Here is a 45519-nt window from a genome sequence, read left to right as displayed (position 1 = left end):
GGGTGGGGGTGGGGGGGGGCCCGGGCCCCCCCCCCCCCCCCGCCGGCCCCCCCGCCGCCGCCGCCGCCGCCGCCGAGATCGCCCGCCGCGGCCGCTTCCGCGCCGCCGCCGCCGTCATCAAGGGCGAGCCCGCCCTGCCGGCGGTGCTCGCCGCCCTGCCGCCCGGCCGGCGGGTGGTGCTGGTGCCCCACCTGGCCGGCGACGGCCGCTTCGCCGCCGACCTCATCCCCGCCCTCGCCGCCGCCCACGGCGGCCACCTGGGCGAGGTGCGGGTGCTGCCGGCGCTGGGCGGATCGGCGGTGATCCCCGCCCATGTGGAGGCGTTGCTCGGCCATGTCGCCGAGACGGTCGACGCCCCGCCCGACCTGCTGGTGGTCGCCCACGGCGCCGCCAGCGCCACCGCCGGCGACCGGGCGGCGGAGCATCTGGCCCATGCGGTCGGTGGCAGCGCCGTCTGCCGCTCCGCCCACACGGTGTTCCTGGAGCACGCGCCGCGCCTGACCGACTGGCGGCGCCTGCCGCTCGGCCGCGACGTGGTCGCCTGCGTCATGCTGGCGGCCCGCGGCCGTCATGCCCGCCTGGACGTGCCGCCCGCCTTCGGCCTGCCCGCCGGCACGCCGCTGGTGACGCCGGCCGGCGAGGCCGTCGGCCCCTTCGTCGTCGACGGCCGCCGGCTGTGGCTGCACGCCCCGCTCGCCGACCCGCGCCTGATGGCCGATGCGGCGGAACTGGCCGCCGTCGGCGCCCTCGGCACGCCCGCCACGACAGAGACTCACCTCGCAGGTCGGACACTTGACCACAGTCAAGGTGCTCTTGCCGCCACGGCCTAATGTGGCCCCATGACCCAGGGGCCGCTGCGGCACGGGGTCGACCGGGACCTGATCCTTACTTGGGGGACCGCAATGTCCGAACGCCTTACCAAATCGGCGGCCCGCAACATCTTCTACGGGGGCACGCTGTTCTTCATGGCGATCTTCATCGCCCTGACGGCACACAGCCATGTGTACATCGTCAATACATCAAGCAATTCCGAGAACCTGACGGATGCCGTCGTGCGCGGCAAGCACGTGTGGGAGAAGCACTCCTGCATCAACTGCCACACGATCATGGGCGAAGGCGCCTACTTCGCGCCGGAACTGGCCAACGTGTGGGACCGCTACGGCGGCCCCGATGACGCCGAAGGCGCCCGCGAGACGCTGAAGGCGTGGTTCGCCGCCCAGCCGACCGGCGTGCCCGGCCGCCGTCAGATGCCGCAGTTCAACCTCTCCGACCAGGAGCTGGATGACCTGATCGACTTCCTGAAGTGGACCAGCGAGATCGACGACCAGAACTGGCCGCCGAACGAAGCCGGCTGATCGACCGCACCGGAAAGCGGAGACAATCGTCATGAAATACCAATCGCAAAAGGTCGCGCTCTATTACTTCGGCGGTGCGCTGACCCTCTTCCTGGTGCAGGTGCTTGTCGGCGTGCTGGCCGGTACCGTGTACGTGCTGCCGAACGTGCTGTCCGAACTGCTGCCCTTCAACGTCATCCGCATGATCCACACCAACGCGCTGATCGTGTGGCTGCTGATGGGCTTCATGGGCGCCACCTACTACCTGCTGCCCGAAGAGACGGAAAGCGAGCTGCACAGCACCAAGCTGGCCCTGGTCCAGTTCTGGCTGTTCTTCGTCGCCGCCCTGCTGGCCGTGGTCGGCTACGTCTTCGGCATCCACGAGGGACGCGAGTTCCTGGAACAGCCGCTGCCCATCAAGGTCGGCATCGTCGTCGTCGCGCTGATGTTCCTCTACAACTGCACGCTGACGCTGCTGAAGGGCCGCAAGACCGCCGTCGCCAACGTGCTGATGCTCGGCCTGTGGTTCGTGGCGATCTTCTTCCTGTTCGCCTTCTACAATCCGGGCAACCTGGCGCTCGACAAGATGTACTGGTGGTGGGTCGTCCACCTGTGGGTCGAAGGCGTGTGGGAGCTGATCATGGCCTCCATCCTGGCCTTCCTGATGATCAAGCTGACCGGCGTCGACCGTGAAGTGGTCGAGAAGTGGCTCTACATCATCGTCGCCCTGTCGCTGTTCACCGGCATCCTGGGCACCGGCCACCACTACTACTGGATCGGCACCCCGGCGTACTGGCAGTGGATCGGTTCCGTCTTCTCGACGCTGGAAGTCATTCCGTTCTTCGCCATGGTGGTCTTCGCCTTCGTCATGGTGTGGAAGGGCGGCCGTCAGCATCCGAACAAGGCCGCGCTGCTGTGGTCGCTCGGGTGCGCCGTCATCGCCTTCATCGGCGCCGGCGTGTGGGGCTTCCTGCACACCCTCGCCCCGATCAACTACTACACCCACGGCACCCAGGTCACCGCGGCCCACGGCCACCTCGCCTTCTACGGCGCCTACGTGATGCTGAACATCGCCGTGTTCACCTATGCCATGCCCTACCTGATCAAGCGCGAGCCCTACAACCAGGCCCTGAACCAGGCCGGCTTCTGGATCACCACCGGCGGCATGCTGTTCATGACCTTCGCCCTGACCTTTGCCGGTGTGGTGCAGACCCATCTGCAGCGTGTCGTCGGCGACGACTACATGTCGGTGCAGGACTCGCTGTCCATGTTCTTCTGGATGCGCCTCGGCTCCGGCGTGGCGGTCCTGATCGGGACCATCCTGATCGTGGTGTCGCTGGCGGTGCCCATGGGCTCCCGCCGGACCATCCCGCAGGCCCCGCACGCGGCCCCGGCCGAGTGACACCATAAGGCCTTTACCTCGACCGGCGCCGTTCCCTGCCCTGAACTCCCGAACGGCGCCGGTTCTTCTTTTTCACGCCCACACCCTCGACCCTTAGCGCGGAGGCCGTCATGCGTGACGCCACCCTGGCCGCCCAGGCCATCACCCAGCCCGCCAACGACGTGCCCTTCTACCTGCCCGCCGGCAGCGAGTGCGAGCTGTTCAGCCAGGCCCACCGTCACCGCCTGCCGCTGCTGCTGAAGGGCCCGACCGGCTGCGGCAAGACCCGCTTCGTCGCCCACATGGCGGCGCGCCTCGGCCTGCCGCTCTATACCGTGTCCTGCCACGACGACCTGACCGCCGCCGACCTCACCGGCCGCTACCTGCTGAAGGGCGGCGAGACGGTGTGGGTGGACGGGCCGCTGACCCGCGCCGTCCGCGAAGGCGGCATCTGCTACCTGGACGAGGTGGTGGAGGCGCGCAAGGACGTCACCGTCGTCATGCACCCGCTGACCGACGACCGCCGCATCCTGCCGCTCGACCGCACCGGCGAGCTGATCGAGGCGCCGGCCAACTTCATGCTGGTGGTGTCCTACAACCCCGGCTACCAGAACGTCCTGAAAAGCCTGAAGCCCTCCACCCGCCAGCGCTTCCTGGCGCTCGACTTCGGCTATCCCAAGCCGGAGCTGGAGGCCCAGGTGGTGGCCTCGGAAACCGGGGTCGACCACGACACCGCCGCCATGCTGGTGGGCCTTGCCGGCCGCATCCGCAGCCTGAAGGGCGTCGACCTGGAAGAAGCCGTCTCCACCCGCCTGCTGGTCTACTGCGCCACCCTGCTGAAGGCCGGCCGGCCGCTGAACGAATGCGTGCGCGCCGCCATCATCGAGCCCCTGTCCGACGAGGCCGACGTCAAGGACGGTCTGGCCGAGGCAGTGGCGGCCATCCTGGGCTGAGGGCAGGCGGCTCCGCCCCTCCCCTCCCCACCGCCGCGAGCAAGAGGAACGTGCCATGTTCGAGTGGCTGGAATTCGAGGAACAGGTCGGCAAGATCTGGCACCGCATGGTCGGCGACGTCGCCACCTATCCCCGCCACGCCGATGCCGCGGTGACGCTGGCCGAGGTGAAGCCCATGCTGGCGGTGCTGTTCCGCAGCCTGGGCGGCGACCGCGCCATCGAACTGGGCGCCGCCGGGCAGGAGGAAAGCGGCCACCGCCTGTCGCTGCGCCAGCGCCTGGGTATGGATGCGGAACGCCTGCCGGTCGCCAGCCTGGGCGACGCCACCCTGCGCCTGCCGGAGCGCATCGACCTCTTCCCCGACCCCGCTGCCAACCGCGACCTTTATCTGTGGCTGGCCGCCTTCTTCGCCGCCGCCGTGCCGCCGGCGCCCGATGCCGATGCCGACCCGCTGCGCCGCGACCTGCGCTTCCTGCGCGCCGCCCACGAGTCGGTCAGCCGGGCGCTGGCCGCCTTCCCCGGCATGCGCCGCCGCTATGACCGCCTGTGCCGCGACCTGCTGGAGGCCCGCCCGCGCCGCCCGGCGGCAGAGATCGAGACGCTGGTCGAGCAGGTGGTGATCGCCCTGCTGAACGGCTCCACCCCCACCGCCGCCGCCGATCATCTGTGGCAGGCGGTCGCCGGCCCCGATGCCGAGGCCATCGCCGCCTTCGCCGCGCCGCGCCGCTACCGCCCGTTCCTGCCGGTGCCGCTGTGGGGCGAGATCCGCTCCGTCGCGCCCGAACTGCGCCATACCGACGACGAGGACGACGACGATCCCCACGCCGGCCAGGGCGAGGAAGACGACCGCAAGCGCAAGGCCCGCCGCAAGGCGCTCGATCAGGCGGAACGCGACGACCCGCTCATCCTCAACCGCTTCGAAAAGATCCTGGCGCTGGCCGAGATGGTCAACGTCAACCGCGGCAAGGAGGACGACGACGAGGAAGACGCCCGCAAGGCCGCCGACGAGATGGACGAGATCGTCGTCTCGCAGACCACCAAGAAGGCCTCCACCCGCCTGCGCCTGGACCTCGACCTGCCGCCCGATGCGGTGGTCGGCGGGGCGCTGACCGGCCGCCACACCTACCCGGAATGGGATTACCGCCGCGAGACCCTGCTGCCCGATCACTGCCAGGTGCTGACCGGCATCGCCGACGAGGAAGGCGAGGACTGGCAGCCGGACGAGGAAACCCGCCGCCTGATCCGCCGCGTCCGCCGCCAGTTCGAGGCCCTGCGGCCGCGCATGATGACCTTCCACCGTCAGGCCGACGGCGACGAGCTGGACCTGGAAGCGCTGGTGCGCGCCCAGGTGGACCAGCGCGCCGACGGCACCCTGTCGGACCGCGTCTATCAGAAGACCCGGCCGTTCACCCGCGACCTTTCCGTCGCCGTGCTGGCCGACGTGTCGCTCTCCACCGACGCCTGGATCGACAACCGCCGGGTGCTCGACGTGGAGAAGGAGGCGCTGTCGGTGTTCCTGTCCGGCCTCAACGCCTGCGGCGACGAGAACGCCGTCTACACCTTCACCAGCCGCAAGCGCGACTTCGTGCGCGTGCAGACGGTGAAGGACTTCGAGGAACCCTTCGGCCCCAAGGTGCTGCGCCGCATCGCCGCCCTGAAGCCGGGCTACTACACCCGCATCGGCGCCGCCGTCCGCCACGTGACGGCGCAGCTGGAGAAACGGCCGCACCGCAACCGGCTGATCCTCATCCTCACCGACGGCAAGCCCAACGACGTCGACCACTACGAAGGCCGCTTCGGCATCGAGGACAGCCGCAAGGCGATCCTGGAAGCCCGCCGCAAGGGGCTGTCGGTGTTCGGCGTCACCATCGACCGCAAGGCGCAGGACTACTTCCCGGCCCTGTTCGGCCGCGGCCGCTACGCCATCGTCGGCGACGTCGCCAAGCTGTCGCGGGCGCTGCCGCGCATCTACCAGTCCTTGTCCAGTTGAGGGAGCCATGACCGCCCACAGCCGCATCGGCGACTACCAGACCCCCAACATTACCCCAGCCAACCCGCTCGCCACCCCCGACGACACCCCCGCCGACTGGGGCGCGCTGTCGGCGCTGCCGGGCAATCCGCTGATGTGGATCCTGATCCTGTCGGAGCTGGCGGTGTTCGGGGCCTTTCTCGCCGGGTTCGCCGGCGCCCGGCTGATGCAGCCGGAGCTGTTCGCCGAAAGCCAGGCCCAGCTCAACCGCCTGTACGGCGGGCTCAATACCCTGGTGCTGGTCACCAGCGGCTGGTTCGCCGCCCTGGCGGTGCGCAACCGCGCCGAGGGCGCCGTCGGCCGCGCCCGCCTGTGGCTGCTGGCGGCGGGTGTGCTCGGCCTCGTGTTCCTGGTGGTGAAGGTGGTCGAGTACGGCGCCAAGATCGACGCCGGCATCGGCATGGATACCAACACCTTCTGGACCCTCTACTGGCTGATGACCGGCTTCCACGCCCTGCATGTGGTCATGGGCCTCGCCATCCTGGCCATCGTCGCCTGGAAGGCCAGCCTGGAGAACCTGGAGACGGGCGCCGCCTTCTGGCACATGGTCGACCTGATCTGGGTGCTGCTCTACCCGGTCATCTACCTCATCCGCTGACCCTGCCCGCCCCGCCGGAGACCCGCCATGAGCGACCTGTCCCGCCAGCCGACCCGCCCTGCCCTGGCCATCACCTGGCTGCTGCTCGCCGGCCTGACGGTCGGCAGCATGGTCACCGCCTTCACCGACGGCAATGCCGCCTCCACCGCCGCCCTGACGGCGCTGCAGGTGACGGTCATTCTGGTGCTGACGGCGGTGAAGGCGCGGCAGATCCTCAGCGTCTACCTGAACCTGCGCAGTTCCACCGCCGGCTGGCGGGCCCTGTTCGCCGCCTTCGTCATCGCCATCCTGGCGGTGATCCTGGGCGGCCACATGGTGATCGGGGTGGTGTGACACCACCCCGCCGGATCATCTTCGGAAGTCTTGTGGGGGACCAGCCTCAGTGGCTGGTCCCTTCTTCGTAGCGGATCTTGTTGGCGACGTTGTACTTGCCCACCGGCCGCCGCATGGGCAGGCGCTTGACCTCCTCCAGCGTCGCGGCATCAAGGATGATGAGGGCGCCGTCGTCCTCCATCAGCGACAGCAGCACATGGCGGCCGTCCTGGGTGAACTCGGCATGGGCGACGGTGCGGCCGGGTTCCGGGCGCAGGGTGCGGACGATCTCCAGCGTCTGCTTGTCGATCACATGCACCGCATCCTTGTTGGGGCCGAAGAACACGTCGGCGAAGGCATAGGGCGCGTTCTCGTGGCTGCGCATGAAGAAGCCGGGGCCGAGGGTCTCCAGTTCCTTCACCGTCTGCCACGTCGCCATGTCGAGGACGGTGATCTTGTTTTCCTTCAGGTTGGGCGAGGCCATGACCCGGCCGCCGTTCCAGTCGAAGGTGATGCCCGAGCCCAGGTGCGGCATGCCCGACAGCGGGATGTCCGCCACCTTCTGCCCGGCGGTCAGGCTGACCACCTGGCCGTTCTTCGCGTTGCGGGCGGCCCCCATCAGGTGCTCGTACCCCTGGTCGAAGAAGAAGTCGTCTAGGTAGTCGTCCAGCCGGATGTGGCGGACGCTGAAGGCGGCGGCGGAGGTATAGGGGATCTCCCACACCTCGGGCATGTCCTTCAGGGCGACGATGAAGCTGCCGCGCGGCGGCGCGGTGTAGACGGCCGACACCCGGCTCTCGGCGCCGGCATCGTCCACCACCGGAATGACCGAGTGCGGCGTCAGGTCGCGGGCGTTGAGGATCACCACGCTCGCCGGCACCATGTTGCCCACCGCCACCCACTGGCCGTCCGAGGAAACGGCGATGTTGCGGGTGTTGATGCCGGCCCGCACCTCCGCCACCATTTGCAGCGTCCACATGTCGTAGACCGACACCCAGCCGTCGCGGCTGGCCATGTAGGCAAACCGGCCGTCGGGCGAATACTTGATGCCGCCGTGCAGGGCGAAGCGGCTCTCGAAGCGGTCGATGGGGGTGAAGGTGTCGCCGTCCAGGATGGTGACGTGGTGATCGCCGCTTTCCACCACCGCGAACAGGTTCATCAGGTCGCTGCCATGGCTCGGCGCCTTGGGCAGCGCCAGCGGATCGGCGTGGATGAGGTGGCTGGCGGTGATCTCCGCCATGTCCCACGCCGGCATCACCGCCGGCGGCTGGAAGATGTAGGCGGCGAGCGCGTCGGCATCGGCGTCGCTCAGTTGCTCGGCGAAGGCCGGCATCTGGGTGGCGGCGCGGCCGTGCAGGATGATCTCCTTCGCCTCCGCCGGCTTCAGGCGGCCGAGGTTCTGCGGCAGCAGCGCCGGTCCGATGGCGCCCAGGCGGTCGCCGCCATGGCAGGCGGCGCAGACCTCGGTATAGAGGCGGGCCGGATCGGGCTCGGCGGCGCCGGCCGGCAGCGCCAGCAGGGCGGCGGCGGCGGAGGCCAGCAGGACACTACGTATACGCATGATATTACCCCTCCGCCACGGCGAGCGGCCGCCGGCCGGCGCCGAAGGATGTCAGTTCCACCCGCGGGCCGCCGCCGCTGACGCCGATCTCGTCGTCGTCGAGGTAGCAGCCGGGGTCTTCCGCCCAGGCATCGCCGGTCAGCTGGAAGGCGCGGGTGCGGGTGTTGCCGTTGCAGATGGCGCGATGGACGCAAGGACCGCAGCGCCCGCCCACCGGCCGCGGCCGCTGCTTGAGTCCGGCCATGAGCGGGTCGGACACGTCCATCCAGATGTCGGAAAACGGCCGCGAGCGCACGTTGCCGAGGGTGTGGGTCCACCACATGGTGTCGGGGTGGACGTTGCCCAGGTTGTCGATATTGGCGACGTTGACGCCCGAGGCATTGCCGCCCCAGGCCTCCAGCCGCCGGCGCAGCATGGCCGCCTGGGCGGGAAAGCGGCGCTCCGCCCATTGCAGCAGATAGACGCCGTCGGCATCGTTGTTGCCGGTGACGTATTCCCGCTGCCGCCCGGCCCGCACGTCGGCGAGGCAGCGTTCGAACAGCAGGTCCATGACCTCGCGGGTCAGCGCGTGGTGGGCATCGCTGCGGCGGTTATGGTTGCCGCGTCCGGCATAGTTGAGGTGGGTGACGTAGACCTTGTCGATCCCCTCCGCATCCGCCAGGTCGAGCAGCGCCGGCAGATCCTGCGCCGTGTCCTTGGTGGGGCAGAAGCGGATGCCGACCTTGATGCCGTGTTCCCGGCACAGGCGGATGGCCCGCAGCGAGGCATTGAACGCCCCCTGCTTGCGGCGGAAATGGTCGTGGGTGTTGCGCAGGCCGTCCAGGCTGATGCCGACGTAATCGAACCCCACCGTCTCGATGCGGTGGATGTTGTCGTCGTCGATCAGGGTGCCGTTGGTGGACAGGCCGACGTAGAACCCCATCACCTTGGCGCGGGTGGCGATGCGGTAGATGTCCGGCCGCATGAGCGGCTCGCCGCCCGACAGGATCAGCACCGGCACGCGGAAGGCCTTCAGGTCGTCCATGACGCCGAACACCTCGTCGGTGGTCAGCTCGCCGGCGAAGTCGGTGTCGGCGGACAGGGCATAGCAGTGCTTGCACGTCAGGTTGCAGCGGCGGATGAGGTTCCAGATCACCACCGGCCCGGTGGCGGAGCCGTCGCCGGCGCCGGGACCGGGGGCGACCCGGCGCGGCGGAGCGGCGGCGGTGCGCCCTTCCTCCGCCGCCACCAGGGCCGAGATGTAGCGGGACAGGCGGAACATGGGTCAGCCTCCTTGCCCGGCGCTGGCGCGCAGGCGCAGGCCGGTCTTCTTGAGGATGCGGGTGGAATAGAGGATCTCGCCGCCGCGGCAGGCCTCGCCCAGCAGGGCGCGGATCTGGCCCGCCTGCGACTCCGCCTCGGCGCGGTCGTGGCCGTGGACCATGGCGAACAGGTTGTAGGACCACAGGCCGGCGACGCGCGGCCGCAGGTAGCAGTGGCTGACGAACGGCAGGTCGCCCACCGCCTGCCCCAGCGCCATCACTCGGTCGTCGTCCACGTCCCACACGGTCATGCCGTTGGCGCGGAAGCCGAGGCGGTAGTGGTTGGGCACGGCGCCGATGCGGCGGATGACGCCGGCCGCCAGCATGCGCTCCAGCCGGCCGATCACCTCCGCCCGCGCGATGCCCACCGCCTCCGCCACCGCGCCGTAGGGGTCGGGCAGCAGCGGCAGGCCGTCCTGCGTGGCGGTGACCAGGGCGCGGTCGGTGGCGTCGAGCAGGATCGGCTGGGTCATGCGACGAGCCTCAGGTCGAGGTGGAACTCATGCAGCTTGGGCAGCGGCAGCACCGGCAGGCCGGCGGCGGCGGCAATGGCCTCGCACACCGCCTGCGCCCGTTCCGGCGACTCGGCGGCGACCACGAACCACATGTTCAGGGCATGGTCGCGGGCGTAGTTGTGGGCGACCTCGGGGAAGGCGTTGACCAGCGCCGCCACCTCCTCGAAGCGCGACTCCGGCACCGCCATGGCCGCCAGCACCGCCTCGCCGCCCAGCGCCTCCGGCTTCCACAGCGGCCCGAAACGGGTGAGCACGCCGCGCGCCCGCAGCGACACCAGCCGCTCGATCAGTTCCGCCTCGGTCAGGCCGAGCGGCGCGGCGGCGGCGGCGAAGGGGCGGTCGCACAGGGGGAAGCCGCCCTGCAGGGCATTGACGATGGCGCGGTCGACGGCATCAAGGTCGGGGCTCATGGACGCACCTCCGGCGCCGGTCGGCCGTAGCGGCCGCCGGTCTGCTTGTAGCGGCGGGTGGAGAACAGCACCGCATGGGGCCAGGCCTTCAGCCCCTGGCGGGCGAGCATGGAGTCGATGGTGGCGGTGACCACGGCCCGGTCGCGGCCATGGACCATGGCATAGAGGTTGTACGGCCAGTGCGGCAGCGCCCGCAGGCGGCGGTAGCACAGGGTCACCATGTCCTCCGCCGCCAGCCGGTGGCCGACACGGGCCACCTCGGCATCGGGAATATCGAGCACCACCATGGCGTTGGCGGTATAGCCGGCCTCGTGGTGGCGGACGATGGCGCCGAAGCGGCGGATGACGCCGGCCTCCACCAGCGCCCGCAGGCGGCTGATGACCTCCGCCTCCGACATGGCGAGGCGGCTGCCGAGGTCGGCATAGGGGCGCGGGGTCAGCGGCAGGCCGTCGCGCAGGGCCGCCACCAGCGAGAGGTCGCGGCCGTCGGCCAGCAGCAGGGGATCGGCGGCGGCGCTCATGACAGGGGGAATCCCAGGTCGAGGTGATAGTCCTCCACCATCGGCAGGCGCAGGACCGGCAGGCCGGCTTCCTCCTCGATCAGCAGCAGCACCGCGTCGCGGCGGGCGACGCTGTGGGCGGTGACCACGAACCACAGGTTCCAGGCATGGTCGCGGCGGTAGTTGTGGTTGACCTCGGAAAAGCCGGAAACCAGCGCTGCCACCGCCTCCAGCCGGTCTTCCGGCACCCGCATGGCGGCCAGGCAGGCGGCGCCGACGGTGCCCGGCTTGTAGACGGCGCCGATGCGCGACAGCAGGCCGTCGTCCTTCATGGCGCGGAAGGCGTCGATCACCTCCCGCTCCGTGCAGCCGAGGCGGCGGCCGAGGTCGGCGTAGGGGCGCGCGGTCAGCGGGAAGTCGCGCTGGGCGAGGTTGAGCAGGCGGGTTTCGAAGTCGGATGCGCGCTGCATGATCTACAGTCCGATGCGGTGGGCGCGGCTGGTGAAGAAGATGCCCGACGGCTTGTCGGCCGGCAGCACCGCCAGCGTCTCGCGGCTTTCGGTGTCGATGACGTGGACCTCGTCGCGGTCGCGCACCGACAGCCACACGCGGTCGCCGCGCGGCGTGAACTCCATGTGCAGCACGCCGGGGCCGGGGGTGAGGGTATCGGCCACCGCCAGGGCCTCGGTGTCGATCACCTGCACGGTGCCGTTGTCGGGCAGCGCGAAGTTGACCCACACATGCCGCCCGCCGGGCCGTGCCATGACGAACACCGGCTGGCCGTGAACGGGGATCTCCGCCACCTGCTGCCACGTCGCCAGGTCCACCACCAGCACCGAATGACGGCCGATGGCCGGCAGCCACGCCTTGCCGGCGGCCACCGCCCAGCCTTCCAGGTGCGGCATCTTGTAGACCGGCAGCGGCTCCGCCCCGCGGCCGTAGCCGTCGAGCACCCGCCGCACGCCGCGTTCCGGGTACCACAGGTCGAGCATGGCGAGGCCGTCCTCGCCGAACAGGCCGGCGATGTACCAGCGGCCGTCTTCCGACACCAAGGCGTCGTAAGGCTGGCGGCCGATGCCGGCGAACTGGGTCAGCACCGGGGCGCGCGGGTCGGCGGAGAAGTCGGCGATCCAGATTTCGTCGGTGTCGTAGAGGCTGAAGACGAAGCGGTTGCCCGGCGCGTCCTCCAGCCCCACCACCTTGGACCGCTTGCCGTCGCCGATGGCGGTGGCGGGAATGTCGGCCAGCAGTTCCAGCGTGTCGGCGTCGAACACCTTGACGCCGCCGGGCTCGTAATTGGCGACGGCGACCAGCCGGCCGTCTTCCGAGATGGCGCCGCCGATGGAATTGCCGGACTGCACCACGCGGCGGTCGATGGTGCCGGTCAGCATGTCCACCTTGGTCAGCCCGCCATCACGGCCGAAGACATAGGCGTAGCGCTCGCTCGGGCCGAACACGACGGAGGCGTGGGACAGGTCGCCCAGGCCCTTGACGGTGGCGAGGCGGCTGTTCTGCAGGCGGTCGACCACCGCCACCTGGCCGATGGCGCGCTCGATCACCAGGCCGAGGTCGCCGGTGCCGCGCAGGTCGGCGGCGGCAGCGGTGCCGACGGTGCCGGCGGCGAGCGCCAGGGCGGCGGCGGAGGCGAGGATGAGGGTGCGGAAGCTCATTGGACATCTCCCTGCCGCAGCATCTCGACCAGGGCCGAGACCTCGGCATCGCTCAGAAGCGGCGCCCACGGCGGCATGGGGGTGCCGGGCACGCCGTGGCGGATGGTCAGCGCCAGATCGTCGTCGCTGCGCCCGGCCAGCGCCTCAGGCGTGAGCGGCGAGCCAAGGCCGCCCTTGCGGGTCAGGCCGTGGCAGGAGCCGCAATCCTGCTCCAGCAGCACGCGCAGTTCGGCCTCGCGGGCCGGGCTGAGGGGGTCGGAGGATGCCGCGGCCGGCGCCGCCGTCGCCAGCGCCAGAAGGACGGTCGCGGCAAGTACCTCACGCATGGGCGGCGACGGCGAGCGGCCGGAGGGCGCGCGGCTCGGCCCGCACCCCCTCCGCCGCCGGCACCTCGGCCAGGGCGGCGACGCGGCCGATCACCAGCAGGGTCGGCGGCCGGAAGGCGGCCTGCACCAGCGCCTCGGGCGCCGCGTCCAGGTGGGTGAGCAGGCGGCGTTCCTGCGCCGTGGTGCCGTTCTGCACCGCCAGCACCGGCGTGTCCGCCGGCATCCCGTGGGCGATGAGCTGGCGGCTGATCTGCGGCAGGGTGGCAAGGCCCATGTAGACCACCAGGGTGGTGTCGGGGTCGGCGAGGCTCGCCCAGTTGAGGTCGAGCGGCGCGTCGCCCTTGGCATGGCCGGTGACGAAGCGCACGCCCGTCGCCAGCCCCCGGTGGGTGAGCGGCACGCCGCAGGCGGCCCCGCAGGCGGCGGCGGAGGTGATGCCGGGCACCACATGCACCGGCACGCCGTGGGCGGTCAGGTGCTCCGCCTCCTCGCCGCCGCGGCCGAACACGAACGGGTCGCCGCCCTTCAGCCGCACCACCGTGCGATGGCGGCGGGCGAGGCCGAGGAGGATGTCGTTGATGCGGTCCTGCGTGCAGTGGTGGCAGCCGCTTTCCTTGCCGACGAACACCCGCGTCGCCGTCGGCGGCACCAGGGCCATCACCGCGTCCGACACCAGCCGGTCGTAGGCCACCGCGTCGGCGCAGGCGATCAGCCGTGCCGCCTTGAGCGTCAGCAGGTCCGGGTCTCCCGGCCCGGCGCCGACCAGATGGACGCTTCCCAATGCCGTCATGGCGCCACTCCTCCCTTTGCGGAAATACCCGCACGATTGCTGCGACCAAGGATGCGGAGGGGGCGGCGGAGCGGCTTTGACTTTGGTCAACATTGGCGGGGCCGGCGGCCGTGGCCGTCTTGTGCGGCGCAGAAACGGCGCTGCATCAATGCTTCACATGACTTCATGCTGATATGAAATCTGGAACCATTCCTGGAAAATGGAAGGAAATGACTTGCGGTAAATCCACGCGCATTTCGTGGATAATTTTCCACCCTTGATGAAAGTCAAGGGGCGGTGCCCCCACCCCGAGGAAGGTTTAATCCGCTGCAGCAGGAAAAGGGACTGCAGCCACACTGTCTTCGTCTCGGAGGGGACCAAAGATGAGAACGTACCTTGCTTCCACTGCGGCTGCTGCCACCCTCACCGCACTGCTGACCCTTGGCGGCGGCGCTGCGGCGCTGGCGGCTGAGCCGACTCTGACCAAGGAAGAATTCGAACATTCCAAGCTGGTTTACTTCCAGCGCTGCGCCGGCTGCCATGGCGTGCTGCGCATGGGCGCCACCGGCAAGCCGCTGCTGCCGGAAGCCATGCAGAAGCTCGGCCAGCAGCGCATCGAGCGCATCCTGACGCTGGGCACCGAAGGCGGCATGAACAACTTCGACAACGAGCTGTCGAAGGACGAGATCCGCATGCTGTCCACCTACGTCCAGATGGAACCGCCGGTCCCGCCCGAGATGTCGCTCGACGACATGAAGAAGACCCGCAAGGTTCTGATCGAGCCCAAGGACTACCCCAAGGAACCGCAGCACTCCCTCAACTGGGAAAACTTCGTGCTGGTCATCCTGCGTGACGAAGGCAAGGTCGGCATCATCGACGGCGACACCAAGGAAGTGGTCGCCAAGGTGAACACCGGCTACGCCGTCCACGTCATGAAGGAAACCACCGACGGCCGGTTCTGGTACACCATGGGCCGCGACGGCAAGATGACCAAGATCGACCTGTGGATGAACCCGCCGCAGGTGGTTGCCGAGGTCCAGGTCGCCTATGACGCCCGCGACGTCGCCGTGTCCCACTACGGCGAGTGGAAGGACAAGTACATCATCGGCGGGTCGTACTGGCCGCCGCACTTCGCCATCGTCGACGCCGAGACCATGGAACCGCTGAAGGTCGTCTCCACCCGCGGCGTGGACATCGACGGCAACTACGTCAACGAGGCGCGCGTCGCCGCCCTCTACAACACGCCGCTGGCGCCGACCTGGATCGTCGCGGTGAAGGAACTGGGCCAGCTGTGGCAGGTCGACTACTCCGACCTCGACAACCTGCGCATCGAGAAGGTGGACAACGCCAAGTTCCTGCACGACGGCTTCTTCACCGCCGATCACCGCTACTTCCAGATCGCGGCCAACGCCTCCAACACCATGGTGTTCCTGGATACGGTCGACCGCAAGCTGGCCGGCATGCTGGAAACCGGCAACCGGCCGCACCCCGGCCCGGGCGCCAACTGGATCGACCCGAAGTGCGGCCCGGTGGCGGGCACCGTCCACCTGGGTGAAGGCAAGCTGGCGGTCTGGGGCAACGACCCGGCCAAGCACGCCGACCAGGCCTGGAAGATGTGCTACACGGTGGCGACGGACGGCCCCGGCCTGTTCCTGCGCACCCACCCCAGCTCGCAGCACGTCTGGATGGACCAGACCATGCACCCCGAGCCGGAAATCGCCCAGAGCGTGAAGGTGCTGTCGAAGGAAACCCGCGAAATCGTCAAGACCCTGCGGGTCACCGAGCATCCGGGCGCCGTCGCCACCCACATCGAGTTCAACAAGAACGGCGACGAGGCGTGGGTGTCGGTGTGGGCCAAGGCCGCCGGCGACCGCGCCAAGGGTGAAATCGTCGTCTACGACGACAAGACCCTGGAAGAAAAGGCCCGCATCAAGGGCCTGGAGACGCCGACCGGCAAGTTCAACGTCTACAACCGCATCAAGCACGTGACCTGAGCCGCCGAAGCGACGGGGCGGGCGCTTCGGCGCCTGCCCCGGTCCGCTGCCGGCCCATCCTATCCGCGGTCATTGTGAAGGTAGAGAGACCATGCCCAAGGAGTCGCTCTTCAAACGGATCGGGCGCCTGAAAATTCTCGGGGCTTCGATTGTGGGCGCTGCCGTGCTCTTCGTCGGCGGCATCGTGTTCTGGGGCGGCTTCAACACCGCCATGGAAGCGACCAACAAGATGGAGTTCTGCATCTCGTGCCACGAGATGAAGGACAACGTCTATGCCGAGTACAAGGAAACCATCCATTTCGCCAACCGGACCGGGGTGCAGGCCACCTGTCCGGACTGTCACGTTCCCGATCCCTGGATCCACAAGATGATCCGCAAGGTGCAGGCCTCGCGCGAGCTGTGGCACTGGGCCTGGGGCGACGTCGACACGCCCGAGAAATTCGACGCCAAGCGCCTGGAGCTGGCGAAGCGCGTGTGGGCCAGCATGGAGTCCAACGACTCCCGCGAGTGCCGCAACTGCCACAGCTTCACCTCCATGGACGCGGACAAGCAGAAGAACCGCGCCGCCCGCATGCACGAGCGCGCCCAGCAGGACGGCCAGACCTGCATCGACTGCCACAAGGGCATCGCCCACAAGCCGGTCCACCAGCTGCTGGAGGACGAGGACGCCCCCGCCACCGCCGGCGTGACCCCGGCCGTCGCCACCCCCGCCACCCCGGCCCCGGTGGTGCAGCAGGCGGCCGCGACCTCGACCCCGGCGCCGGCGCCCGCTCCCGCCCCCGCTCCCGCTGCGGCTCCGGCCCCTGCCCCCGCTCCCGAACCGGCGGTGCAGACGGCGGCGGCCCCGGCTGGCGGCGGTGCTGCCGCGGCCATCGACTGGGCGGCGACGCCCGAGACCAAGGTCACCCTGTTCTACCCCGGCACCACGTCGTTCGAGTGGATCCAGCAGGGCAGCGACCACGGCGGCGCCCGCGCCTTCAAGGCCGGCGACAACTGCTCGTTCTGCCACGAGGGCGAACAGGCCGACATGGGCGCCAAGATGGTCAGCGGCGCCAAGGCGGAGCCGACCCCCATCCCCGGCAAGCCGGCCTTCGTGCCGCTGACGGTGAAGGCGGCCTTCGATGCCGAGGCGCTGTACATGCAGTTCAGCTGGCCGGAATCGCCCCACGCCCCCATTCCCTTCGCCGACGGCGGCATGATGGACCCGGAAAACCCGGTCAAGCTGGCGGTGATGCTGGATGCCGGCCATGTGGAGTTCGCCGGGCAGTCGGCCTGCTGGTCGTCCTGCCACCATGACGCCCGCACCATGCCCGATGCCCCGGCCGATGCCTCGGCGGTGGCGGGGCGGCTCGATGTCTCCCACGGCGTGACCAAGTACCTGCCGGCCACCCGCTCGGAAATCGAGATCCGCGGCGCCGACGGCAAGCCGCGCGGCGGCTGGGACAAGCTGAAGGACGAGGGCGAGATCGCCGCCATGCTCGACCAGGGCGTCTTCCTCGACCTGTGGCGCTACAAGGGCGGCACTGGCGAGGCGGAGAACTCCTACGTCCTGGCGGAGCGCGTCGTCACCGATGCCAGCGGCCTCGCCTTCGAAGGCGGCCTGCAGAACGGCGTGTGGACGGTCACCATGACCCGCAAGCTGAACACCGGCGTCACCGGCGACGTGGTGCTGGAACCGGGCAAGACCTACACCGTCGGCTTCGCCCTGCACGACGACCACACCAACGGCCGCTTCCACCATGTATCCATCGACTACCGGCTCGCGCTGGGCGCCGATGGGGCGGAAATCACGGCCATCCAGAAGTAGAGCGCATCAGGGGCGGTGCCCGGCACGCCGGCGCGCCGCCCCTCACCATCTGCCGGGAGAGGCACCCATGAAGACCACCCTTCGCCGCACCGTCGCCGCCATCCTGGCGGTCGCCGCCGTGCCCTTCCTCACCCTTGCCGCCCCTGCCCTCGCCGCCGAGCGCCAGCCCATCCAGGGCCTGCTGGGCGCCGACTTCGGCATGGACCTGCAAAGCGTCCGCGCCGCCGTCGAGGCCGGCGGCCTTACCCGCATCAGCGCCCAGGCGGAGGACGGCGACACCCTGCTGTCCGGCGTGCTGGAGACCGACGGCGTCGCCCGCACGGTGCTGTTCGTCTTCCCCGCCGCCCGCGACCGGCTGGCGCTGATCATCGAGTTCCACGACGACACCGCCCGCGCCGCCGCGCTGGAAGACGCCCTCACCGCCCGCTACGGCGCCCCCATCGACGAGGACGGCACCAAGGTCATGCGCGAGCAGCTCGGCGACCAGCTGCCCGAGGGCCTGGAGGATCTGCGGGTGTGGGCCGACAAGGTCGACGGTGCCGACCGTCTGGCCCGGCTGATGACCTTCCCCAACTATGTCGCCGTCGAATACATCGACAGCGCCCTGCTCAACGCCCTCAACTGACGGCCAGGGCAGGAAAACGAAACGGCGCCGGCGAGCCTCCCCGCCGGCGCCGTTGCCCTGTCCGGGCGCTGCCGTCCGTTATTCGACGATGACGCTGCCGGCCATGCCCTCGTTCTCCCAGTGCGGGCCGCACAGGTAGGGGTAGACGCCGGGGGTCGGGAAGGGAAACTCCCACCACTCCGACAGGAAGATGCGGTCGCTCTCCTCCTCCCCCTGCTCCTTCAGCCAGACCGTGTGGCTGGTGCGCTCCACGTTGATCCAGCGCACCGTGGTGCCGGCCGGAACGGTCACGTTGTGGGGGCAGAAGGTGTTCTTGTACATGAGCACCGGGACTGTGCCGGGCGGCAGTTCCGGCGCGTCCGATTTGGCGTAACGGGCCTCCGCCTCGGCGCAGGGATCGGCCTCGGCGGCGGCGGCCGGAGCCTGCAGCAGGGCGGCCAGGACGGCGGTGGCGGCGGTGAAGGGAAACAACAGTCGCATGATCTCGCACTCCCGCTTGCAACCGTCCGATGATGCCGGGCGGCGGGGCGGCGGGACTTGATTGTGGGCAAGGTGACCGGCTCAGCGCAGCAGGTCGGCCTCGCCGAAGCTGGCGCAATAGGCGCGCAGCAGCGCCTCGTCCTCCACCACCACATGGTCGCCTGCGCACACCACGCCGGCCTCGTCCAGCCGCCGCAGGGCGCGGGACAGGCTTTCCGGCTCGATGCCGATGCGGCTGGCCACCAGCTGCTTGCGCAGGGGCAGGCGACCGCGGCCGTTCCAGGCGTCGGACTCGATCAGCGACAGCAGGTAGGACGCCAGCCGCTGGCTGGGGCTGTGGGCCTTCAGGTGGTGGATTTCGTGGATCAGGAACACCTGCCGGGCGAGCAGGCTGTCCAGCATGTGGAAGCCGAGCGTCTTGTTGTCGCGCAGGGCCTTCAGGAACAGGCGGCCGTCGATGCGGATGAGGGTGGTACCGCCCTGAACCTCGGCATTGACCGGGAACCGGCCGGCGCCGAACAGCGCCGCCTCGGCGAAGGACTCGCCGCTGCCGATGATGGTCACCAGGCTCTGGTCGCCTTCGGGCGTGAGCGCGAACAGGTGCACCGCCCCTTCCGCCACGGCATAGAAGGCATCCGCCTCGTCGCCCGCCGAAAACAGCAGGGCGCCGTGATCGTAGCGGCGGACCGAGCCGGTGGCGGCCACCGCCTCCAGTTCCGCCGGCCCCAGTTGCGCGAACAGCGGCGCCTGCGACAGGGCGCGCAGGTCGGCGGCGACCAACGGACGGTTCTCAGCCATGGCGCATCTCCGCGTCGTCGTCCTCGTCGGGGATGAAGCCTGCGAACTCGGCCAGGGCATCCATGTCGGCCACCACCAGCCGGTCGCGGCCGGCCGGCGTCACCCCGACGGGCGCCAGCTTGGCGATGGAGCGCGACAGGGTTTCCGGCGTCATGCCCAGCTTTTCCGCCACCACCCGCTTGCTGTACGGCAGGTCGATCTCGGCCGGCCCTTCCTGCACCGGCGACAGCTGCACCAGGAACATGGCCAGGCGCTGCGCCGTCGACTTCATCTTCAGTTCGGTCACCTGGTTGAGCAGCCCGCGCAGCGAGCCGGTCACCGCCCCCATCACCGTCAGCACCACGTCATAGTTGCGGGCGAGCGCGGCGTTCAGCGCCTCCGCCGGGATGGCCAGCGCCTCCACCGCGTCCAGCGCCACCGCCGACACCTGATAGTCGCCGACGCCGGTCGCCGCCGTCTCGCCGATCAGGGTGCCGGGGCCGTGGATGTCGATGACATGCTCGTCCCGCGCCGTGGCGCCGGGCAGGTAGACCTTGACGTAGCCGGAGCGCACCGCGAACAGCGCCTCCGCCCGCCGGCCGCGCTCGATCAGGCGTTCGCCGGCGCGGAAGCTGCGCACCTCGGCCAACGCCGCCAGCGCCTCGCGCTCGCCATGGGGCAGGCGGGCGAACAGGCGCGACTGGGCGAGCATCTGGGCGGCAGCGGAAGCGGGCATGGCGAGACCTAGTGCTTTTTGGCTGAATCCGGCCGTTAGTCTAATCCTGTTTCACAACCCTCACCAAGGGCCAAGGTGCGTAAGGTAGCAAGACTTTCAATCTGTACCTCCCTACGTCGCACCTGGATGCCGTGGTCGCGCAGGCGCTGGAAGGCGCGCGACAGGTTCTCCGGCGCCATGCCCACCGCCCCCGCCATGACGTAGTGCGGTACATCCAGGGTGAAGGCGACGGGGCCGTCGTCGGCCTCGTCCCCTGCCCGCCCGGGCACCGCCTCGGCGGCGGCGCGCAGCAGCCAGATGCACACCCGCTGCGTCGGTGGCAGCGCCTTCAGTTCCGCCAGCCGTCGCGCCATGGCCCGCCAGCGGGCGCCGAGCACGCCGAGCAGCGACGTCAGCCGCGCCGGCTCCGCCTCCAGCCGGCTGAGCAGGGCGCCGCGGGTGACGACGGCGATGCTGCAGTCGGTCAGCGCCTCGCCGTTCACCGGGTAGCGCTGCAGCCCGACCATGGCCGGCAGGCCGAACATGTCGCCGGGGCCGAAGACGTGCAGCACCGCCTCGCCGCCGCCGGAGTCGCCGACGAACAGCCGCACCCGGCCGGAGCGCAGCAGGAAGAAGCGGTCGGCCGGGTCGCCCTGGCCGAACAGCAGGGTGCCCGCCGGCACGAACAGGTCGCTGCCGGCCGCCAGCAGGGCCGCCGTCACCTCCGGCGCCACCGGATCATGCAGGGCGCATCCATGGGCGTTCATGCGTGGCCCTCCAGCATCGCCTGCAGTCGGCCGGGATCGGCAATGGCGACGTGGCGGCCGCGCACGCTGACGCCGTCGGCGCGCAGATGGCGCAGCACGCGGCTCAGGCTCTGCTGGGTCATGCCGAGGTGGGCGGCCAGGATCTTCTTCGCCATCGGCAGCCGCACCTCCAGCCCGCCGCCGCGCGAGGCCGGCGGCAGGCCAAGCAGATAGGCGGCGGTGCGCTGCTTGACGGTGCGCTGGCGCATGGCTTCGGTGGCGCCGATGCAATGGCGCAGGCCGATGGACAGCAGGCCCACCAGCACCAGCGCCAGTTCGCCGTCGGCGGCGGCAAGGGCGGCCAGGCGGGCGGGGTCGATCTCCACCACCTCGCCGGCCGCCACCGCCTCCACCGTCACCGAATGGCGGCGGTCGGCGCACCAGTCGGCGAGGCCGATGAGGGTGCCGCGCATCAGCTCCTCCACCGGCACCGGCAGGTCGCTGCCGCTCTCGGCCAGCGGAACGGAGCACAGGAAGCGGCCGCTGAGCACCAGGAACAGGCGGTCGACGGCGTCGCCGGCGCGGGCCAGCACGGCATCGCGCGGCACCGGGCGGACGCCGCCGAGGGGCATGAGCCGGCGCACGGCGGCGGCAGTGACGGCGGAATCGGACAGGCGTTCGATGTCGATGGGCATGGCATCACGGCCCTTCAATACCAAGGGGGTGGAAACCATGCTGCCCGCCCCGCCGCCGGCGTCCCTTGACGCTGGTCAAGAATTGGCGGGCGATTTCGCCGCCGTCATTGCGGGGAAGACGGCGCCGGGGTCTCGATCAGCCGCAGCAGGGTGCCGTCCAGGTCGATGAGCGCCGCCATGCGGCCCCACGGCTGCGCCACCGGCGGATGCAGGCGGGGAAAGCCGCTGCGCCCCTCGGCAATGTCCGCCGCCCGGCAGTCGGCATAGAAGGCGTCCAGGTCGGTCAGGCGCAGGCAGCAGCTGAACCAGCTGGACAGCGGATCGACCTCGGGGTGCGGGAAGAACTCCAGCATCAGGCCGCCGCGCTTTAGGATCAGCCAGCCGTCGTCGCGCCAGTGGCGGGTGAAGCCGAGCCGGCCGTAGAACGCCTCCGTCGCGTCGAACGACCGGGCGGGCAGGTTCGGGGTGGCGTAGCCGTCCATGGCGGGCTCCCTGGGCAGGCGCGAGAGGAACGCCCAGGGTGCCCGCCGGCCGGATCGCTGTCGATGGTCTACAGCCGCACCACCCCGTGGCCGTCGTCGATCCAGGCGGCGGTGGCCCCGCCCGCCGCCAGCACCCGCGCCCGCTCCGCCGCCGGCAGCAGCGGCAGGGCGGTGGAAAGGGCGTCGGCGGTGGTGGCGGTGGTGGCAGCGACCGTCACCCGCAGCCCCTCCCCGCCCGGCAGGCCGGTGCGGGGGTCGAGCAGATGGCCGCGCGGGTCGATGCGGGTGCCCGCCGCCGCCGTGGTCGCCAGCGCTCCGCCGGACAGCGGCAGCGGCGCCGCGCCCTCGGCGGGCGCCACCTGCCATGGCCGGCCGGAGGGGTGGGCGCCGAGGGCGCGGGTCTCGCCCAGCGACACCAGCACCTCCGTCAGTCCCTCCCGCCGCAGCAGGTCCGCCACCCGGTCGGTGATGTAGCCCTGGGCGATGCCGTTGAGGGTGACCGCCATGCCCGGCCGGGCGAAGCGGACGGCATCGGGCGCCACCGAGACCGCCTGCCAGTCCACCAGCGCCCGCGCCGCCCCCAGCTCCGCCGCCGCCGGGCGGGTGCCGGCGCGGGCATGGCGGGCGTGCAGGCTCCACAGCGGCTGCACGGTGACGTCGAAGGCGCCGCCGGTGAGCGCCGACACCGCCCGCGCCCGCCCCATCAGGTCCACCAGTTCCAGCGGTGGCGCCTCCAGCCGGCCGGCGGCATTGAGGCGGCTGAGCGCGCTGTCGGGGCGATAGAGGCTGAACACCGCCTCCAGCCGGGCGATCTCGGCCTGCAGGCGGGGCAGCAGCGGCAGCGCCTCCGCGGGCAGGATCATCTCCGCCGCGCCGCCCAGCGCCACCCCCTTCCACCGGCGCAGGCCGGCGTCGGCCAGGGCGGCGGCGGCGGCGGCGACGGCGGCGGCGATGGCGGCGGTGCCGGCGGCGATGACCAGCAGGCGGCGGCGGCTGAGGGCGGTCATTGCGAAACCTCCGTGGCGGCCGTGGCGGCGGCGGGAGTGGCGGCGACCTCGCCGGCGGGGGTCAGGCAGGTCACCGGGTCTTCGCCCAGCAGGTCGAAGATGGTCGGTTCGCCCAGGGCGCCGTGGCGCTCGCCGTGGGAGTGCATGGGCATGGGGGCATCGTCCTCCGGCGCCCGCAGCACGTAGTCGGGCGGGATGTCCGCCCACCCGACGATGCGGCCACCGTGGCGGGCGACGAAGGCCTCCGCCGCCGGGCGGGCGGAGAACGGCACCGCCTCCGGCATCGCCATGCCGCCGCGGGCCTCGCTGTCGATGACGTAGAGGGCGGCGTCGTGCAGCACCCAGGTGTCGGGCTCGGCCCAGCCCTGCGCCGTCGCCATGTCGGAGACGTAGATGGCGGCGATGGCCTTGCTTTCCTCCGGCAGCAGGGTGAAGGCGACGGCGTCGCTCACCGCCGGGAACCACAGCACCTCGCCGCCGGTCAGGTGGATCTGGGCGCGCGGCCCGGCGTGGTCGAGCAGCATCATGCCGCCGAAGTGGGTGACGGCGTCGCGGGTGGGGGCGACCGGCGGCGGCGCCTCCGCCTGCTGGCCGCCGTCGTCGCAGGCGGTGAGCAGCAGCGAGGCGGCGGCGGCAGCGATCAGAAGCCAGCGGCGCATCACAGTTCCCTCCGGGCAAAGATGGTCCAGGCGACCGCCAGCGGCCCGGCGATCCACGCCAGCAGGGCCAGCATGGGCCACACCGCCGGCAGATCGGCCACCACCGCCTCCAGCCCGGCGATGGCGCCGGCGCCGTCAAAGGCGGCGAGCGTCAGCAGGCGGTAGGCGTCGGCCGGGTTGGCGAGCAGCCACGCCGGCAGGGTCTGGCCGAGGAAGCCCTGGCCTCCGGTCGCCACCAGCGCCGCCAGCAGGCCCATGTCGTAGAGCACCACCAGGAACAGCCACACCACGATGGCGACGCCGGCGGCGGTGGTGCGTTCCCGCACCGTCACGCTGATGACCGTTCCCACCGCCACGAAGGCGAGGCCGAGGCCGATGGAAGCGCCGATCAGGCCGGCGAAGTTCCACCATTCGGCCGAGGTCGGCAGCACCGGCGCGCTGAAGCCGATGGCCAGTGCCGCGCTGCCGAAGCCGACGGTGGTGGCGAACGACAGAATGGCGGCATGGCCGAGGAACTTGCCGGCGACGATCTGCCAGCGGCTGAGGGGGTAGGCGAGCATCAGCAGCAGCGTGCCGCGCTCCGCCTCGCCCACCACGGTGTCGAAGGCGAGCAGCAGGGCGATCAGCGGCAGCAGGTAGATGCTCAGGCTCGACAGCGACACGATGGTCACCGTCAGCCGGCCGGTGCCCACCTCGCCCACCGGCGCGCTGCCGACCAGGGCCAGCGCCAGCGCCAGGGCGGCGAGGATGAGCGTCGCCGTGGCGACCCAGCGGTTGCGCAGGCCCTCGCGGATTTCGCGGCCGGCGATGACGAGACTGGGGCTCATGACGGCACCTCCTGCTGACCGGCCGGCGGCAGGCCGCCGAAGTGGGCATAGACGTCCTCCAGGCTCGGCGGCAGGACATCAAGGTCTTCGACGCTGCCGTCGGTGCCGGCGGCAAGCCGGCGCAGGGCGTCCATCTTCATGGCGAGCGACACCCCCAGTTCCACCGACCGGCCGTTGGCGGCCAGCACCGTCGCCCCTTCGCCGGCCTGGGCGGCGGCGCGGGCGGCCCCACCTTCCGGCACGCGGACGCGGATGCGCACCGGCAGGCCGGCCGCTTCCTGCAGGCCGCGCAGGGTGTCGCAGGCGACCAGCCGGCCCTTGCGCATGATGGCGATGCGGTCGGTGCGCAATTGCAGCTCGGTCAGCACGTGCGACGACAGCAGGATGGTCACGCCGCGCGCCTTCATGTCGCGCAGGATGCGATAGAACTCCTGCCGCAGCATGGGGTCGAGGCCGGTGGTCGGCTCGTCCAGCAGCAGCAGGCGCGGGTCGCCCAGCAGCGCCTGGGCGAGGCCGAGGCGCTGGCGCATGCCCTTGGAATAGGTGCGAACCGCCTTGTTGCCGGCTTCCGCCAGACCGACCGCCTGCAACAGCTCCTCCACCTGCGCCTTGGGCGCGCCCTTCAGGCGGGCGTAGAAGCGCAGCGCCTCCCGCCCGGTGGAGCCGCCGGTGAAGCTGACGTTCTCGGGCAGGAAGCCGACGCTCTGGCGGCCGGCGATGCCGCCCGCCGCGCCCAGCACCGACAGGCTGCCGGAGGTCGGGCGGGTGAGGCCCAGCACCATCTTCATCATGGTGGTCTTGCCGGCGCCGTTGTGGCCGAGCAGGGCCAGGAACTCGCCCTGCGGCACCGCCAGCGACAGGTCTTCAACCGCGGTGAAGCTGCCGTAGCGCTTGGTCACATGGTCGAGGCGGATGACGTCTTGGCTCATTTCAGGATCTCCGCCAGCCGCTCCGCCGTGGCCGGCGGCGGGCGCATGAGGGGGTGGGGGTCGACGACGCCGCCGGGCAGGATGGCCGGGAAGGCCGACTGCGCCCAATGGATCAGCTGCACCGCCGGACTGGTCAGCAGCAGCTTGGCTTCCGGCGCCCGCCAGACGATCTGGTCGACCAGGCCGTTGGGGCGGTAGGGGCGGTCGGCGATGCCGTCGTTGTCGAGGTCGAAGGCGGCGTTGTCGGACCAGTAGTTGCCGATCCCGTTCTCGGCCCATTCCAGATACTTGGTGCCGACGTACTTCACCTGGTTCTCGTTGCCGACGAAGGCATTGCTGACCACCGTGTTGCCTTCCGACCCGGCGGTGAAGTGAATGCCGATGCCGCAGCCCTGGAACAGGTTGTCGCGGAAGTCGTTCTTGTTGGCGTTGTAGATGAAGACGCACTTGGCGCCGCCATCCACCACCGAATTGCGCCGCATGACCGACGAGTTGGCGAAGTTGAACACCAGTCCATGCTCGGAATCGCCGCGGCTGACGTTCTCTTCCACCGTCAGGCTGTGGCTGAACATGATGACGTACCCGGCGTCATTGCCGATCGAGCGGTTGTTCCGCAGGATGCTGTCGTTGGTGTACATGTAATGCACGGCGAAGCGCACGCCCTGCATGACGTTGTCGGCGAACACGTTCTGCTTCGAGGTGGTGGTGAAGATGCCGTCGCGGCTGCCGGAGATGAAGTTGCGCTCGATACGGCTGCCGGGGGAGTTCCACATCTGCACGCCGTTGCCGCGTTCGTTCACCCGCAGGTCGCCGCGGCCGCCGATGATGTTGTCGATCACCTGGGCATTTTCCGGCCCCTTCAGGAACACGCCGATCAGCGTGTGCTCGAACCGGTTGCCGGCGACCACGGCGCGCGGCGCCTTTTGGGTGACGTAGACGCCGCTGTCCTCCTTCTCCAGCGAGCCGCCGGAGTTGCGGATGGTCAGGTTGCGCAGGGTGATGTCGGGGGCGCGCAGCTCCAGCACCCGGCCCTTGCCGCTGCCGTCGATGATGACCTGCCCCTCGCCGATGAGGGTGAGCGGCTTGTCGATGATCACCCCGCCGCGATAGGTGCCTTCTGGGAGACGCAGGACCTCGCCAGGTGACGCGGCGCCCACAAGGGCGGCGAGATCCTGCGTCTCCGCGAGGGCACCGGCGGCGGCAGGCATCTCCGCCCCGCCGGAGGCGGCCGGCGCCGTGGTGGCGGCGGTCACGAGGACCGCCGACACCAGCGCGAGGCTGCGTATGATGGCGCCGGGGCGCATCATGCCTTTTCCTTCGGGTGGACCAGCATGCGGCCGCGCATTTCCATGTGCAGCGCATGGCAGAACCACTGGCAGTAGTACCAGTGCACGCCCGGCCGGTCGGCCGTGAAGGTGACCGAGGCGGTCTGCTGCGGCCCCAGCTCCATCACCAGGCCGTAGTTGGACAGGGTGAAGCCGTGGGTAAGGTCGTCCACGTCATCGATGTTGGTGATGGCGATGGTGACCTCGTCGCCCTCGTTGACCTCGAACTTCTCCAGCGAGAATTCCGGCGCCTGCGAGGTCATGAACACGAAGACCTTGTTGCCTTCGCGGATCACGTCGGCGGCCGCCTCGGGGTCTACGCCCTTCGACTTGATCAGCTCCACCGTGTCCTTGAAGATCGGGTCGTTGCGGTCCCAGGTGTCGCGCGGGTTGACGATGTCGGCGCGGACCAGGATGCAGTCGTGCGGCTCGGCATAGGTCGGGCCGTCGTGGACCAGCTTCATCGGCTCCTTGTCGGAGTGGATGCTGATCAGCTGGTCGTTCTCCGGCTTCAGCGGACCGACGTTCAGGAACCGGTCCTTGGAGAACTTGTTGAGCGACACCAGCCACTTGCCGTCGGCTTCGCGGGTTTCGCCCATGGTGGTGCTGTTGTGGCCGGGCTGGTAGTGGACGTCGATCTTTTCCAGGATCGGGTCAACCTGGGCCCCGTTGAAGGCCTGGATCGCCTTCTCGATGTTCCACTTCGCCACCTGGCTGTCGATGAACAGGGTGGTGTAGGCGTTGCCGCGGTCGTCATAGGCGGTGTGCAGGGGGCCGAGGCCCAGCTGCGGCTCGGCCACGATCACCGACCGCGGTTCGGCCTTGCCCTCGAACACCGCTTCCAGCTTGGTCACATCCATCACCGACACGGTCGGCGACAGCTTGCCGTTGATGACCACGTGCTTGCCGTCCGGCGCCGTGTTGATGCCGTGCGGGCTGGTGGAGATCGGCACATAGACGGTGTAGGGCGAGCCCTTGCGGCCGTCCAGCACCGGGATGCCGTTCATCATGGTGGCCTTGCCGGCCTTCACCGCCTCTTCGATGCGGGCGATGTTGAACACGACCACGTGGTCCTGCTCGTTGGCCGTCATCTCCGCCAGGGTGACGCCCATTTCGGCGTTGTAGCTGGTGGAGAAGGCATACTTGCCCTGGTAGTCGGCGTCGACGTTGTCCAGGTTGCCGTCGACGATCACCTGCCACGCCACCTTCATCTCGTCGCCGTCGATGGCGGTGAAGATGCAGCGGTAGGCCGAGGGATTGTCCAGGTCGCGGCCGTCGTTGGGCAGCGGCGCTTCATGTTCGCCGTTGGCGAAGATGTAGCCGGTGCGCGGGTACTTCTGCGGGCGCAGGCCGTGGATGTCGTGGGCGTTGGGGATTTCGATGATCTTGTCGGGCTTCATCACGTCGCAGCGGATGCGGGCGACGCGGGTATTGGCCTTGTCGTTGATGAAGATGTAGCGCCCGTCATAGGTGCCGTCGGTGAACGACATGTGCGGGTGGTGGGCATCGCCGTTGTGGTAGATGCCACCGCGGGTCGACAGGAACTTCCTGGTTTCCTCGGTCAGGTTCTCGGTGAGGATGCGGCGGCTTTCGTTGGTGATCCCCCAGCCGCTGGCGCTGTCGATGTTGAACACCGGAATGCGCATCAGCTCGCGCATGGACGGCACGCCGAAGATGCGCACCTCGCCCGACTGGCCCGAGGACCAGAAGCCGTAGTATTCGTCAAGCTCACCCGGCGCCACGGCGCCGTCGGCGCCCGGTGTCGCCGCCTTGGCACTGCGGATGCCGCCACCGGCCATGGTGACACCACCGACACCGGCCGCGCCCGCCAGTCCCGCAAGTGTCGCCCCTTTGGCAGTGGTTTCGAGCAGCGAACGCCGGGACATCCCGGTCGTCGTCGCGTCGCGCTCAGTCATGTTGCAGTCCTCCGTCTTGGTTTCTTCGCCTCGGGACGTTCCCCCCGGGGCTGCTGTCGGCGGCCGGATCAGGCCGCCTTCGGGTCGCGCTCCGCAGCGATGGGAGAGCTGCGGCGGCGCTCCTTCTTCAGGCGCCGCGTCACGTTGTGCGGACACCGGAAGTCGTCTCGGTAAAGCTCCTGGCAGTGCATGCAGTAGATGCACTCGTTCGGATTGATGTGCCCTTCGGGGTGGATCGACTGCACCGGGCATTCGCGGGCGCAGCGGTTGCACTGGGTGCCGCACTCCGGCCAGCGCTTCAGCCAGTCGAACATGCGGATCCGCGCCGGCACCGCCAGCGCCCCGCCCAGCGGGCACAGGTAGCGGCAGAAGAAGCGTTCGATGAACAGGCCCGCGACCAGCAGGGCCAGGGCGAAGACCACGAACGGCCAGTCGCGCACGAACTTGAGGATGATGGCGGTCTTGAACGGCTCGACTTCCGACAGCTTCTCGGCCAGGGCGAGGTCGTAGAGGGCGAGCCCGAACAGGGCCATGAAGATCATGTACTTGATCGGCCACAGCCGTTCATGCAGGCCCCACGGCACCTGGATCTGGCGGATGCCGAGGCGGCGGCCGGCGTGGTTGGTCAGTTCCTGCAGGGCGCCGAAGGGGCACAGCCAGCCGCAGAAGGGACCCCGGCCCCAGAACAGCAGCGAGGCGGCGACGGCGAACCACAGGATGAACACCAGCGGGTCCATCAGGAAGTACTGCCAGCTGAAGCCGTTGGCGATGGCGCTCGACAGGGTGAGCACGTTGACCACCGACAGCTGGGCGTTGGACAGCCAGCCGATCCACACCAGCGTGTAGGCGAGGAAGGCGTAGCGCATGCCCTTCAGCAGCTTCGGCCGCCGCACCACCAGATCCTGGAAGAAGAACACCACCGTCAGGAACACCACCGAGGCGGCCAGCAGCCCGGCGCTCCACAGGTTGGACTGCCAGATGCTCTTCCACAGGCTGTCGCGGGCGCTGCCCTCGTCGTGGTCGAGCAGGGCATCTTCGGCGACGGCGGAGGTGGCGGCAGCCGTCGGCGCGGCGGCGGGCGCCGGCGCCAGATAGGGTTCCGGCACGGCATAGGAGACGTCGAAGGTGACGAAGGCCTTGTCGAGGGCGCCGGTGGTGCGCTGCACCAGCAGTTCCAGCTGCCACGGCAGGGTGGGCGCGAACTCGACGTCGCGGGGGATGCGGAACAGGCCGACCTCGGGGAAGTCCGGCGCCCCCGCCGCCGCCACATGACCGAGGCGCTTGTGCCAGCGGTCGCGGAAGCGGATGGAGGACGTGTCCTGGGCCAGTTGGATGCGGTCGAAGATGCCGCCGCGCACATAGCCCGAGCCCTTGAAGGAATAGCGCCCCTGCCCCATCACCAGGATGGCCTGCTCGCCCTCGCCCAGGCTCTGCTGCAGGTTACGCCACTCGTTCTCGCCGAGCAGGGAACGGCCGATGGTCGGCACGCTGACCTGCGCCACGTAGAGGTCGATGAAGATGTCGTCCGCCTCGCCCGGTTCCGGCCGCGCCATGGCGGCGGCATTGCCGGCGGCGGCGAAGGCCTCGTTCACCTCCCCCACCGTCAGCAGCAGGCGGCGGACCGAGCCGTCGCCGACCAGGGTCTGCCAGTCGGTCACCTCCGCCGGGCGATCCATGGCGATGTCGCGCACCGGCGCCGCCGGCTGGGCACCGGCCGCCGCCAGACCGCCGAGGCCATGGCGGCGGGCCACCTTGGCGGCGGCGCGGGTGATGCTGTCGTGGAACACCAGCACGGTGACGGTGGCGCCGGAGATGATGTCCGGGTCGCCCTTGCCGGCCGGCGCGGTCATCGTGACGGCGTCGTAGCCGACCAGCCCGTCCAGGTAGGCGGTGATCTTGGACTCGGGAATGCCGATCAGCACGATCGGCTCGTGATGCTCCACCAGCCGCAGGCCGGAGATGACGCCCTCGGCGGTGACGCCGGTCAGCACGTGCATGGGCCGGCCGGAATAGCCGGTGGAATTGGTGAAGTCGGAGTTGATGAAGACGTAGCCGACCAGCTCCGCCCCCTTGAAGGCCGGCGCCACCGGCGGCTCACCCTCGGGCGGGCCCAGGCGATCGGCGCCGGGCACCAGGTCGGCGACCACCGCCTGCGGCAGGAAACGCTCCAGCACCGCCGCCTGCGCCGCCGCATCCGGCAGGACGAGGCCGAGGACGAAGGCGGCGATCAGGGCGGCGGCGCGAAGGCCTCGGGCTGGACCGGACATTGCACTCCCTCACTCCCGGAGCGTCGGGTGACGCTGCGATGCCGGCATGGTGGCCGGGGAGCGGGGAAAGAGCCTTGACGCTGGTCAAGTGTACGCGCGGTGGTGGTAGGCGACCCTGCCCACCCCGCCGCGGCGATCCGCGATCAGCCGAGCAGCGGATGCGCCGGGCGGTCGAGGGCGGCGATCAGCAGGGCCACGCCGATGGCGGTGACGGCGAGCCCGCCGGCCAGCCCGAACAGGGCAGCCAGCGGCAACCGTCGGGCCGTGCCGCCGGCCGCTGCGACGGCGGTGCCGGTGGCGGCCTCGGCACTGCGGCCGGCGGCGCTCGCCAGCACCGCCAGCAGCGACACGGTCAGCGCCGTGCCGAGGCTCATGGCCAGGGCGGCGGCGACGCCGGCCGGCCACAGCCCGATGCCGAAGGCGAGCACCAGCACCAGGATGGCGCCGGTACAGGGTCGCAGCCCGATGGCCAGCGACAGGGCGAGGATGCGGCCCCAGCCCTCCGCCGCCTCGGCCTGGGCCGGCGTCGGCAGGTGGGCATGGCCGCAGCCGCAGTCGTCGCCGTGATGGTGGTGATGGTGATGGTGGTCGTGGTCGTGGTGATGGTGGTGCGCCGCCGCCGCCGCCGGCCGCGCCGACCGCCATGCCCGCACCAGCGCCAGCCCGGCCCGCGCCACCAGCCACAGGCCGACCAGGGCGACGGCGGCATAGCTCGCCGGCTCCAGGTAACGGTCGGCGGTGCGGGTGGCCCAGCGGGCGCCGCCCTCGATCAGCAGGAAGGCCGCCGCCACCAGGGCAATGGCCGACAGCGCCTGCACCAGCGCCGCCGTGAACGACAGCACCACGGCGCGGCGGGTCTGGCGGCCGTTGGCGAGGGCATAGGCGCCGATCACCGCCTTGCCGTGGCCGGGGCCAAGCGCATGCAGCACGCCATAGATAAAGCCAAGGCCGATCAGCGACAGCGCCGCCTGCCCGGCGTGCTCGCCGCGCAGGGCCTCCACCGCCCCCTTGAGCGCCAGCTGATACTCGGCCTGGGACGCCCGCACCCACTGGCCGGCGGCGGCCAGCGCCTGCCCCACCGCCCCCTCCGGCACCAGACCGACCGCCGCCACCGCCACCACCGTCAGCACGGCGGCGAGCACGGCCAGGTGACGATAGGAGCGGCGGCGCGGCAGCGTCGGGAACGGCAGCATGGCGGGATCACCTCACGGGCAATGGACGATCAGCGTATCGGCGAAGGCACCGCCGATGCCCTCCGACCCCGGCTCCACGTCGGGCGACTGGTATGCATCGGACAGCACCGTCAGGTCGGGCTCGGCCGGGGCCGGACGCCGCTCCACCGAACAGGCGGCGGCGGCCGGCTGCACCGCCAGCGGCCTGTCCTCCTCGAAGGCGACGTCGATGTAGAAGCTCGGGTCGAAGACGCGCAAGGCAAGCGGCTGGTGGCGCAGGTCCACCGGCTGCGGCAGCGTCAGGGTGAAGGTGAACTCCAGCCGGCCGTCGACCCAGGCGGCGTCATACTCGGTGACCGGCAGGGTGTCGAGGCGGCGACCGTCGTGCCGCAGATCGGTGAAGTAGCGCCAGTCGCGCAGGTTGGTCATGGCTTCCGCCGCCATGGTCCGCAGGGCGGCGGCATCGCGCGCCGGCAGGTCCATCACCGCCGCTTCGGAATACAGCTCGTCGAACAGCCAGCGCAGGGCGACCGCGTGCAGGCGGCGGTCGACGTCCAGGTGCAGGACGGCGCGGGTGTCGATCCAGACATGCGGGTGAGCCGCCACCGGCGGCGGAGCGGCAGCCAGCACGGCGCCGAGGACCGCGGCGGCGGTCAGCAACAGCCTCAGGCGGCGCGCGCGGGGGGCGCGGTCTGCCATCGTCGACCCTTCTCTCCGTGGGAACTGCCGCCACACTGCCGGAGCCGGCGGCCGGGATCAAGCCGCGGCGGCACCGACGCCAGCGTTATAATATAACGCTCGCCCCGATGTCCACCGCGGCCGTCCCCCCTCGGGACCGGCGGAGAGAAGCAGACGGCGGTCCTTAGAACCGCACGGTCCCGCTGAGCATGACCGTACGGCCGGGTTCGGATTCCTGGGAGGCCAGGGTTTCCTGGTACTTGGTGTCGAAGATATTGTCGACTGTCAACCGCAGAGTCACCGCCTCGTTCAGCTGCGGCGGCGTGTAGCTGACATAGGCGGCGTGCAGCAGGTAGCCGCCGGCCGGGTCGTCGGCGGCATCGCCGGGATTGTCCGGCAGTGCCACGTCGAGATCGCGCCGGCCCATGAACCGCCAGCCGAAGTCGAGGCCGTTGTCGCGGTCACGGCCGCCGATGGTCAGGGTGGCGTAGTCCCCCAGGCCGCTCGGCAGGCGTTCGCCGGTCTGGGCGTTCTTGCCGCGCGCGCGATGGGCCGACAGGGCGGCATAGGCAAAGCCGACGTCGTAGGACACCTCCAGTTCGCCGCCATGCAGGGTGGCCTCCGGCACGTTGGCATAGCCGTAGGTGGAGTTAGCGAAGTCGGGCGCCCCGAAGCGGTTGCGGGCCATGTTGAAGTACTGGCTGATGTAGTCGTCGACGCTCGACTGGTAGACCGCCGCCTTCGCGCGCAGGCGGTCGCCGTCCAGCAGCAGACCGTCCTGCGCCACGTTGACGCCCACCTCCCAGTTTTCGGCGGTTTCCGGCGCCAGTCCGGGGTTGGGCACGAAGCGGAACGAGGCCGGCGGCGGGTGGGTGCCGTTGATCAGCGTCTCGGTGATGGCGGGGGCGCGGAAGGCCTGCGCCCAGGTGGCGTAGGGGGTGATGCCGGGGAACACCTCGTACCCCACCGTCACCTTGGGAGACAGGGCGTTATCCGACGACTCAAGCCCGCCGCCTTCCAGGTGGTAATCGTCGAAGCGCAAGGCGGCGACGACCGACAGGCGGTCGGTCAGGGCGATTTCGTCCTGCACGAAGGTGCCGAGGATGCGCCGCTCGCCGCTCGGGGTGAAGTCCAGCGGCCCGCCGGCCCGGCTGGCGCTCACCGTATCCTGGAAGCCGTCGACGCCCACCGTCAGGGCATGGCCGGTGCCGCCGAGGTCGAAGCGCGAGGTGTTGAACAGGTCGAAGCCCGGCGTCTCCACCTCCACCTGCGTCCGCCGGCCGGACAGGGCGCCGGTGATCCGCGTCTCCTTCTGGTCGGTGGTGGTGTAGTAGAGGTTGGCGGTCAGGTCGACCAGCGGGGTGTCGGGCGGCGTGAAGTGATACTGGCCGGTCACCGTGTTGGCGGTGGTGGTCAGGTCTTCCACCGTGGTGGTGCCGCTCTTGAACTCGAAGCGGTTGTGCAGCAGGCCGACGCGCAGCTGGTGCGACTCGTTGGGCGTCAGGGTCAGCTTGGCCAGGGCGCTGCGCTGGTCCCAGCCGGAGTTGGGCACGGTGCGGCCGTCGCCATCTTCGTAGTTGCCGCGGGTGGCGAGCGAGGTGGAGACCACCAGATCGGCCCAGTCGACGGCACCATAGGTGGTGGCGGTGCCGCGCCGTTCATCGGCATTGGTGCCGCCGCCGGCGGTGATGGCGGCGCCGAACGACTCGCCCGGCCGCAACAGGTCGGCGGCATCCTTGGTGCGGAAGTTGACGACGCCGCCGACGGCGCCGGAGCCGTAGACCGTCGCCGACGGCCCGCGCACCACGTCCACCTGACCGATCAGTTCGGGGTCGATGAACACCATGGTGTTCTCGCCGTGGCCGGAGCGCTGGAAGTTCTGGCGGGCGCCGTCGACCATCACGTTGACGCGGCCGAAATCCTCCATGCCGCGGATGTTGATCTTGGTGCCCGGGCCGCTGGTGGACGAGGCCGAGGTGGTGACGCCCGGCACGCCGATCAGCAGGTCGCCCGCCGTCGACGGCTGCCACGGCGCGAAATCCTCCTCCGTGCGCACCGACACCGGCGCCAGGGCATCGACGGCGCGCTTCTCCGTCCGCTCGGCCGAGATGGTCACCGGCTCCAGCAGCTGCACCGAGGCGGCCGCCGCCAGTTCCTCCGCCTGCGCCGCCAGCGGCAGCACGACCGCGAGGGCCGATGTTCCCACCAGGGCATGTCTGAACCTGCGCATGTGCTTCAGTCCCTTCCGGTATGCGTAAGGTTGTGCCTCCCAGCCCTTTGATAGCGAGTCTTTTTAAGATTGCAAAGCATTCTCATTCGCATTACCCCTACGTCATGGCGCCGTGTCGCAGATCGTGCCGAGGCGCCCGCCCCACCTTCAGGAGAGGTTGCTCCGCCATGACCACGCCGCCGCCGCCCGCTTCCCTGTCCGCCCTTGCCGATGCCTGGGGGACCGTCCATGCCGGCACCGCCGGCGCCCGCCCGCGCGACCTGGCGGCCGGGCTCGGCCACCCGGAGGCGCAGTTGCTGGCCGCCGCCACTCCGGCCACCGGCGTCCACCGCCTGCAGCCGCGCTGGGCGGAGCTGATCCACGCCCTGCCGGAGGTCGGCGAGGTGATGGCGCTGACCCGCAACGACCACGCGGTGCATGAAAAGACCGGCCGCTTCGGCAATGTCCGCGGCATGGGCGAGGCCATGCTGGTGCTGAACGACGCCGTCGACCTGCGCCTGTTCCTGGGCGTGTGGGGCCATGGCTTCGACGTCACCACCCACAGCAGCCACGGCGAGCGCCGCAGCCTGCAGATCTTCGACATCCACGGCGACGCGGTGATCAAGGTCTACCGCACCGCCAACACCGACGCCGAGGCCTTCGACGCCCTCTGCCGCCGCTTCCGCGCCGACGAGGCCGCCGCCCCTGCCCTGCTGGCGGTGGAGCCGCCGCCGGCGCCGGAAGCGCCGCAGCCCGATGCCGCCGTCGATCTCGCCGCCCTCCAGGCCGGCTGGCGCGGCCTGACCGACGTCCACAACTTCCGCCGCCTGCTGCGCGATGCCGGCGCCACCCGGCACCAGGCGCTGCGCCTGATCGGCCGCGAGTTCGCTGAGGAGGTGGCGCCCGATGCCCTGTCGCGCACCCTGACGCTGGCGGCCGACCAGCAGGTGCCGATCATGGTCTTCGTCGGCAACCGCGGCTGCGTGCAGATCCACAGCGGCCCGGTGAAGAAGATCGTCGAGATGCGCGGCTGGACCAACGTGCTCGACCCCGGCTTCAACCTGCACGCCGTCACCGCCGCCGCCGCCTCGGCCTGGGTGGTGCGCAAGCCGCAGGCCGACGGCACGGTGACGGCGCTGGAACTCTACGACGACGCCGGCCGCAACTACGCCATCCTCTACGGCGTCCGCCCCGCCGGCCTGCCCGAGAGCACCGCCTGGCGCGCCATCCTGGAGACCCTGCCGCGCCTGCCGGCCGGCAGCCAGACCGCCGCCGAATGAGCCGGGAGTCCTCAGCCATGCGCCGTCGCCTGCTTCCCTTCGTCGCCGCCGCCGTGGTCGCCGCCGGGGCCGCCCCGTGGCAGCCGGCCGCCGCCGGCAGCGCGCCCGACGTCGACGGCCGCATGGTGGAGGCCGCGGCGCCGGCGCGGGTCATCAGCATCGGCGGCCCGGTGTCGGAGGTGATCGCCACCCTCGGCCGCGGCGAGGCGGTGCTGGCGGCGGATTCCACCACCGCCTTCCCGCCGGACTACGACAGGCTGCCGCGGGTCGGCTACCTGCGGTCGCTGGGGGCGGAAGGGCTGCTGTCGGCGGCGCCCGACCTGATCATCGCCCAGAACGACGCCGGCCCCGATCAGGTGCTGGCGCAGGTGGCGGCGGCGGGCGTGCCGGTGCTGCGCCTGCCGCCGGCCAACGATGCCGCCGGGCTGGACGACATCATCGCCCGCATTGCCGCCATCCTCGACGTGCCGCAGGCCGGCGCCGCCCTGTCCGCCCGCCTGCAGGCCGAGGCCGCCGCCCTGCCGGCGCCGACGGCCGAGGCGCCGGCGGTGCTGTTCCTGCTCATGGGCCATGGCGGCGCGCCCATGGCGCCCGGCCGCGACACGCCCATCCACGCCCTCATCGAGGCTGCCGGCCTGCGCAATGCCTTTGCCGAGGTCAGCGGCTGGAAGCCAATCGCCGCCGAGGCGCTGCTGGCCGCCCGCCCGGCCGGGCTGATCGTGTCGGAGCGCACGCTGGAGCTGCTGGGCGGTGTCGACGGCCTGCTGGCGCCGCCGCTGCTGGCCCGCCTGCCGCACCTGCGCGAGGTGCCGGTGGTGGCGCTCGACCCTGCCCTGCTCCAGGGCCTCGGCCCGCGCACGCCGCAGGCCGCCCGCCGGCTGGCGGAAGCCTTCGGCACCCTGCCGGAGCCGGCGCGACGACGCCGGCCGCCGCCGTGCTGCGCCAGCCGGCCCGCCTGCTGCCCCTGCTGGGCGGGCTGGCGGTGGTCAGTGCCCTGCTCGCCATCCTGTTCGGCGGCGTGCCGGTGGCTTTCGGCGATGCCCTGGCGGTGGCCGGCGGCTGGCTCGGCCTGGGTGCCGGCGCCGGCGATCCGGCGGTGCTGGCGGTGCTGGAGGTGATCCGCGGCCCGCGCGTGCTGCTGGCCTGCTGCGTCGGCGCCACCCTCGGCGGCGGCGGCGCGGTGATGGAGGCGCTGTTCCGCAACCCGCTGGCCGACCCCGGCCTGATCGGCGTCTCCGCCGGCGCTGCCATGGCCGCCGCGCTGGCCATCGTCATGGCCGATGCGGTGGGCGCCGTGCTGCCGCTGCCGCGCGGCTGGCAATTGCCCATCGCCGCCTTCATCGGCGGCCTCGGCACCACCGTGCTGGTCTATGCCCTCGCCCGCCGCGACGGCCGCACCTCGGTGGCCGGCATGCTGCTGGCCGGCATCGCCGTCAACGCCATCGCCGGCGCCGTCACCGGCCTGCTCACCTACGTCAGCGACGACCAGCAGCTGCGCCAGCTGACCATGTGGAGCATGGGCAGCCTGGGCGGTGCCGCGCCGGGCACGCTGACGCCCGCCCTCATGCTGATGCTGCTGTCGACGCTTGGCGGCCTGCTGCTGTGGCGGCCGCTCAACCTCATGCTGCTGGGCGAGGCGGAGGCCTTTCATCTGGGCGTTGCCGTCGACCGCCTGAAGATGACCGCCGTGGTGCTGGTGGCGGTGGGCGTGGGCGCCGCCGTCGCCGCCGCCGGACCCATCGCCTTCGTCGGGCTGGTGGCGCCGCATCTGGTGCGGCTGCTGGGCGGCGCCGACCATCGGCTGGTGCTGCCCGGCGCCGCCCTGCTCGGCACCGCCATGGTGTGCCTGGCCGATCTGGCGGCGCGCACCCTGGTGCTGCCGGCGGAACTGCCGGTCGGCCTCATCCTGGCGGCCGGCGGCGGGCCGTTCTTCCTCGCCCTGCTGCTGACCGCCCGCCGGCGCGGAGACCTGCCATGAGCGTGCGCCTCAACCGCGCCTCCTACCGGGTGCGCAGCAAGACCCTTGTCGATGACGTCACCTGCGCCCCGCAGCGCGGCCGCCTGACCGTGGTGCTGGGGGCCAACGGCGCCGGCAAGTCCACCCTGCTGCGCCTGCTGGCCGGCGAGATCGCCCCCACCGACGGCACCGCCCTGCTTGGCGGCCGGCCGCTGGCGGCCTGGCCGGCGGAGGATCTGGCCCGCCGCCGGGCGGTGATGCCGCAGGCCACCCGCCCGCTGCCGCTGCGGGTGGCGGAGGTGGTGGCGCTCGGCCGGGCGCCGCACCGCCGGCAATCCTCCGCCGCCCTCGATGCGCGGGTGGTGGGCGAGGCGCTGGAGGAAGCCGGCGTCGCCCATCTGGCCGACCGCCCGGTCGCCAGCCTGTCGGGCGGCCAGCGCCAGCGCGTCGCCCTGGCCCGCACCCTGGCGCAGCTGCCGCCGCCGCGGGCCCGCGACAGCGCCGTGCTGCTGCTGGACGAGCCCACCTCCGCCCTCGACCCCGCCCACCAGCATGCCGTCATGGCGGTGGCGCGGCGGGTGGCGGCGGATGGCGCCGCCGTGGTCGCGGTGCTGCACGACATGACCCTGGCCCTGCGCTACGGCGACGATGCGATGCTGCTGCGCGACGGCCGCCTGCTTGCCGCCGGCACCGCCGACAGCGTGCTGACCGAAAGCCTGCTCGGCGCCACCTACCGCTGCCGGGTGCGCTTCCTGCCCGACCCGGTGACCGGCGGACGGGTGGCGGTGAGCGAACCGGCCGCCGCCTGATCCGCCGCCGCGCCGGACATCGCCGAGAGGGACCGCAGCAGCTTCGCCAGCAGGGCGTTCAGCTGCTGCTGCTCGGCCGCCTCCAGCCCCGCCAGCACCCGCCGCTCGTTCTCCACATGGCGCGGCAGCAGGTCGTCCAGCAGGTCGTGCCCCGCCGCCGTCAGCGCCACCAGCGAGGCGCGGCGGTCCTCCGGGTGCGGCCGGCGGGCGACCAGCCCGGCCTTCTCCAGCCGGTCGAGCCGGCTGGTCATGCCCCCCGACGACACCATGGTCGCCTCATAGAGCGCCGTCGGCGTCAGTTCGTAGGGCGGGCCGGAGCGCCGCAGGGTGGCGAGCACGTCGAACTCCCCCGCATGCAGGCCGGCGGCGGTGAACAGCGGGTGGACATGGTCGCGCGCCACCAGCTGCGTCAGCTCGGCCAGACGGCCCAGCACTTCCATGGGAAAGGGATCGAGGTCGGGGCGTTCGGTGCGCCATTGGGCGGCGGCGCGGGAGGCTCGGTCGTCGGCTGTCATCGCATTTTATCTTGACGTTAAGATTCTTGACGGCAATATTTTAGCTCATGAGGACGGTGCTGCCAAGGCACCGGCGTTCCTGAACCTGAAAGGTGTCCCCCATGACTGCGCCCTCCCCCGGCGCGGCGGGTGCGTCCGCGCCTGCCGCATGGCTTCCCGCCCTCTGCCTCGTGGTGGTCGGCGGCCTGCTCGGCGTGACCGCCAGCGTCGTCAAGCTGGCGCTGGTGGGCGGCTGGCAGCCCATCGCCTTCCTGTTCTGGACCTGCCTCGGCGGCGGGGTGCTGCTGCTGGCGGCGGCGTTGGCGGCGGGTCGGCGGCCGGGCCTCGGCGGCGCCCACCTCGCCTATTACCTCATCGCCGGCATTCTCAGCTTCGCCGTTCCCAATGCCCTCGGCTTCCTGGCCATTCCCCATGTGGGCGCCGGCTTCGTGGCGCTGTGCCTGGCCTTTCCGCCGCTCATCACCTACGGCCTGGCGCTGGTGCTGAGGATGGACCGGCTGGTGTGGCTGAAGGTGCTGGGGCTGGTGCTCGGCCTGGGTGGCGCCGGCATCCTGGCGGTCGCCAAGGGCAGCAGCGACACCGCGCCGCTCGGCTGGGTGCTGGCGGCACTGGCGAGCCCGGTCATCATCGCCACCGGCAACATCTACCGCAGCCGCTTCTGGCCGGCCGGCGCCTCGCCGCTGGCGCTCGCCCCCGGCATGCTGCTGGGCGCCGCCGTGGTGCTGGGCGTCGGCGCGACGGCCGCCGGCGTGCCGCTGGCCCCGCTGATGCCGGCCACCACCGCCTTCTGGCTGGCGCCGCTGCAGGCCGCCATCTTCGCCCTCACCTACGGCTTCTATTTCCTGCTGCAGCACCTGAGCGGCCCGGTCTACCTGAGCCAGATCGGCTGGGTCGGCGCCTGCCTGGGCGCCGCCGCCGCCGTGGTGCTGACCGGCGAGCCGGTGCCGCCGGCGCTTGCCTTCGCAGCCCCGGTGGTGATTGCCGGCATCCTGCTCACCAGCCGCGGCGGGCGCTGACGGCGCGGTCAGTCGTCCTGCTGCTGGTCGGCGCGGCGGGCCAGGGCCTCGTCGAGGGTGCGGACCAGATCCTCGATGCGGTAGGGCTTGCGCAGCACCGTTTCCCGCTCCGCCTGGGCCAGCTGCTCGCTGTAGCCGCTGGTCAGCACCACGGCGATGGACGGCTGCAGCCGCCGCGCCGCCCGCGCCAGATCGATGCCGCTCAGCCGGCCGGGCATGACGATGTCGCTGAACAGCAGGTCGAACTGCTCGCCGCCGGCCAGCCGCGACAGCGCCTCGTCGGCGGTGCCGACCCAGGGCACGGTATAGCCCACCTCCTCCAGCGCCGCCGCCACCGTGGTCGCCACCACCCGGTCATCCTCCACCAGCAGCACCGCCGCCTGCCGCCGCACCGCCGGCACGGCGCCGGCCACGCTGGTGTCGGGGGCGGGCACCCGGTCGCAGCGGCGCAGCAGCATGACGATGGAGGTGCCGCGGCCCGGTGTGCTGTCGATCATCGCCGTGCCGCCGGCCTGGCGGCTAAGACCATAGACCTGCGCCAGCCCGAGGCCGGAGCCCTTGCCGACCTCCTTGGTGGTGTAGAACGGCTCGAAGGCGTGCTCCGCCACCTCCGGCGGCATGCCGAGGCCGGTGTCGGTGACCGACAGCCGCACGTAGTCGCCGGCAAGGCCGCTGGCATGGCCCTCCGGCAGATGCACGTTGGCCGCTTCCACCACCAGCGTGCCGCCGGTGGGCATGGCATCGCGGGCATTGACCGCCAGATTGATGAGCGCCAGTTCGAACTGGGTCGGGTCCACCTCGATGGGCCACAGGCCGTCGGCAAAGCGGGTGACGAGGCGGATGTCGGCGCGCAGGGCGCGGTCCAGCAGCTCCGCCATGTTGGCGATGCGGCGGGGAATGTCGATGGCTTCCGGCTGCAGGCTCTCCTGGCGGGCGAACCCCATCAGCTGACGCACCAGCTTGGTGCCGCGGTCGACCGCCTGCTGCCCGGCCTCGATAAACGGCTGCACGCTGGGCTCGCGGGTGCGGCGCTGGATCATCGCCAGCGCCCCGCCCATGGCCTGCAGCAGGTTGTTGAAGTCGTGCGCCACGCCGCCGGTCAGCTGGCCCACCGTCTCCATCTTCTGCACATGGGCAAGCTGGGCGAGCGCCGCCTCGCGCTCGGCGGTGCGTTCGTTGACGCGCTGTTCCAGGGTCTGGTTGAGGCGGCGCAGTTCCGCCTCCGCCCGCTTGGCTTCGGTGACGTCGTAGCCTTCGGCGAACACCCCGGCGACGGCGCCGTCGGCATCGCGCACCGGCTGGTAGACGAAGGTGATGAAGCGGTCCTCAAGCGCCGCCGCCGGCGCCCGCCGCACCTTGACCATCAGCCCCTCGCCGACGAAGGGCTCGCCGGTGGTGTAGACGCGGTCGAGCAGTTCAAAGAACCCCTGCCCCTCCACCTCCGGCAGCGCCTCGCGCACCGGCCGGCCGATGAGGTCGCGGCGGCCGACCAGCTCCAGATAGGCCTCGTTGGCGAGGTCGAACACATGGTCGGGCCCGCGCAGCACCGCCATGAAGCCGGGCGCCTGGCGGAACAGCTCGCGCAGGCGGTCGCTTTCCGCCGCCAGATGACGCTCCGCCACCACCTTGCGGGTGGTCTCCGTGCAGGCGCAGAACAGGCCGGCGACATGGCCGGCATCGTCACGCACCGGGCTGTAGGAGAAGGTGAAGTAGGTCTGCTCCTCGAAACCCTTGCGCAGCATGATGAGCGGCAGGTCTTCGTGATAGCTGGCCTCGCCGGCCAGGGCGCGGTCGACCAGCGGGCGGATGTCGCCCCAGATCTCCGACCAGATCTCGGCAAAGGGGCGGCCGAGGGCGTGGGGATGCTTCACCCCGAAGATCGGCGCATAGGCATCGTTGTACAGAAACCCGAGCTGCGGCCCCCAGGCGATGAACATGGGAAACTTCGACGACAGCATCAGGCTGACCACCGACCGCAGGCTCGGCGGCCAGCCGTGCGGGTCGCCGAGGGGGGAGCGGCTCCAGTCGTGGCTGCGCATGCGCGCGCCCATCTCCCCGCCGCCGGACAGGAAGCTGGGAGCATCGACGGGGCCGGCAGCCTGTGCCGGAAAATCGGTCATGCCATCATCCATTGCGGCAGCATCTACGCCGCCTGGGGGCCGGGCGTTGCGGAGCGACCGCGGCCACCCTCACGACGCCGAGATCGAACGCTGGACCGCCGCCTTCAGATCATCGGTGGACAACGGCTTGGTCAGGCAGCGCAGGCCGCGCAGGTCGCTCGGCATGTCGGGCGGATCGTCATAGCCGGTGGTGAACACCACCGCCATGCCGCGTTCCACGGCGGCCCGCGCGGCGCCGTAGCTGTGACCGTCGCCAAGCTGGATGTCGAGCAGCGCCAGATCGGCCTCCACCGACGCCGCCAGGGTCTCCGCCTCCGCCACCGTGGCGGCCAGACCCACCACTTCGTACCCCAGATCTTCCAGCACCGCCCCATAGAAGAAGGCGATGCCCTTGTTGTCCTCGGCGATGAGGACTCTGCCGCTGAGGCGGGTCGTTTCAGACGTCACGGCCTGACCTTTCGGAACCGGAGGGATGCGGCGATGGGTGTAGATGTCCTCCATCATAGGGCCCGGCCCGCGACACCACCACCGTCCCGACGTAGTAAGACCCTGAGCCGTCCCGCAGAGGGTGGGCTCGGTGGTGACGTCGGACGCCTTCTTCCCCGCCGACGGCCTGCTGGCCGCCACCGAGGCGGGGGCGACGGCGGTGATCCAGCCGGCGGCTCCATAGGCGACGACGAAGTGATCAAGGCGGCCGACGAAAAAATGGGGCGGAGCCCCCCGGCTCCGCCCCATCCCGCCCCTCCCCCAAGGTGTGGCGCGGATCAGTACTCAGAAGGTCAGGCGCACCTTGCCGGTGACGCCGGAAATGTCGCCGTCGCCGAAGATGGCGCCGATGCTGGCGGCGGCGCGGCCGGCGGAAACGCCGAAGGTGACCTCTTCATAGGCGTCGCTGTAGAGGTCGTCGCCGAAGAAGCGGGTGTCGGTGATGCCGAGCGACAGTTTCAGCGGCGCCCCCAGGGCCTCCACGCCGGTGTCGTAGACGCCGGTCAGGCCGTTGCGGGCCACCACGTTGGTCAGGTCGTAGTCGACCTCGTAGTCACCGACGCTGACCGGCACCGTCGTCACCACCGCGACCGTGTTGCCCAGCACCAGGCTGAAGCGGTCGGTCAGCGGGCGTTCGTAGCGGCTGGTGAGGCCGCCGCCGGTGAGCACCGCACCGGCCCCCAGATCCTCCGACCCGACAGCGCCGACGAAGGCGGACGGCGTCAGGCTCCACGCCTCGGTCACCGGCACGGTCAGGCCGAGGTTGAGGTGGCCGGACCAGGTATCGGCCTTTTCCGTCTGCTGCCAGGTCAGCGGCGCGTCGAGCGCCAGCGTCCAGCCGTTGGCGAAACCGTAGCCGATGGTCGGCTGCACGGTGGCGCTGGTGACCTCCACATCGTCGCTGCTCAGCCGCATGCCGTCCCCGCCGATGCCGGCGAAGAAGCCGGCGCCGGGCGCGACGCGGGTGCCGCTGTCGTGAACGGTGGCGACCATGCGCGACATCAGCGACGACGGATTGCCGGCCACCGGGTCAAACGCGGTGCGGGCGGCGGCGGCCTTCAGGATGCGGGTGAGCGTCTCGTTGCCCTCGCCCTTGAAGTAGGCTTCCAGTTCCTCCTGCGCCGCATCGCGGTCGGCGGCGGTGGTGCCGAAGCGGCGTTCGACGCCGGCGGCCGGCACCGACAGCACGATCTCGGTGCCGTCATAGGCGATGGTGGCGGGCAAGCCGCGGATGTAGGCATCGCCGGAAATCTGGCTGACCTGGGTCAGGTCGGCACCGACGGCATTGGACAGCGCCTTGATCTCGACGCCGTCGATCAGGTCGCCGATGGTGCGGTAGGTGAGGCGGCGGGTGACCGTCTCGCCGCTCTGGGGATGGACGAAGGTCGGCTCAAGGACGAACAGGGGCGTTTCGGCCAGGGCAGGCGCGGCCGACAGGGCCACAACCGACGCCGCCAGCACCATGCGGAGGGGACGCATACGGGACTCCGGGTCAATCAGAAGGTAACGGGGTTCCGCCAGTGGTGCGGAGTGTCGTCACCTTAGTCCCGGAGAGCGAAGAAAGTCTTAAGGGCAACCTTCCATCAGTGGAAGCGGCAGAAGCGGCCACATCTTTAAGTACCGCTTCCGCCCGTTATTTCTGCAATACCTCTTTCTATCACACCCGCACCCGCTGCGGCCGGCGCCGGGTCTTCATCCGCCGAGTGCCACCCGCTCCAGCGCCGGGTCGCGCACGGCCGGCACGGTGCGCAACAGCCACAGGCCGCCGAGCAGGAACACCAGGATGGTCGCCATGCCGACGCGCTGGCTGTCGGCCAGCGCCGTCGCCCAGGCCACCACCAGCGGGCCGAGGAAGGCCGTGACCTTGCCCGAGACGGCATAGAGGCCGAACAGCTCGTTGCGCACCTCCGGCGGCGACAGGCGGGCCATGAGCGAGCGGCTGGAGGCCTGCACCGGGCCGAAGAACAGGCCCATGGCCAGCGCCAGCGGCCAGAACAGCGCCACATCCCGCACCACCAGGATGGAGGCGCCGAACACGCTCATGCCGATCAGGCCGATGGTGATGGTGCGCTTCGGCCCCAGGCGGTCGTCGGTCCAGCCGAACAGGGCCGCCCCCAGGCCGGCGGAGACGTTCATGGCGATGCCGAAGACGATGATCTCGGAAAAGCTCATGCCGAAGGTGCCGGCGGCGTAGATGCCGCCGAAGGCGAACAGGGTGTTGAGGCCGTCGGTATAGATCATGTGGGCCAGCAGGAAGCGCGGCACCGGGCCGAACTGCTTCAGCGCCTTCAGGGTCGCCCACAGCTCCCGCACCGCCTTGCGCGCCACCTGCAGGGTGGGGGGGCCGGCGGGGCGCGGGCGGGGGTG

At 70.9% G+C, this 45519-nt stretch carries 44 protein-coding genes and 1 pseudogene; 15 read left to right on the top strand and 30 right to left on the bottom strand.

Features of this window, described 5'->3' with window-relative positions; translation table 11 throughout:
- The 7 genes from ABD056_RS00515 to ABD056_RS00485 form a co-directional block, all read left to right on the top strand.
- On the top strand, positions 1-830 hold an 830-nt coding region (locus ABD056_RS00515), incomplete at its 5' end, for a hypothetical protein (RefSeq protein WP_343863358.1).
- Between the two features lie 72 nt (positions 831-902).
- On the top strand, positions 903-1355 hold the full coding sequence (locus ABD056_RS00510) for a c-type cytochrome (RefSeq protein ID WP_343863355.1): 453 nt from the start codon (positions 903-905) through the stop codon (positions 1353-1355).
- A gap of 31 nt (positions 1356-1386) precedes the next feature.
- Positions 1387-2736 carry a cbb3-type cytochrome c oxidase subunit I gene (locus ABD056_RS00505; protein ID WP_343863353.1) on the top strand — a complete coding sequence of 450 codons (1350 nt, stop codon included), beginning with the start codon at positions 1387-1389 and terminating at the stop codon, positions 2734-2736.
- Positions 2737-2846: 110 nt separating this feature from the next.
- On the top strand, positions 2847-3668 hold the full coding sequence (locus ABD056_RS00500) for a CbbQ/NirQ/NorQ/GpvN family protein (RefSeq protein ID WP_343863351.1): 822 nt from the start codon (positions 2847-2849) through the stop codon (positions 3666-3668).
- A gap of 55 nt (positions 3669-3723) precedes the next feature.
- Positions 3724-5658: a nitric oxide reductase activation protein NorD gene (locus ABD056_RS00495; protein ID WP_343863349.1), complete on the top strand. Its 1935-nt coding sequence runs from the start codon at positions 3724-3726 to the stop codon at positions 5656-5658.
- Positions 5659-5665: 7 nt separating this feature from the next.
- A complete protein-coding gene (locus ABD056_RS00490) occupies positions 5666-6295 on the top strand; it encodes a cytochrome c oxidase subunit 3 family protein (protein WP_343863348.1) in 630 nt (209 codons plus the stop codon).
- A 27-nt stretch (positions 6296-6322) separates the two neighbouring features.
- Positions 6323-6628, top strand: coding sequence for a cytochrome C oxidase subunit IV family protein (locus ABD056_RS00485; RefSeq protein ID WP_343863346.1), 306 nt, complete (start codon positions 6323-6325; stop codon positions 6626-6628).
- Positions 6629-6674: 46 nt separating this feature from the next.
- On the opposite strand, the gene ABD056_RS00480 is transcribed toward ABD056_RS00485, so the two are convergent.
- The 9 genes from ABD056_RS00480 to cobA are packed head-to-tail and all read right to left on the bottom strand — an operon-like array spanning position 6675 to position 13680.
- Complete coding sequence (locus ABD056_RS00480; protein ID WP_343863344.1) at positions 6675-8168, bottom strand: cytochrome D1 domain-containing protein; 1494 nt, start codon at positions 8166-8168, stop codon at positions 6675-6677.
- Between the two features lie 4 nt (positions 8169-8172).
- On the bottom strand, positions 8173-9429 hold the full coding sequence (gene nirJ / locus ABD056_RS00475; protein WP_343863342.1) for a heme d1 biosynthesis radical SAM protein NirJ: 1257 nt from the start codon (positions 9427-9429) through the stop codon (positions 8173-8175).
- A 3-nt stretch (positions 9430-9432) separates the two neighbouring features.
- Positions 9433-9942, bottom strand: coding sequence for a siroheme decarboxylase subunit beta (gene ahbB / locus ABD056_RS00470; protein ID WP_343863341.1), 510 nt, complete (start codon positions 9940-9942; stop codon positions 9433-9435).
- Positions 9939-10394 carry an Lrp/AsnC family transcriptional regulator gene (locus ABD056_RS00465; RefSeq protein WP_343863339.1) on the bottom strand — a complete coding sequence of 152 codons (456 nt, stop codon included), beginning with the start codon at positions 10392-10394 and terminating at the stop codon, positions 9939-9941. The genes ahbB (ABD056_RS00470) and ABD056_RS00465 overlap by 4 nt, the downstream gene beginning before the upstream one ends.
- Complete coding sequence (gene ahbB / locus ABD056_RS00460; protein ID WP_343863337.1) at positions 10391-10915, bottom strand: siroheme decarboxylase subunit beta; 525 nt, start codon at positions 10913-10915, stop codon at positions 10391-10393. Before ahbB (ABD056_RS00460) ends, ABD056_RS00465 begins: the two co-directional genes overlap by 4 nt.
- Positions 10912-11364 (bottom strand): Lrp/AsnC family transcriptional regulator, encoded by a 453-nt coding sequence (locus ABD056_RS00455; RefSeq protein ID WP_343863335.1) that lies wholly within the window; start codon positions 11362-11364, stop codon positions 10912-10914. Before ABD056_RS00455 ends, ahbB (ABD056_RS00460) begins: the two co-directional genes overlap by 4 nt.
- A 3-nt stretch (positions 11365-11367) precedes the next feature.
- On the bottom strand, positions 11368-12564 hold the full coding sequence (locus ABD056_RS00450) for a cytochrome D1 domain-containing protein (protein ID WP_343863333.1): 1197 nt from the start codon (positions 12562-12564) through the stop codon (positions 11368-11370).
- The gene (locus tag ABD056_RS00445; RefSeq protein WP_343863331.1) at positions 12561-12890 is read right to left on the bottom strand and encodes a c-type cytochrome; all 330 of its coding nucleotides are present in this window, start codon (positions 12888-12890) and stop codon (positions 12561-12563) included. The genes ABD056_RS00450 and ABD056_RS00445 overlap by 4 nt, the downstream gene beginning before the upstream one ends.
- Entirely contained in the window at positions 12883-13680 is a 798-nt protein-coding gene (gene cobA, locus ABD056_RS00440) for a uroporphyrinogen-III C-methyltransferase (protein ID WP_343863329.1), read from the bottom strand. The genes ABD056_RS00445 and cobA overlap by 8 nt, the downstream gene beginning before the upstream one ends.
- A 362-nt stretch (positions 13681-14042) precedes the next feature.
- Here cobA and ABD056_RS00435 point away from each other — a divergent pair, with 362 nt between their 5' ends.
- The 3 genes from ABD056_RS00435 to ABD056_RS00425 all read left to right on the top strand — a co-directional run bounded on the left by ABD056_RS00435 (position 14043) and on the right by ABD056_RS00425 (position 18085).
- Complete coding sequence (locus ABD056_RS00435; RefSeq protein ID WP_343863327.1) at positions 14043-15653, top strand: cytochrome D1 domain-containing protein; 1611 nt, start codon at positions 14043-14045, stop codon at positions 15651-15653.
- A 163-nt stretch (positions 15654-15816) separates the two neighbouring features.
- Entirely contained in the window at positions 15817-17460 is a 1644-nt protein-coding gene (locus tag ABD056_RS00430; RefSeq protein WP_343863325.1) for a NapC/NirT family cytochrome c, read from the top strand.
- Between the two features lie 67 nt (positions 17461-17527).
- Positions 17528-18085, top strand: coding sequence for a hypothetical protein (locus tag ABD056_RS00425; protein WP_343863323.1), 558 nt, complete (start codon positions 17528-17530; stop codon positions 18083-18085).
- Positions 18086-18163: 78 nt separating this feature from the next.
- On the opposite strand, the gene ABD056_RS00420 is transcribed toward ABD056_RS00425, so the two are convergent.
- The 16 genes from ABD056_RS00420 to ABD056_RS00345 form a co-directional block, all read right to left on the bottom strand.
- Positions 18164-18565 (bottom strand): cupredoxin domain-containing protein, encoded by a 402-nt coding sequence (locus ABD056_RS00420; RefSeq protein ID WP_343863321.1) that lies wholly within the window; start codon positions 18563-18565, stop codon positions 18164-18166.
- A gap of 81 nt (positions 18566-18646) precedes the next feature.
- A complete protein-coding gene (locus ABD056_RS00415; RefSeq protein WP_343863319.1) occupies positions 18647-19363 on the bottom strand; it encodes a Crp/Fnr family transcriptional regulator in 717 nt (238 codons plus the stop codon).
- On the bottom strand, positions 19356-20078 hold the full coding sequence (locus ABD056_RS00410) for a Crp/Fnr family transcriptional regulator (protein ID WP_343863317.1): 723 nt from the start codon (positions 20076-20078) through the stop codon (positions 19356-19358). The genes ABD056_RS00415 and ABD056_RS00410 overlap by 8 nt, the downstream gene beginning before the upstream one ends.
- A 35-nt stretch (positions 20079-20113) precedes the next feature.
- A complete protein-coding gene (locus ABD056_RS00405) occupies positions 20114-20824 on the bottom strand; it encodes a Crp/Fnr family transcriptional regulator (RefSeq protein ID WP_343863315.1) in 711 nt (236 codons plus the stop codon).
- On the bottom strand, positions 20821-21537 hold the full coding sequence (locus ABD056_RS00400; RefSeq protein WP_343863313.1) for a Crp/Fnr family transcriptional regulator: 717 nt from the start codon (positions 21535-21537) through the stop codon (positions 20821-20823). Before ABD056_RS00400 ends, ABD056_RS00405 begins: the two co-directional genes overlap by 4 nt.
- Before the next feature lie 65 nt (positions 21538-21602).
- Positions 21603-21980: a bleomycin resistance protein gene (locus tag ABD056_RS00395; RefSeq protein ID WP_343863312.1), complete on the bottom strand. Its 378-nt coding sequence runs from the start codon at positions 21978-21980 to the stop codon at positions 21603-21605.
- Positions 21981-22048: 68 nt separating this feature from the next.
- Positions 22049-22987, bottom strand: a complete 939-nt coding sequence (locus tag ABD056_RS00390; RefSeq protein ID WP_343863311.1) for an FAD:protein FMN transferase — start codon at positions 22985-22987, stop codon at positions 22049-22051.
- Positions 22984-23646, bottom strand: a complete 663-nt coding sequence (locus tag ABD056_RS00385) for a nitrous oxide reductase accessory protein NosL (protein WP_343863310.1) — start codon at positions 23644-23646, stop codon at positions 22984-22986. The genes ABD056_RS00390 and ABD056_RS00385 overlap by 4 nt, the downstream gene beginning before the upstream one ends.
- The gene (locus ABD056_RS00380) at positions 23646-24473 is read right to left on the bottom strand and encodes an ABC transporter permease subunit (RefSeq protein WP_343863308.1); all 828 of its coding nucleotides are present in this window, start codon (positions 24471-24473) and stop codon (positions 23646-23648) included. Before ABD056_RS00380 ends, ABD056_RS00385 begins: the two co-directional genes overlap by 1 nt.
- On the bottom strand, positions 24470-25402 hold the full coding sequence (locus ABD056_RS00375; RefSeq protein ID WP_343863307.1) for an ABC transporter ATP-binding protein: 933 nt from the start codon (positions 25400-25402) through the stop codon (positions 24470-24472). The genes ABD056_RS00380 and ABD056_RS00375 overlap by 4 nt, the downstream gene beginning before the upstream one ends.
- Complete coding sequence (locus ABD056_RS00370; protein ID WP_343863305.1) at positions 25399-26709, bottom strand: nitrous oxide reductase family maturation protein NosD; 1311 nt, start codon at positions 26707-26709, stop codon at positions 25399-25401. The genes ABD056_RS00375 and ABD056_RS00370 overlap by 4 nt, the downstream gene beginning before the upstream one ends.
- Positions 26706-28643 carry a TAT-dependent nitrous-oxide reductase gene (nosZ, locus tag ABD056_RS00365; protein WP_343863303.1) on the bottom strand — a complete coding sequence of 646 codons (1938 nt, stop codon included), beginning with the start codon at positions 28641-28643 and terminating at the stop codon, positions 26706-26708. The genes ABD056_RS00370 and nosZ overlap by 4 nt, the downstream gene beginning before the upstream one ends.
- A gap of 68 nt (positions 28644-28711) precedes the next feature.
- Positions 28712-30910, bottom strand: a complete 2199-nt coding sequence (locus ABD056_RS00360) for a 4Fe-4S binding protein (protein WP_343863301.1) — start codon at positions 30908-30910, stop codon at positions 28712-28714.
- Positions 30911-31053: 143 nt separating this feature from the next.
- Positions 31054-32103: a nickel/cobalt transporter gene (locus ABD056_RS00355; protein WP_343863299.1), complete on the bottom strand. Its 1050-nt coding sequence runs from the start codon at positions 32101-32103 to the stop codon at positions 31054-31056.
- A gap of 12 nt (positions 32104-32115) precedes the next feature.
- Positions 32116-32781 (bottom strand): DUF1007 family protein, encoded by a 666-nt coding sequence (locus tag ABD056_RS00350; protein WP_343863297.1) that lies wholly within the window; start codon positions 32779-32781, stop codon positions 32116-32118.
- A gap of 163 nt (positions 32782-32944) precedes the next feature.
- Positions 32945-34990 (bottom strand): TonB-dependent hemoglobin/transferrin/lactoferrin family receptor, encoded by a 2046-nt coding sequence (locus tag ABD056_RS00345; protein ID WP_343863295.1) that lies wholly within the window; start codon positions 34988-34990, stop codon positions 32945-32947.
- Between the two features lie 167 nt (positions 34991-35157).
- Between ABD056_RS00345 and ABD056_RS00340 the strand changes: the two genes are divergently transcribed.
- From ABD056_RS00340 to ABD056_RS00325, 4 genes and pseudogenes are all read left to right on the top strand, one after another.
- On the top strand, positions 35158-36249 hold the full coding sequence (locus tag ABD056_RS00340; RefSeq protein WP_343863293.1) for a hemin-degrading factor: 1092 nt from the start codon (positions 35158-35160) through the stop codon (positions 36247-36249).
- A pseudogene (locus ABD056_RS00335) lies at positions 36246-37067 on the top strand (heme/hemin ABC transporter substrate-binding protein); the annotation flags it as partial. The gene ABD056_RS00340 and the pseudogene ABD056_RS00335, both read left to right, overlap by 4 nt.
- Positions 37068-37183: 116 nt before the next feature.
- Positions 37184-38227 (top strand): FecCD family ABC transporter permease, encoded by a 1044-nt coding sequence (locus tag ABD056_RS00330; RefSeq protein WP_343863291.1) that lies wholly within the window; start codon positions 37184-37186, stop codon positions 38225-38227.
- On the top strand, positions 38224-39015 hold the full coding sequence (locus tag ABD056_RS00325; RefSeq protein ID WP_343863290.1) for a heme ABC transporter ATP-binding protein: 792 nt from the start codon (positions 38224-38226) through the stop codon (positions 39013-39015). Before ABD056_RS00330 ends, ABD056_RS00325 begins: the two co-directional genes overlap by 4 nt.
- Here the strand turns inward: ABD056_RS00325 and ABD056_RS00320 are convergent.
- Positions 38937-39530 carry a MarR family winged helix-turn-helix transcriptional regulator gene (locus ABD056_RS00320; RefSeq protein WP_343863288.1) on the bottom strand — a complete coding sequence of 198 codons (594 nt, stop codon included), beginning with the start codon at positions 39528-39530 and terminating at the stop codon, positions 38937-38939. The genes ABD056_RS00325 and ABD056_RS00320 overlap by 79 nt on opposite strands.
- A gap of 101 nt (positions 39531-39631) precedes the next feature.
- Between ABD056_RS00320 and ABD056_RS00315 the strand changes: the two genes are divergently transcribed.
- Positions 39632-40546, top strand: coding sequence for an EamA family transporter (locus ABD056_RS00315; protein ID WP_343863286.1), 915 nt, complete (start codon positions 39632-39634; stop codon positions 40544-40546).
- 8 nt (positions 40547-40554) lie between these two features.
- Here the strand turns inward: ABD056_RS00315 and ABD056_RS00310 are convergent, their stop codons facing one another.
- The 4 genes from ABD056_RS00310 to ABD056_RS00295 form a co-directional block, all read right to left on the bottom strand.
- Positions 40555-42666 (bottom strand): hybrid sensor histidine kinase/response regulator, encoded by a 2112-nt coding sequence (locus tag ABD056_RS00310; RefSeq protein ID WP_343863284.1) that lies wholly within the window; start codon positions 42664-42666, stop codon positions 40555-40557.
- Between the two features lie 69 nt (positions 42667-42735).
- A complete protein-coding gene (locus ABD056_RS00305; protein WP_343863282.1) occupies positions 42736-43113 on the bottom strand; it encodes a response regulator in 378 nt (125 codons plus the stop codon).
- 324 nt (positions 43114-43437) lie between these two features.
- Positions 43438-44631, bottom strand: a complete 1194-nt coding sequence (locus ABD056_RS00300) for a hypothetical protein (protein ID WP_343863280.1) — start codon at positions 44629-44631, stop codon at positions 43438-43440.
- A gap of 213 nt (positions 44632-44844) precedes the next feature.
- Positions 44845-45519: MFS transporter (locus ABD056_RS00295; protein WP_343863278.1), on the bottom strand; the 675-nt coding region annotated here is incomplete at its 5' end.

This window comes from Caenispirillum bisanense, from assembly GCF_039523075.1.
GTDB classification, from domain to species: Bacteria; Pseudomonadota; Alphaproteobacteria; order Rhodospirillales; family Rhodospirillaceae; genus Caenispirillum; species Caenispirillum bisanense.
This window is presented reverse-complemented; position numbering and strand designations above follow the sequence as displayed.

Coding starts and splice junctions, on each gene's coding strand:
- ABD056_RS00325 (WP_343863290.1), top strand. CDS start 38,224: ATGAGCGTGCGCCTCAACCGCGCCTCCTACCGGGTGCGCAGCAAGACC.
- ABD056_RS00420 (WP_343863321.1), bottom strand. CDS start 18,565: ATGCGACTGTTGTTTCCCTTCACCGCCGCCACCGCCGTCCTGGCCGCC.
- ABD056_RS00465 (WP_343863339.1), bottom strand. CDS start 10,394: ATGAGCCCCGACCTTGATGCCGTCGACCGCGCCATCGTCAATGCCCTG.
- ABD056_RS00445 (WP_343863331.1), bottom strand. CDS start 12,890: ATGCGTGAGGTACTTGCCGCGACCGTCCTTCTGGCGCTGGCGACGGCG.
- ABD056_RS00395 (WP_343863312.1), bottom strand. CDS start 21,980: ATGGACGGCTACGCCACCCCGAACCTGCCCGCCCGGTCGTTCGACGCG.
- ABD056_RS00510 (WP_343863355.1), top strand. CDS start 903: ATGTCCGAACGCCTTACCAAATCGGCGGCCCGCAACATCTTCTACGGG.
- ABD056_RS00415 (WP_343863319.1), bottom strand. CDS start 19,363: ATGGCTGAGAACCGTCCGTTGGTCGCCGCCGACCTGCGCGCCCTGTCG.
- ABD056_RS00425 (WP_343863323.1), top strand. CDS start 17,528: ATGAAGACCACCCTTCGCCGCACCGTCGCCGCCATCCTGGCGGTCGCC.
- ABD056_RS00495 (WP_343863349.1), top strand. CDS start 3,724: ATGTTCGAGTGGCTGGAATTCGAGGAACAGGTCGGCAAGATCTGGCAC.
- ABD056_RS00320 (WP_343863288.1), bottom strand. CDS start 39,530: ATGACAGCCGACGACCGAGCCTCCCGCGCCGCCGCCCAATGGCGCACC.
- ABD056_RS00350 (WP_343863297.1), bottom strand. CDS start 32,781: ATGGCAGACCGCGCCCCCCGCGCGCGCCGCCTGAGGCTGTTGCTGACC.
- nosZ (WP_343863303.1), bottom strand. CDS start 28,643: ATGACTGAGCGCGACGCGACGACGACCGGGATGTCCCGGCGTTCGCTG.
- ABD056_RS00400 (WP_343863313.1), bottom strand. CDS start 21,537: ATGGTTTCCACCCCCTTGGTATTGAAGGGCCGTGATGCCATGCCCATC.
- ABD056_RS00480 (WP_343863344.1), bottom strand. CDS start 8,168: ATGCGTATACGTAGTGTCCTGCTGGCCTCCGCCGCCGCCGCCCTGCTG.
- ABD056_RS00360 (WP_343863301.1), bottom strand. CDS start 30,910: ATGTCCGGTCCAGCCCGAGGCCTTCGCGCCGCCGCCCTGATCGCCGCC.
- nirJ (WP_343863342.1), bottom strand. CDS start 9,429: ATGTTCCGCCTGTCCCGCTACATCTCGGCCCTGGTGGCGGCGGAGGAA.
- ahbB (WP_343863341.1), bottom strand. CDS start 9,942: ATGACCCAGCCGATCCTGCTCGACGCCACCGACCGCGCCCTGGTCACC.
- ABD056_RS00355 (WP_343863299.1), bottom strand. CDS start 32,103: ATGCTGCCGTTCCCGACGCTGCCGCGCCGCCGCTCCTATCGTCACCTG.
- ABD056_RS00310 (WP_343863284.1), bottom strand. CDS start 42,666: ATGACCGATTTTCCGGCACAGGCTGCCGGCCCCGTCGATGCTCCCAGC.
- ABD056_RS00490 (WP_343863348.1), top strand. CDS start 5,666: ATGACCGCCCACAGCCGCATCGGCGACTACCAGACCCCCAACATTACC.
- cobA (WP_343863329.1), bottom strand. CDS start 13,680: ATGACGGCATTGGGAAGCGTCCATCTGGTCGGCGCCGGGCCGGGAGAC.
- ABD056_RS00500 (WP_343863351.1), top strand. CDS start 2,847: ATGCGTGACGCCACCCTGGCCGCCCAGGCCATCACCCAGCCCGCCAAC.
- ahbB (WP_343863337.1), bottom strand. CDS start 10,915: ATGAGCGCCGCCGCCGATCCCCTGCTGCTGGCCGACGGCCGCGACCTC.
- ABD056_RS00380 (WP_343863308.1), bottom strand. CDS start 24,473: ATGAGCCCCAGTCTCGTCATCGCCGGCCGCGAAATCCGCGAGGGCCTG.
- ABD056_RS00435 (WP_343863327.1), top strand. CDS start 14,043: ATGAGAACGTACCTTGCTTCCACTGCGGCTGCTGCCACCCTCACCGCA.
- ABD056_RS00385 (WP_343863310.1), bottom strand. CDS start 23,646: ATGCGCCGCTGGCTTCTGATCGCTGCCGCCGCCGCCTCGCTGCTGCTC.
- ABD056_RS00450 (WP_343863333.1), bottom strand. CDS start 12,564: ATGAGCTTCCGCACCCTCATCCTCGCCTCCGCCGCCGCCCTGGCGCTC.
- ABD056_RS00315 (WP_343863286.1), top strand. CDS start 39,632: ATGACTGCGCCCTCCCCCGGCGCGGCGGGTGCGTCCGCGCCTGCCGCA.
- ABD056_RS00340 (WP_343863293.1), top strand. CDS start 35,158: ATGACCACGCCGCCGCCGCCCGCTTCCCTGTCCGCCCTTGCCGATGCC.
- ABD056_RS00390 (WP_343863311.1), bottom strand. CDS start 22,987: ATGACCGCCCTCAGCCGCCGCCGCCTGCTGGTCATCGCCGCCGGCACC.
- ABD056_RS00375 (WP_343863307.1), bottom strand. CDS start 25,402: ATGAGCCAAGACGTCATCCGCCTCGACCATGTGACCAAGCGCTACGGC.
- ABD056_RS00300 (WP_343863280.1), bottom strand. CDS start 44,631: ATGCGTCCCCTCCGCATGGTGCTGGCGGCGTCGGTTGTGGCCCTGTCG.
- ABD056_RS00505 (WP_343863353.1), top strand. CDS start 1,387: ATGAAATACCAATCGCAAAAGGTCGCGCTCTATTACTTCGGCGGTGCG.
- ABD056_RS00345 (WP_343863295.1), bottom strand. CDS start 34,990: ATGCGCAGGTTCAGACATGCCCTGGTGGGAACATCGGCCCTCGCGGTC.
- ABD056_RS00370 (WP_343863305.1), bottom strand. CDS start 26,709: ATGATGCGCCCCGGCGCCATCATACGCAGCCTCGCGCTGGTGTCGGCG.
- ABD056_RS00485 (WP_343863346.1), top strand. CDS start 6,323: ATGAGCGACCTGTCCCGCCAGCCGACCCGCCCTGCCCTGGCCATCACC.
- ABD056_RS00455 (WP_343863335.1), bottom strand. CDS start 11,364: ATGCAGCGCGCATCCGACTTCGAAACCCGCCTGCTCAACCTCGCCCAG.
- ABD056_RS00410 (WP_343863317.1), bottom strand. CDS start 20,078: ATGCCCGCTTCCGCTGCCGCCCAGATGCTCGCCCAGTCGCGCCTGTTC.
- ABD056_RS00405 (WP_343863315.1), bottom strand. CDS start 20,824: ATGAACGCCCATGGATGCGCCCTGCATGATCCGGTGGCGCCGGAGGTG.